Genomic DNA, 57671 nt, shown 5'->3' on the forward strand with positions numbered 1-57671 from the left:
ATAAGGATTACCTTCCCAAGAAAGAAGGTGCGCATCAAACCCGGGACGATTCATGAGATCGAAAGCGCACTCACGACCAAGATCGGCGGCACCACTGACAGCCTCGGGATAGAGCGAGAACAGTGCCGCCATCTCCGCGCCGGACCGCAGGTGCGCTCCGCCGGTAGGGGCCAACCATCCTGCTGCCTCGTCCAAGCTTTGACGCGACCGTACAGCCGCCATTGCCATGGCGAGGCGTCGACGCGGAGGAGCGGCGAAGTGCGCGGCGGTGGTCGCCACCGTACGTAGTCCATGCTCTCTCGCCAATTCGGCCAGAACGGCATTGCGCTCGTCGTCCTCCGCCAACCCATGATGAGTGAGTTCCACCGACACTCGCTCCGCCCCGAAACGCTCGACCAGATCCCCCAAGGCATCCGCCGCTGCTTCGCGACCACCCGACGTCAAGGCTTGCCGCACATGACCTTTCCGGCACCCGGTCAGGATCTGCCAGTGGCCACCGGCCGCTTCGGTCAGCACGTCGTAGTCGTACTGCAGTTTGCCCTTCTCGCCGCCCGCCAGATGCGCGGCAGCGATCTCCCGCGAGAGCCGGCGATACCCTTCCTGCCCACGGGCAAGTACCAGGAGGTGCGTTCCACCGGGATCTGCCGTGCCGGTTCTGGGTACCGAATCCAGAGACAACTCGGCCCCGAACACGGTGCGCATTCCCCATTCACGTGCGGCTTCCGCAAACCTCACCACGCCGTAGAAGCCGTCGTGATCGGTGACGGCGATAGCTTCGAGCCCGAGACGCACTGCTTCCTCGACCAGCTCTTCCGGCGGTGATGCACCGTCGAGGAAACTGAAGGCCGAGTGAGCGTGCAGTTCTGCGTAAGGAATTACACCGGCACCACGGGTGAGCTCGCCCGCGTGGTACTCGCCGCGCTTTCTTGACCAGGCGGGGCCGTCGCTTCCATCGCCCGGAAACAAATCCTCGTGTTCCACACGGCCGGGTCGTCCGGAAAGCACCCGTTCCATCTCGGACCACGTCGGCGGCCCATTTCCCCAACCCACACTGACCTCGCACCTGATCGAGTCGGCCGTCAGGGACGACCGACTGCTCGAGGATGCCGAAAGGGAAGACGCACCACATGCATCGAACTGATGTTCGATGCAGATTCAGTCTGACAGGTCACTCACCCACAGTCAACAGAGCGAATCTCAACCCTCACCGTCTCGTCACATTCAGATGTACGCATGTCTGCACTCCGTTCACTTTCGCCCCAGATCATTAGCGGCGTTCACAATCTCCATCCATACTGTTTCCAGGAGTACTACTCGTATGTCGTTCTCGCGCAACACACGTAGGTTGACGGCCGTCGCCGGCGCCGTCGCCGTTCTGGCCGCTGCCGGCTGCAGCAGCAGCGCCGACGAGGCCACCGGCTCGAACGGCGCGACCGTCGATCGCGCCGCGACCGGCGAACTGTCCTCGAACGGTGGCGCTCGTCGCATCGACGGTGATCAGTCGGCCGCAGTGCGCGACGCCGTCAATGCCTCCGGCGCGAAGAACGTCATCCTCCTGATCGGGGACGGCATGGGCGACTCGGAGATCACCGCCGCACGCAACTACGCCGAAGGCGCTGCGGGCAGCTTCCCCGGCCTCGACGCCCTGCCGATCACCGGCCAGTACACGCACTACGCACTGACCAAGGACGGCAAGCCCGACTACGTCACCGACTCCGCAGCCAGCGGATCGGCATGGTCCACCGGCACCAAGACCTACAACGGCGCGATTTCCGTCGACATCAAGGGTCAGGCCCAGTCGACCGTCCTCGAGATCGCCAAGGCGAACGGCAAGGCCACCGGCAACGTCTCCACCGCCGAGGTGCAGGACGCCACCCCCGCAGTGCAGGTCGCGCACGTCAGTGGCCGCAAGTGCTACGGACCGGAGGCAACGTCCAAGTCCTGCCCGGAGAACGCCCTCGAGAACGGCGGCAAAGGGTCGATCAGCGAACAACTCCTCGACACCCGCGCCGACGTCACCTTCGCCGGCGGCGCCAAGTCCTTCGCTGAGACCGCGAAAGCCGGTGACTGGCAGGGCAAGACACTCAATGAGCAGGCCGCCGCCCGTGGCTACCAGCTGGTGAAGAACGCCGCCGAGATGAACGAGGTCGGCAAGGCCGATCAGGATGCACCCGTGCTCGGCTTGTTCGCCGACGGCAACATGCCCGTCCGCTGGGAAGGATCCGTCGCCACCCGCGACGGTTACCTGCAGCCCGCCGAAACCTGCGTCGACAACCCCAAGCGAACCTCCGACGTACCCAAGCTCGCGGACATGACTCAGAAGGCCATCGACCTACTGAAGGTCAACGACAACGGATTCTTCCTCCAGGTCGAAGGTGCCTCGATCGACAAGCAGGATCACGCAGCCAACGCATGCGGTCAGATCGGTGAAACCGTCGACCTCGACGAAGCTGTGCAGAAGGCACTCGAATTTGCGAAGACCGACGGAGAAACCCTGGTCATCGTCACAGCCGACCACGCTCACACCAGCCAGATCGTCACCAATGTCAGCGCCGACGACATCGCCACCATCGCCAAGGACCAGAACATCCCGGTCGAGCGCGCCCAGGAAATCGTCTACCCCGGCCTGACCCGCAAGCTGACCACCAAGGACGGCTCGGAGATGACGATCAGCTACGGAACGTCCGAAGATCCGGCCGTCGAATCCGAAGGGCATACCGGAACTCAGTTGCGCGTAGCAGCTTTCGGCCCGCACGCGGCCAATGTCAGCGGCCTCACGGACCAGACCGATCTGTTCTTCACGATGACCGACGCGCTGGGACTCGACCGTTCCAAGGTCGCAGCTCACTGACCTGACCAAACCCGACCCGGTAAAAGCCTGGGTCCAGTCACACCAGAGTAGCCAAGGCGCGCACCCGATCTTCGGGTGCGCGCTTCGGGCAACTGGTGCACTTACCTTCACCGGGCACCTCGTAAATCAGGCAGCACGACGCGCGCTGCGTGAATCTGCGTCGCCCGGATGCCACCGGTGTCAACGGATTAGAAACGCGCACAACACTTTCATTGCGGTCGACATCGACGAAACGCGGAACCGGAATGCCCGGGTTCTCACCGCGGAGAACATCGATCAGGCCGGCAGCAAATGCACTTCCGCGCTCCCTCGCGCTACCGGCGGCGTCGAGGCTGCGATTGGCGATGGAGTCCGTCGCGATCGCCCACAGCGCCTGCTGCCGAACGCCGGACACCTCGGCGAGTACCTCGATCACGGGACTGAGTGAGCGGAACATCGCGTGGCCCAACTCCGCCACACTCCGCGAGATCGGAATGACCGATCCGGCAGCAAACCCGCCCAGATAGCCGTTGTCACGCAAGAAGATCCGCCCACCGTTCAACGATGGATCGGCCGCGAACCCGGTGACCATTCCGGTTCCGATCGGAATGCCAGTCAGCGTGGAACTGGCCGAGTACCACCACAACGTGCCGTTCACTCGGCTGTCCGCACTCCCCCATCGCTCGGCCGTATCGGCGACACGTGCTGCCAACCACTGGGGGTCGGTCATCAACACCGCGGGCATCGTATCCGGATACGCGCTCAGGTTGTCGAAGAACGGCACCGCTAATGCCATACGGGCGTAGATCCCGGCTACCGATTCCGTCATGCCAGCCCCAATATCTCCATCCGCGGACGTACTCCGCGTTCGACTCGCGCCTTGATGCCGAAAACCTCGGCCAACAACGGCTCGTCCAACACCTCGACCGTAGACCCACACGCGCGGAGTTCACCTTCGGTGAGCACGGCAAGGTTGTCGCAGTACTCGACTGCCAACCGTAGATCGTGCATCGTGACCACAACCGCGAGCCCCGCCGACGCAAGTTCGGCGAGCAATTCCATCACGATCAACTGGTGACGAAGATCGAGATGATTGGTCGGCTCGTCCAACAACAGAACCTTGGGCTCCTGAGCCAATGCGCGCGCTATCGAGACACGTTGCCGCTCACCACCCGACAGGGTGGACACGTCGCGTCCGGCAAGCTCGACCCGACCAACCTGCTCGATGCACCGGTCCACGATGGCGGTATCTCGCTCAGTGCTTCGGTCCAACCAGCTACGGTGCGGAGTTCGTCCGAGCGCGATCGATTCACGAACCGAAAGTCCTGCCGAGACAGTAGGTTCCTGGACGCTCGCCGAGATGGTTTTGGCGATGTCCTTACGCGAGAGCGTCGTCGAGTCGGCTTGATCGATCAGAACTGCGCCACCTGTCGGAGTCAAAGCGTTGTAGCAGCAGCGCAGCGCCGTCGTCTTGCCACTGCCGTTGGGTCCGACCAAGCCCAGTATTTCACCGGACGTCACCGCGAAAGTGATGCCGCGCAGGACTTCGCGGTTGCCAAGCCGCGCCCGGGTCTCGACGAGTTCGAGCAGAGGCGCAGCTTCGGCGTCCTTCGGGAGTGTCTCTGTTCTGGCCTGTGTCACTGTTCTGGTCTGCGTCACTGTTCGAGCCTCCGATACTGCCGGTAGAGCATCCAGACGAAGATCGGTGCACCCACGAGGGCGGTGATCACTCCGACCGGAACTTCGGTGGATTGTGCCACCGAGCGCGCAGCGGTATCCGCGGCAACCATCGCGACGGCGCCCAGAAGGGCTGCGGCAGGGAGCAGTCGAATTGCTCTGGTGCCGACGATGAAACCGGCCAGATGTGGGATCAGGAGGCCGATGAATCCGATTCCACCGGCAACGCTGACTGCCGCGCCCGCCAGTACGGAGACCGCAAGCAAGGACAACACTCGGAACCGTCGGACGTTCATACCGAGTGCTGCAGCCCCGTCGTCACCGGTCTGCAAGACGTCCATCCACCGCGAACTGAACAGAAGGGCCGTGCCGACGACGACCAGTGCGATCGTCGGGAAGATCAGCGTCGACCATCGCGCATCACCGAATCCGCCGGCAATCCAGTGCATCACCGACGTCACGTGCCGATCATCGGCCAACACCAGGATGCAAAAGGTGATGAGCGCCGAGAATATCTGGGCGAGCGCTACACCCACCAAAATGATCGCGGTCGGCTGCGGATACCGGCCGCCGATCAGCAGTGCGAGAAACAACGGGATCATCGCCCCGACGAATGCTGCGACCGGAATCGTGAAAACCCCGAGGAGGCCGGCGCCGAAACCCAGCACCGAGACGAGCACCACCATGAATCCCGCACCCGACGAAACTCCGAGCAGATACGGGTCGGCAAGAGGATTCCGTGTGACAGCCTGAGCAACAGCACCCGACATCGCCAAGGAAGCACCCACGACCGCAGCCGTGAGTGCACGTGGCAGGCGGGAGTCGATCACGATCGACTCCCGCGCCGCGGTCCACCACGTTTCGAAAGTCCCTGGCGCCAAACGGGCTCCGACTATCGCCCAGACGTCACCGACGGGAATGCGAACCGATCCCAAGGAGACGGCCAACCCCAGGACGATCGCCAAGGCGACCGCCAAGCCGACAAGTAGGGCGCCGTACCCGTAACGCGTGCGGGTCACTTCGCCGCGTCAGCGCCCGGATGGAAGGCCGTCGCGATGGTCTGTGCCGAACGCACCAACCGTGAACTCTCGAACAGGTCCGCGAGAGGAACCACGACGAACCGGTTCTGCTGCACAGCAGGGGTGGTCGCCATCAACGGCTGGGCACGGAGGAAGTCGATCTTCTGGTCGGCCGTCTTGTCGCCGTAGTCGATGACCACGATCGCCTGGGGTGCACGCTCGGCAACAGCTTCCCACGATGCGTCGATGTAGGGCTTTGTCCCTTCGGCGAAGATGTTCGAGACACCGGAGTATTCCGCGACCAATTGACCGACGCCGACTCCGCCGATAGTCGTCGGAACCTGGTCACCACTGTCGTAGAAGAAGGTCGGTACCGGCGCCGCGTCCCCGACCGAAGCGCGGACGGTATCGAGACCATCGCTGATCTCCTCTGCGACCTCGCGGGCGGAATCTTCAACGCCCAGGACTCGACCGAGTTGCGTGTAGTCGTTCTCGAGCAATCCGATGTCGGGGAAACCGGTGCCACAGTATTCGGAGAACAAGAAGGTGTTGATTCCGCGCTCGCCGAAGGCGTCTCGGGAACGGCCCTGCTTCTCGTTGAAGGCACTGGTCATTCCTCCGACCACGAAGTCCGGGTCGACGTCGAGAACCTGCTCCATGCTGGGGAACGTATCGGAGAGGCTGGGAATCTTGTTGAATACATCGGCGGTCTCCGCAGTTGGCGGGTTGTCGCTGTACGCCCGACCGACGATCCGGTCACCCGCACCGATTTCGATGAGCGCCTCGGTGACATGCCCGTTCAAAGACACGATGCGCTGCGGCGGCGAGTCGAAGGTCATCTCTCGATCGCAGTTGGTCACGGACACAGGCTGTGCGAAGGATTCCGCAGCAGACGCGGACTCTGATTCCTGGCCTTTGGAACAACCTGCCGAAACCAAGGCGACCGCGATGAGAACAGCGGCGGCGCGGGACGGGGAGAACTGAAGTGACACGGGGACCTCGTAAGGGCTCTGAGCCACGAATGAGAATCCGACAGACAACTCCGCCCGCACACTGATACTCGGCCAGAGCTCCTGCTGGACTTCCTTTTCGTAGACCACGACGAATGGATGTCGCACACCGCGCGGTGGGTAATCGGGCTTGCCGACGCTCGGTGACTACCGAGAATCGACCTACCGTTGCGGGTCAGCGCCGGATTCGGACCGGCTTCCCCCACACGCGTGGCTTGCAAGTGCTTCGAGCAGTATGCATGACGTTTCCGATTCAAGACCAAACGCCCACTACAGTCGATCTGGCCAGACGCCCCCACACACCGGAGTTGATACATGACACGCTGGGCCCAAACCGTCGTCGCCCGGAAATGGTGGGTACTGAGCCTCGCGGTTCTGATAGTTCTCATCAGTGGGGTGTGGGGACTCGGAGTGTTCGGCAAGCTCAGCCAGGGCGGCTTCATCGATCCGGGCAGCGACTCCGCGAAGGTTGCGGACATCATCGAAGACAATCTCGGGCCGCAGACCCCGGACATCATCGCGATCTACTCACCCACCGACGGCAAGACCCTCGACGACATCGGGCCGGCAGTGACGGCCGCCGTCGACCAGTTCAAAACGGAAGTGCCGACCGCGTCGGTGAAGTCGTATTGGGGAACGGACGCCGCGGCCAAGGCCAGTCTGCTCTCGAACGACGGATCCATGGCGGCCGTTGCGATCACGTTGGCACCGGACTCGGGCGTCACACCTGCTACTTTCGCCGATCTCTTGCCGAAGCTCGAAGTTGAAGGTGCCGAGGCACAATTCGCGGGTAATACCGTTGTCGGCGTCGCGTTCAACACCAAGCTGGAGAAAGACCTGGTGGTCGCCGAAGCCATCGCCATTCCGATCACTCTGGTGCTGCTGGTCTTCATCTTCGGCGGCATCGTCGCTGCGGCGGTTCCGGTATTCGTGGGTGTACTCAGTGTCTTGAGCGCCTTGGCGGTTCTGCGAATCCTCACGTTGATCACCGATGTGTCCTCGTTCTCGATCAACGTCGCTTCTCTTCTCGGGTTGGGACTTGCAATCGACTACGGACTGTTCGTGGTCGGTCGGTTCCGTGAAGAACTGAATTCGGGCTCGGACCCGGGAGCGGCTGCGCAGCGGACAGTTCTGACCGCGGGTCGCACCGTCATGTTCTCGGGTCTGCTGCTGATCTGCGCGTTCAGCGGCATGCTCGTTTTCCCGCAGGCCGTCATCCGGTCTTTGGGTTTCGGTGCGATCGCAGCAGTACTGAGCGCGGCGGTTCTGTCGCTGACCGCTGTGCCTGCGCTGCTTGCCATTCTGGGGCATCGCATCAACGCCCTGACGTGGCGCAAGGATGCGGCGCAACGCGGCGAGGAACGCTCGCGCAAGTTCTGGGGCCGCGTCGTCACGTGGGTGATGAAGCGTCCGGTCGCGGTCTCGGTGACGATCGTGGCCGTGCTGCTCGTGATGGCCTCGCCGCTGCTCGGTGCCCGTTTGGGAGAACTCTCGTACACCGCACTCCCGGACAACGACCCCGCTCGCGTCGCAATGGACACGTTGGTCAACGACTTCCCGCAGACCGGCAACGGCGCGACGATGATCCTTCAGGCCGAGGACGGGAACACTCTCACCCCGGCCGAAGGTGCAGCGATCGCCGAGTCCGCCGGTCAGGTCGAGGGCATCGGTCAGGCGACCGTCGTCGCGAGCACCAATCAACTCATCGCGGTTCAGGCTCTCTACAGCGAGGGCTCTACGCCCCAATCACAGAGCACCGCAGTGACAGATCTGCGTGCGATCTCCGCTCCTGACGGAACAGTGCTGCTTGTCGGTGGCGGTCAAGCCATGGTCGACGACGGCAACAACGCCGTCCTGCACTGGTTGCCGGTGATGATCCTCATCATGGTCGGATCGACCTTGATCCTGTTGTTCCTCGCGTTCGGTTCGGTGGTCCTGCCCATCAAGGCGGTACTGATGGCCGCGCTGAGCCTCGCGACCACCTTCGGTGTCCTCACCTTCGTCTTCCAGGACGGTCACGGCGTCGAACTCCTCGGGGTCAGTCAAACTCCGCTGGAGGCGACGTTCGTCGTGCTCATCCTGGCGGTGGTGTTCGGATTGTCCACGGACTACGAGGTTTTCCTGATGTCCCGGATGGTCGAGGCCAAGAACGCGGGAGCGACGACGGAGGAAGCAGTCAAGTTCGGAACCGAACGCACCGGCCGAATCGTGACGGCCGCCGCCCTACTCCTGGTCGTGGTGACGGGGGCATTCGCGATGTCCGGGTTGTCGGTGATGAAGTTCCTGGGCGTCGGCATGATCGTCGCGCTGATCGTCGACGCGACCATCATCCGCATGTTGCTCGTGCCCTCGCTGGTGAAGTTGATGGGCGAAGCGAACTGGTGGGCTCCGGCCTGGATGAAAAAAGTTCACGCGAAGGTCGGCATCGGCCACTGATTTCGGGCCACTGATCACGCACTAGTGGATTTCCCTGATCGGGCTGTCGTCCTCGAGGATGACTGCCCGATCAGGGAAATCGCTCCGCAGGGCGATGTTCTCCGAAGCTGATTTCGTCAGACTTGGAGCATGACAATTTTCGAATGGATCCTTGCAATCCCCGCTCTTGCACTTGCCGTCGCGTTCCTGTTTTCCGGAATCATCACTGCGGGCATCGACTTCGACACCGAGGATGGCGTCATGACGCACTGATGTCCGGTTCCCCCTAGCCGTCGATCTTACTTTGGAGTAAGTTACCGACCATGGCCACATACATCGTCACTGGCGGTACCGGGTTCCTCGGACGAGCTGTACTACCGGTCCTGCTCGAGCATGATGAAACTGCTCAGATCCACGTGCTGGTCAGAGCGGGTTCTGTCGCAAAACTCGAAGCACAGGTGTCGGCAATTCCCGGCGGCGATCGAGTGCATCCGCTCGTTGGCGATCTGACCGAGCCCGAGCTGGGCATCGACTCTCCCCCGCCGGCCGACCATGTCCTTCACCTCGGCGCGATCTACGACATCACGGCCGGAGACGAGCAGGCTTCGACGAATGTCGAGGGCACACGCTCCGTGGTCGAACTTGCTGCGAAACTGGGAGCCACCCTTCATCACGTGTCATCGGTCGCAGTCGCAGGCGACTATCCGGGCACGTTCAGCGAGACCGATTTCGATTGCGGCCAAGGCTTTCCGACGCCGTACCACCGAACCAAGTTCGAGGCCGAGAAGCTCGTTCGAGAACGAGAAGGCCTCACCTGGCGTGTTTATCGGCCGTCTGCCGTGGTCGGCAACTCCGTAACCGGAGAGATGGACAAGATCGACGGACCGTATTACTTGTTCCCAGGTCTGGCGCTACTCGCGAAACTACCTGCAGCACTCCCTGTCCCGATCCCCAACCTCGGTGCAACCAACGTGGTGCCGGTCGACTATGTGGCCGCTGCCCTCGTCGAGTTGATGCATGTGCCCGGCCGTGACGGCGAAGCATTCCATCTCGTCAATCCGAAACCTCAACCGGTACGCGAAATCTATGCCGGCCTCGCCAAGGCCGCCGGAGCGCCGCGGCCCGCGCTCAGCCTGCCGGGCGTGATCGCCAAACCCTTTGTCTCGCCATTGCCGATGGATTCGGCAGAATCGGCACGAAAAGTCTTCCTCGATCGCATCGGCATGCCTGCAGCGTTGCTCGACAACATGACGATGGCGCCGACCTTCACCTCCGAGAGAACCGTTGCCGCCCTCGCCGGATCAGGCCTGACGGTCCCCGAGTTCGGGTCGTATTCGACTGTGCTGTGGAAGTACTGGCGCGCAAACCTCGATCCCAATCGCGCACGTCGCAACCATCCCGAAGGACCACTTGTCGGTCGGATAGTCCTGATCACCGGTGGCTCGTCCGGAATCGGCAAGGCCTCTGCCATCGCCGCCGCCCAGAAAGGCGCCACAGTTCTCCTGATCGCACGCCGCACCGACGAACTCGATGCCGCGGTGCAGGAGATTCGATCAACCGGAGGCAAAGCGTTCGGTTATCCCTGCGACATCACCGACGACGAGTCGGTCCAGCATACGATCAAAAGCATTCTGACAGAACATGATCACGTGGACATGTTGGTGAACAACGCCGGCCGATCCATTCGGCGCGGCATTTACCATTCCACGGATCGTTTCCACGACTACGAACGAACGATGGCCGTGAACTACTTCGGCGCTGTGCGATTGGTGCTCGCATTGTTGCCCACCATGCGTTCTCGCCGCTTCGGTCACATCGTGAACATCAGCAGCGCGGGAGTCCAGGCGGCAACCCCTAGATTCTCGGCCTACGTGGCGAGCAAGGCCGCCCTCGACGGCTTCTCCGACGTAGCTGCCTCCGAAACCCTGGCGGACGGAATCACTTTCACGACCATCCACATGCCGCTGGTCGAAACGCCGATGATCGCTTCGACCGGCGAATACAACAACGGCCCGATCACCAGCCCGGAAAAGGCTGCGGCAATGGTGATCCGCGCGCTGATCGAACGCCCCAAGCGCATCGACGTGCCACTGGGCACTCTGGGTGATCTGGGAACCTTGTTCGCACCGCACACCAAGGACCGGATTCTCAACCAGATGTACCAGGCCTTCCCAGACTCCCCGGCGGCAAAGGGGCAGGTAGACAAAGAAACTCCGTCAGACGTTTCGGCAACACCGTCGCGTCAGCGCCATTCACGCTCGCGCATCCGCAAACTCGGCCGACGCGCCGCCCGACTCGTGCCCGGAACGCACTGGTGACCGGTGGTGTGACTTCGCCTCGTAGCGTGTTGGCCACCGCAAGGGATCTGCAGTGCTAGTCATCAGAATCTATCCTGACCATGGCCATCCCAGTTCACTATGGCCGTCGAAGGAATTGATTGTCGTCCCGCCGCAACGGTTCCCGCAGGCATACGTTCTCCCGAGCCAAATGGGGATCGACGACGAACTCGGAGAGAAGATACTGGCGTGGACTGATCGCTTCCAAAAGTTCTTTGTGACCGAGATCGACGGCTTCGCGATGCGACCGAGGTGGCGTCCAGGGATCAACGTTTTCGACTGGTACGACGAGGGCTATCGGATCGTGGGCGAACTTCGCGCACGGTTTCCGGACGTGCACGTCAAACCTGAATTTGCCCAGTACGTCTTTTCGGTCAACGAGCGTCGGGAAAGCATGGGGCTTGTGCCGGTCAGCCTTCCGAACGAACCCAAGGCCGGGCATATAAGCATCACTGAACTCCTGCACCCCAAGTGAGTTTCAGAGCCATGGCGATGAGTGCGATCGATACTGCGGCAGTGATCGAGTTTTCCCATCCGAGGGCGAAGTAAACCGCGGAAGAATCGAAATCCACTGCCTTGCAATAGGCTATGGGAAACGGGATCCAGGCCCATCCTGTTTCTTCGAGTAATCCGATTCCATACGAACTTGATCTACAAAGCTCCGATGCGGACGCTGGGAACCCCCAACGTGAAGTCACTCCGAAGCTCACGATCAATCCAAGAACACCGACGACCAGCATGAGTGCGCAAATATTGAGAGTACGTGACTTTTCTCGGGGTGAAGTCATTGGCACACAGTACTTCGGCTTTCCGTCAGTTCGCTGACACTGCACATTGTTCCGAATGCGAGATCAATTAGCTGACGACCCTGCGGATCTCGCTCTCGGAGGCATTGGCGCCCGTGCAGACAACAGCAACGCGCTTGTCCGCGAAGGTGTTCGGATGTGCGTAGACCGCAGCAAGTGCGGCCGCACCGGCGCCCTCACTCAAAGTGTGTGCGTCGAAAAGGAGAGCCCGCTGCGCGAGGGTGATGTCATCGTCCGTGACGAGCAAGAAACGACCTAGCCGTTCTCGCATGACGCATTGAGTCAATGCGAATCCGGCCCCGGTCGCGAGCCCTTCGACACGAGTGGCGTTCGGGCGCTCGACACAGGTGCCGGAAGTCCACGAGTCGTGCGCCGCTCGTGCGGCCTCCGACTGCACCGCGAACACCTCCAGGTGCGGTGCAAGCGCACTGGCGACGAGGCAAGCGGCCGCCGCACCACTGCCACCACCGACGGGGACGACCACTGCGTCCAGATCTGGCTGCTGCTCGACGAGTTCGACGTACGCCGTGGCAACACCGGCGAGGATTGCCGCCTCATTGGCGGCGCTGACGAGACGCAGTCCGTCACGTTCGCTGATGAACTCTGCGTGAGCGCGTGCCTCGTCGAAGTTTGCGCCGTGCTCGATGAGCTCGGCCCCAAGCATGCGGACAGCGTGAGCCTTGACCGGATTCGCCCCAGCCGGCATCACAATTACGCACCGCACGCCCGCATCCGCTGCGGCATACGCCAGGGACTGAGCATGATTTCCCGTCGAGTAGCCGATGATGCCTCGGGCCCGCGTCGGCTCATCGAGTCCAGCCACCAGGTTCAGTCCACCGCGGACCTTGAACGCACCTGTGGGTTGCACGTTCTCATGTTTGACGAACAACTGGCTGCACGAGCCCGCTCCCAAGGTCGGGTGCGATATCAGGGGCGTGACCGGTAGGTGGCGTCGGACAACCTGACTTGCACGCTGAATGTCCGCCCATGTGGGTGGTTGTAGCCCGGTTGTTGCCGCGAGATCAGGTGCCTGTGCCATGTGGATCACCCTGTCAAACACTGATTCATAGGTCCAATACATGTTTTCGTCGAAAGCATCGAAATCCTCTATGATTTCGGCATGCTCGATCTAATTCGGCTGAGGGTCTTGGTCGCTGTCGCGCAGGAAGGATCGGTGACAGCCGCCGCCGATTCGCTCGGTTACGCGCAGCCCTCCATCAGTCACCACCTTCGACAGCTCGAATCGGAAGTCGGAGTTCCGCTGTTCCAGCGAGCCGGTCGTGGGCTACGTCTGACGGATGCCGGTGCGGTACTGGTTCGGCGCGCCACGGAAATTCTCGGTCACGTCGACGCTGCCGTAGCCGAAGTCGAAACGTACGCGGGACTGAGGGCGGGGCGGGTACGACTTGCCGCATTCCCGTCAGCCCTGGCGAGTTTGATTCCGCAGGCGATGGCAGCGTTCACGTCCCAGTACCCCGACGTGTCCATCAGCCTCGTTGATGCAGAACCACCCAAAGCACTTGCAATGCTTCGTAACAACGACGTCGACGTAGCTGTCGTTTTCGCACACGCGGATACCCCGGATGTGGGGCTGAAGCACGTCACCCTAACGACGTTGCTGGACGATCCGTTGTACCTGATCACCTCTGCGCGGAATGCAGATGCCGCCAACGAGATCACGGACTACGCCGGTGCGACCTGGATTGCAGGCTGTCCGAGCTGCCGCGCCCACCTTCTCACCGCCTGCAATCGAGCTGGGTTCGTTCCACGGATCGAGTTCGAGACCGACGACTACGTCGCGGTCCAAGCGCTGGTCGCCTCCGGAAGCGGAGTCAGCACCCTTCCCGCCCTCGCTCTCCATGCACATCAGAACCCGGGTATCCGCGCACACCGCATTCGCGGCGAGCGACGCACTGTCTCCGTCGCAACCTTCGGGAAACCTCCGCTCGCTCCTGCCCTTGACGCGTTCGTCAGCACCCTCGCAGCGATATCCGACTCCGTGCGTGAGCGGTTCGAACTGGATGGGCACCTGTAGGCGATGAGATCACGGCTGCACCGCACTACCCAGTCAGCGATGGCCTGCCGACAACCGCGACGATCAGCGCGGCAAGTTCACCTTTGGCGTCCTCGGGCGAGAGCACTCCGACTACCGCCGCGTGCGAGAGGGCCTCTGCAGCACCGAATATCGCAGTCATCGATGATTGTCCAAGCCCGTCGGCGCTGAAAGGAGCCAGCACCTCGCGACAACGCTCTGAATAGGCGCGTTCCGACTCGCGCTTGACCTGCTCCAGCTCGGGCGAGCCCTCCAGCGCTGCAAGCACTCCCGTCAGTTCACGCCCCTGTGCCAGTGAACACCCGACATAGGAGTCGGCGATGGCATTCGCCCGCCCGTTCACAGACTCCTCCGCAGCTTCGAGGTATTCCCCGAGCATCACCGTCTGACGATCGTCGAATTCCTTGAAGAGGGCCGCCAACAGCGCAGCGCGGGAGGCGAAATGGCTGTAGACGACCGGCTTTGCAACGCCGGCACGTTCAGCCAACCGGCCGAGGGTCAGCGCATCCGCGCCCTCCTCTCGCACCAGTGCCCACGACACCTCCACGAGTTGTTCGTACCTGTCGGCTCGCGACAGTCTCGTTCGTGCCATCGGACACCTCCTTGCGCTATATACCAATAGTAACCTACTCTTAGTACATAAGCGCACCATCTACCGAAGGAACGCTCATGACCACACTCGTCGTAGTCTCCCACTCCGATCCACAGTCACTTACCCAGCATGTCGCCCGTTCTACCGCCGACGCGATCCGCGACCTGGGCGGCGACGTCGACATCGCGGACCTACATGCCGAGAATTTCGATCCCCGATTCTCCAAAGACGATGTGAACCTGTTCCGCGGCAAGGGGACTCCCCCGGCCGACGTTGTAGCCGAGCAGGACCGAATCGATCGAGCAGACGATCTTATTCTTGTGTTTCCGATGTACTGGTGGTCGATGCCCGCACTACTCAAAGGTTGGATCGATCGAGTCTTCGTCAGCGGATGGGCGTACGAGATCACCCCGGGAAGCGAATTCGTGAAGAAACTGGACCGACTCACGGTCCACCTGATCCCGGTCGCGGGTGACGACGCGGAGAGTTTCGAACGCCACGGTGTGTACGAGGCCTTCCAGACACAGATCGAGCGCGGCATCATCGAATACTGCGGTGCCACACTGGGATCGACAACATTCGTTCACGAGTCGGACACGAAGCGCCGCGATACCCTCGCCGCAGAAATCCAAGACCTCAGCGAAAGCATCGCTGCCCGTGTCGCCTACCCTGCGACCGTGGCTTCCCGTTGACGGTCGGACATCGGTCAACTGACGCTTGACCGGCCCGTGACTGCCCAGTAGCGAAGCGTATCCCCCGTGTGACCGAGGTTGCGCGACAACTGATCAGCTGGGCGCACGCTGTCGAGTAGACCACCACACCCTTCGATTGCCTTACGTGAACCCGCGTTCGTTTCGTCGCAGGTAATCAGGACGCGACTGAGCCCCACCGGGTCGCCTGCATACGTGAGCACCTCCCGCAGAGCAGCCGACGCTAAACCTTTCCGGCGTTCCGACGGCCTGACCCCATAGCCGATGTGACCACCGACATCGGCCAAGAACTCATTCAAGCTGTGCCGCAACTGGATAGCGCCGAGGTACCTGCCGTCTCGAACGATCCACCAGTTGGTTGCCGGGACAATGTCGGGCCCCGGCACTGCCTCTGGCTGCGCCAACAACTCCTGCACCCACTGCCCGAATCCATCCCGGGAGGCAAGATCGAGATCTAGACGTTGCGCAACTCCCAATGCCGAACCGGGCTGGTCCACCTGCGGTCCGCCCCACTCGTCACGCGACTCCAACCAAGACGCCCACAAGGCCTCGTCAGGTGCAACCAGATCGACAGTCATAGCTGCGATGCTACTTCGCACCTGCAACGGTGCCGCTATTCCCCCGAACCGCCGCTGCCTAAGTCCCGAATCCGCTTGTCACGCCAGCAGACTGTGGATCTGATGGGGTCCGTATCCTCTGCGCCACCTGCCGGCCCATGTGATCGCATTCATCGAGACTGATCGTATGGAACCGACGAGGGAATCACAGTTCTCGAATCGACGTGACGACAACTGGCCTGACCGGTTTGGGCGCCGCGCCGCAGCCCGGTGGACGCGGCGCGAGTTCGGAGACCGCAGTCTCGACCATCCACCGCCGTCCGTCCACCTGTGCGACGACGCATGTCCCGTCACTGGCCTGCTCGATGACAGCCAAATCGTCGATTCCGCAGCTGATTTGTTGTCGTACAGCAACTTCCGAAGCCTGCCCCGCAGGAAACCAGCAACTCCGTCCACGCAGGCCTGGCAAATGGACCTGATCTCGGGAAGCCACCTCCACGGCCGTGACACTCTCACCAGCGGACAGACGGCCGTACGTATTGCCGCTCGGCAGCAGGATCATCGACGGCGCAAATCGGTGCCCGCCAGTATGCGAACACTCCCACACCTGGGGTCCGAAGGACGACATCAGCGCTGCGGCAATCGGCCTGCCGAACACAGCGCAGCATTGGTCACGCTTACCGTGCGCACAAACCAAGACGACTGGCTCGTCCACCGATTCGCCCAATCCTGGTGGAGGGCCGTCGAGTAGCGCGAAATCCATGTCGAGCAGGTCAGCCGGTGAATCGATGCGCAACCGTTCGCACCACGAGTCGCTCGGATCGGAGCGCGCGAGCAAGACCGTGTGTCCATCAGTCAACAGATCGGTGCGGCCTGGTCGCCGAATGAACATGATTCGTACGTCGGCAGCATCAGCTCGCCGACTCAGCTCGGCGGCAAGCTCCTCCCCCAAGGCCGTACCGTCCAGCACGTCACGACCCCAAGCGGCATTGAATTCGAGGCATACCCAACCCCGCACGACGGCAGCGCTGCCTGCCAACGGTTCGTCAACAGCAGACAGCGCGGAACAGGTCTCGGCTTCGATCACGAGCCCTATTGTGTCAGCCACGTTGAAAGTCGATCAGCCGTCCCAGTCAGCTCAGTAGAACTTCTTGCCCTCCGCGAGTTGGTTCACGAACTTCTCGATCCGCCTGGCGCGTGTCTCCGGACGCTTTGCCTCCTGCAGTCGGTACGCGATGGTGAATCGATTGGTGGAATTGAGCGTCGCGTAGAACTCGCGAGCCTTCGGGTTTTCCGCAAGCGCATCGAGAAAGTCCTTCGGGACCTCGGCCTTGGCTGCTCCCTCGTACGCGCGATCCCAGCGGCCGTCGGCCTTGGCCTTCTCTATCTCAGCGATGCCGGACGGCTCGAGGAGTCCCGCAGCGTCGAGGCGGGCGACTATCTCGACGTTGCGTTTGGACCACGGACTCCGCGCAGTGCGACGCGAAAACTTCTGCACGAAAAAATCGTCGTCGATTCGCCGGGAGAGGCTGTCGATCCAGCCGAAGCACAAGGCAACGTCCAACGCTTGGTCGTAGTCGATCGAACTGTGTGACGAGTTCTTCTTGGCCATTCTCAGCCAAAGCCCGGGGACCGCCTCGTGGTTCTCGCACAGCCATCGACGGAACTCTTCTCCGTCAGCGAAGTATTCGGTACCGAGTTCGACTGCCATCAGTGCTCCTCATTTTCGCGATACCCATACTCTGACAAAACCCTGCGACAAATATCCGAAAGTTCCGAGTGCGAGTACCCATTTGGCAATACTGACCGTCGAGGCGGCGCGAACCCTCGAGTCGGTGATGCTGTCGCGATGATCGAGGAAATGGAGGCCGACCACGTTCTCGACATAATCGCCCGCCGCCGACAGCACCGGCGCTACGGCAAGCGCACGCCGAGTTGCGGCCGAAAGGGGAACCCGCTCTCCGAGCCGCTTGCCTGCGGACCGCAAAGCCATCGCGTAGATCGCGGGATGTACGAAGTCCGGGTAGTAGTGACTACGAAATCGCGCCGTGGCCTCCGCATCCATGGAGTCCAAGATCTCGAGGTACCGACGAGCGGAAAACGCCGTCTGCACTTCCAATACTTTAGGAGCCACCGGCCCGAGTAAACGCGCAATGTTTGCTTGTGAGACAACAAAAGCGGTGGTCCACAGTGCCATCGCCTTCGCGGAGCCGGTTGGTGCCATGCCACGATCGTGCCATCTTCGAACAACAGAACGGAATGACCCGACGGAAAAGCTCCACAAAATATGCGTGAGGTTGTAAAAAGCGGGCATCCCGTATCGATCATCGGTCCGATAGCGGGGAGCGCGCATGTCGCCCAAGTCCAACCCGACTGTTCTGTTCATCCACGGACTCTGGATGCACCCGACCACGTGGGATCCCTGGGCGCAGGTTTTCAACGCGCAGGGGTACTCCACGATGGCACCCGGATGGCCAGGGGATGCGTCCACGGTGGGTGAGACGCGCGAACACCCGGAGGACATCGCGGGACACGGCATCGACGACGTGACGGACCACTACGCCAAGGTGATCGCTGATCTCGACGAACCACCGATCGTGGTCGGGCATTCGTTCGGAGGTTTGATCGCGCAGAAACTGCTGGGCCAGAAGTTGGCGACCGCGGCAATTGCCATCGACCCCGCTCAGCCCAAAGGTGTGTTGAAACTTCCTCTCGTTCAGCTTGGAAGCGTGTTCCCTGTCCTGTCCAACCCCGGCAACTACCGGAAGGCCTACTCACACAACAGAAAATCGTTCCACAAGTCCTTCGCCAGCGCCGTGTCCCAGGACGAGTCCGACGCCCTGTTCGAGCAGTATGCAATTCCCGCCCCCGGACGGCCGTTGTTCGAGGCAGCACTCGCCAACTTCGCGCCCCACAGCCCCGCTGCAGTGGATTTCAACGCCCGCCGCGGCCCCCTCCTGATGATCGGCGGCGGTAAGGATCGCACAGTACCGAAGGCCAGTTCGGACAGCTCGTTCAAGAAGTACGCCAAGGCCCCGACGATCAACGAATACAAGGTATTCGGCGACCGAGGTCACTCGCTGACCATCGACCACGGTTGGCGTGAGATCGCCGATTACAGCCTTGCCTGGCTCGACAAGCAGGGCATGAGCCCGCCACAAGGCAAGCACGAAAGTCAGTCCTAGCCGAACGCTTGAAACCGACGACGGTACACCTGGGGCGAGATTCCGAGATGAGTCGAAAATGCTCGTCGTAGGGATTCCGAACTGCCGAATCCCGCCAACTGCGCGGCTTCGGTCACCGAGTGGCCGGCATCGAGGAGCGCTTTCGCAGAGTCGAAACGGATCAACTCGACGTATTTGGCCGGCGTCGTCCCTAATTCTTCGCGAAAGAGCCTCGTCAGATGACGCGGGCTCAGGTGCGCCAGGGCAGCCAGTTGCTCGACCGAGTACTCCCCCGCCGGATCGGCCGCGACGGCGTCGACCACTTCTCGCAGCGCAGGGACCCGAGGCCTCGGCCCACTGAGCGAGGGCGAAAACTGTGACTGTCCGCCTGGACGCTGGAGAAATACCACCAGAAGTTGTGCGACGCGTCGAGCCATTTCTGCACCATGATCATGCTCGAGCAATGCGAGCGCGAGGTCGATGCCCGCGGTCACACCCGCAGACGAGAACACCGCGCCATCCTGAATGAAGATGGCGTCAGGAACCACCGTGATCTGTGGATAGGCGCGCGCCAGCGTTGCCGTGTGTTGCCAATGTGTCGTTGCGCGGCGTCCGTCGAGCAATCCACTCGCCGCAAGAATGAATGTCCCGGTACAGATCGAGGCGACCCGGCCCGAACGCCCCGCCAGATCGCTTGCTGCCTCGCGCAGTTCCGGACTCACCGGCGTCGACGGGAACACGTCTCCACCCATGACCAGCAACGTGTCGAAAGAACCGGAATCTACAACGTCACGGTCGACCGGAATGCGCATCCCGGTCGACGAGTCGACATCGTGTCCACCTACCGAGCAGATCACCAACTCGTAGTTCGCCCCGCCGCGATTGGCTTCCGCGAACACCTCACTCGGACCTGCGACGTCGAGCAGTTTGACGCCGTCGAACACCAGGACGGCAACTCGATGCACTGCGGTCACGATGCGCTCTCCTTCGTCCTGATCTGTGGACAGTATGGCCGAGATCAGGGTGCGCCCGCGGGCGTGCTCGACCGACACTGGGATAGACCGAGAAATTCGCAGCAACGACGAGCAGAGCAGGTACCGATGACCACGATCATTGCCGGTGTGAAAATCCCCGATTCGAAGATGGCTGCCGACGCCACCGAGCTGGTACGAGATACGGCGTCCGAGTTACTGTTTCACCACTCGCGACGTGTCTTCCTCTTCGGATCGCTTCAAGGAGCGCGTCTGGGTCTGCAGGCCGACCCCGAATTGCTCTACGTCGGCGCCATGTTCCACGACCTGGGGCTCACCGCGAAATTCCGGGACAGTACGTCACGTTTCGAATTGGACAGCGCCGACGAAGCGCGGCGATTCCTCACCGGCTACGGAGTCGACGAAACCGACATCCGCACAGTGTGGGAAGGCATCGCTCTGCACACGACGCCCGAGATCCCCTCCCGATTGGAACCCGAAATCGCCTTGGTGACAGCGGGTGTGGAGACCGACGTACTCGGAATCGGATACAGCGAACTCGACCAGGCCGACATTGACGCCGTCACCGCGGCTCACCCGCGCCCGGATTTCAAGAATCAGATCTTGAAGGCTTTCACCGAAGGCTTCAAGCACCGTCCCGAAAGTACATTCGGGACGGTCAACGCTGACGTACTCGAACATTTTGTGCCGGGATTTCGGCACATCGATTTTGTCGAGGTCATCCAGAACTCGGCTTGGCCCCAATAGAATTCGCTGTCATTTGGCCGCCTCACTCATCGCAGCGGCATCTTCCGCCCCGAACTTTTCCTCGAGGGTCTCCGGCGAATAGTCGAGGTCGATCTCGGCGACGTCGCGCCCGCGCGCGGACTCGATCGCCGAAAGTCGGCGCTGCGCACGGTCTGCGGCGTACTCGAGGAACTCCTGATTGTCCAAACCGAACGGCTGCACCTCGAATTGATCGTTGACCCAGTTGATCATTCCGAGTGCCATGGGCATGAGTTCACCCATCCGCTGCTGGACGACGTCCCAGTTGTGATCGTCGGCAGCTACGTGCCTTCGGCAGGTGAACGTCCCCCAAGCCATGTGCCGTCGCTCGTCGTCACCGATCTTTCGCACCAATTGCTGCATGCCAGGCAGGATTCCGCGCGTCGCACAGACTTTCTGCCAGGCGTAGTAGCCCGTCAACGCCAAACTGCCCTCGATGACGTGGTTGTACGTGACGCTGGCACGCACCTGGTTGACCGGACTCGGATCCGTCTCGAGAATGCGTAGCGACGAAGGCAACTCCTCGTAGAACAGTTGCCGGTAGTACGGATTGTCAGCGACGTAGGAATGCAGATCGCTGGTCAATCCCACTTCGTCCATCCACAGCCGAAAGACCTGGGTGTGCTTGGCTTCCTCGAAACAGAACTGCGTCAAGTACATCTCGTCGCCGAATCGCCCCTCGGTCGACATCGCTTTCATGAACGGTTGAATGTCTTCGGTGACGGCTTCTTCACCGGCAATGAACTGCGCGCACAGGAAGGTGGCGCTGCGCTGCTGCTCGCTGGTCAGCTCCTGCCAGTCACGAGCGTCCTGGGAAAAATCGAGGTCGGTTGGGTTCCAGAATTTGGCATTTCCCTTGGTGAACAATCGGAGTGGGAACGAATCCCAGTTCAACCCTCCCGACCGAAGAGTACTGAAACCTTCTCGCCCCGGCGAGGTGACAGTCATGACATTCCTTCTTCCCGAACCGAAGACAGATGCCCCATCAGCATGCCCGCAGAACTGAAACGTGAATCAGTTTTGGCGAAATTCGATCTATTCCTTCAGAGAAACGCCCTTGGTCTCCATCACTGCGAAGAGCTTGGCGTTCATCTGAGCCGCCAGATCCGGCCGATACGAGCCGATATTGAGCGGATTGGCTAGATTGTTCAGTTCCAAGGGGTCGGCTTGTAAGTCGTAGAGTTCGTATTGCGGCGCAGCAACTCCCGCAGGATCGAAGTACATCGTGTACTTCCACCGGCTCTCCCGGATGCAGCGGATGTGATTGGGCTGCGTGACGATGTTCTGACCGTCGGGCGTCGCACAATTCTGATCGTCGTAGGTGAACAGAATCGTGTCCTGAACCTGCGCGCTGGGACCGTGGGGGTAGGCGGCAGCGTCGATGATGACCGGTGTCAGATCGGTACCCGAGAAGTTCCACGATCCACGCGCTGGCGCTTGGGCGAGAGTGGCGAGAGTGGGCATCACGTCGATCAACGACGCCAAGGCGTCTGTGCGAACGGGTTCGGGAAACAGCAGGGGGTTGCTGATGACCAGTGGAACGCGCAGCGTTTCCTCGTAGGCGTTGAACACCTTCTGCCGCAAACCTCCGTGGCTCATCCCCATCTCTCCGTGATCGGACATCCGTACGATCACCGTGTCGTCGAGCATCTGCGGGGTGGCTTCGATCGCGTCGAGCACGCTGCCGATGTGTTCGTCGACCACCTTGTGCATGTAGGCGTAGAAGTTGATGTAGTTGCGTGCCTGATCAGTCCCGAGCAGCGGCCCGAGCCCGGCTGCGAGTAGCAATTCCGACTGAACCTGCGCTGTCGGTTTGTGATTGAGTGCCAGGATCTCGTCGAAAGTGGGCGGCAAGTCGATCCCCTGCTCGAAGGCACCTGGCGCGTCCGATCCATAGTTGTCGCACGTTCCGTTCATCGCATTCCAGGTCTGGGGGTACGCGAGGACGTCGTGTGGGTTCACGAACGAGACGATGAGCGCCCAAGGCTGCCCGGATGCGACCGCAGATCCGGAGAGGAAATCGACTGCCTCCTCGGCAACACGGCGATCATGGTCGGCGCACCCGCCACCGAAGTGGTCAGGATTGGTGTCCTGACCCGCGTCGGGGGGAATCCACCCTTCGAAGCCGAATCCCGCTACATCGTCACTTGTCGGATCACCACCCTCGACGCCTTTGCTCAGATGCCACTTCCCCCGGTACTGAACGTTGTAGCCGGCCGACGCCAGCAGCTTTGCCATGTTCTGCTCGGAGACTTGTAACTGTGGCTCGGTGGGTGAGACAGTGCCGCCTTCGGTGAGGGTTCTGGTGACCCCGTGCTGCGCGGGAAAGAGGCCGGTGAAGAACGTACTACGACTGGGCGAGCACATCGCGGTATTGCACACTGCCTGGTCGAACGTCAGCCCGTGATCGGCAATCCTCTTGCGGTTGGGCAGATTCTGATCAGCCCAGCCCTGCGGCCAATACATCGGCCGGCGCTCCTGATCGGTGATGATGACAACGATGTTGGGTTTCTGCGGAAACCGATCGGCGGGCGATGCTTTCGCCGGCGCCGCGCTCGCCGCGCCGGTTGCCACGTCTGCCACTCCGGCGAGGACAAGAGCACCGACGCCACCGAGGAACGTCCGGCGCGGCAATGAATGACAGTGCGAGGCAGGAACGTTCTCTGGGTTCACGGGCGTCGTCCTCTCGGAGGCGTTGTGGCCCCAGAGTTGACCGAATCAGTGTTCGCTACACATGCGCGAGCAAACTGCCTCGGCGCTGATCAGTTCGATGACTCGATCCGCGCAGCGCAGCGGATCCGGTGTCCGGCCGATACCGAGAGGGTCGACAATCGAAATCGTCCTTCGCACGTCAGCCTCCTCGACACCCCACGACCAACCGAAGTCGTGATTCCAGAGCAGAACCGCATTCTTCCCCGGATGGTTTCGGGCATGAACTGGCAGAACGATCACCGCATCCATACTCGGTCCCTGCGGCCATCGGACGGTCTCACCGTGAACGGATCGTGCTACCGCGTCGACGTATTCGTGTGGGGACCAGTCGTTGCCGTTGGTATGCATGGAAGTACATTCGGTGCCGCACGCGTAGCGGATGGGTTCTTGCCGGAACTGATCGAGTATTGCGCTTTCAGGAAATGAACGGCAACACAACGGATTCGAATTGGCGATGGCCGTCGCGATGGACACTGTGGCCGGTACGGAACGAGACCAATTCGCAGCGCGCGACGGTGGCTGCAACAGCGTCGAGGCGATCGGGATCCACCATCCCGCCCAGACCTCCACGCAGGAACAACATGTCAGCTTCGATGAGCGGCAACCGATCCCACCACTGCGGATCCGGTCGGCGGAACTGCTCGAGCGCGGACCGCGTCATCGAGCGATCGAACGTGAGCGCAGCTCGCGGGTGCCGAACCAGACTTGTTGTTGCATGCCACAGTTCTGGCACACTCGGCAATTTCCTCGCGAATACCTGTTCTGCGTCACCTGTGCGTAGCGGCAACGGCGCTTCCTCGATGACCAACTTCCGCACCACGGTGGGTCGTTTCTGCGCGATCAACGACGCCGCGTGCCCGCCGAGCGAATGGCCGACGAGATCCACCTGATCGAGTTCGAGATGATCACACACGTCCATGACGTCGTCGGCGAACTCGTCGAACAGATACGACGACGCCCGAGCGCTCCGGCCGTGGCCGCGAAGATCGACCGAGACAACTCGCCGGTTGCGTGATCGCAAGGTCCGCGCGAACTTGTCCCAGGTACCGCTGTCGCCACCCATTCCGTGCACGAGGACTACCGGAGGCAGATCGGCAACACTGGGATGCGAGCCGGAATCGCGGTAGCTGATCTGGACCCCGCCGGCACTTCGTACGTTAGCGACACTCACGAGTTCCCAGGATAGACCTGTCCTCGTGGATTGCTGAAGCTGTCAGCCGAGGCGGCAACTGCCCTGGCCGCGTGACCTCGTCGTAGCGACCGAGCCCGATCCTCGCGATGTTGCGCAGCGACTCGCTTGCATCGGCGAAGTATCCACAATGCCCTCGAATGGCACCGGTGTCGAAAACAACAGCTCCGTGCTGCGCCCGAACTGGAGACGGGCCGTGCCCGAGGCGACCGATCTTCACGCGTGGGAAATACCGAATCCAGTCCGACGGCCCCAGCGCGGCCCAGAGATTTCCGGCAAAGCACAGGTCTTCGCGAGAACTGGTCCCCATCCCCGGGCTACCGAGCACCACACAATCGTCTACTCGCGCCGACGGGAGGGCGAGTCCGCACACCACGGCCCCGTAGCTGTGTCCGATGAGCGTGACATGCGCCGAACGCGGCAGGATGTGTGTCAATCGCGCCAGATCGATCGCACCGCGTTCTGCGAGTGTCCGCGAGAACGACTCGAGAAATCCCCACGGCGTCCGATAGCCGACCCACACGATCACCGCGACTTGATCGTCCGGTCCGAGCGTTCGGAGCATTCTTCCCAGTGTCCATCCGCTCGCTCGTGGTCCGGTCGGACGGTTCTCGTCGAAGTAGTTTCCCAATCCGTTGTCGTTGCCAGGCACGAAGATGACGATGTGCTCGGCTGTGGCGACATCGCCGAACACCTCCACGATCCGGCCTTCGCCAGACTCGTCGTACGCCAGAAGTTGTGCGTCGTGCAGCTCCGTCTGCTCGTAGTGAAGTCGATCGGTTCCGCAAACTTCAGGTCGACCCGCCGTTGCCATGACACTCCTCGTAAAGAGTTGCAACGGTGAGAATCATTGCAACGGTTACTTTTTGAATGTCATCAACGCTAGGAGCCGAGCGACGGCATGACGATGGTGCCAACGCCCCTACTGTTCGTACAGTCGACTCGACCAGGCGGGTACAGCTGGCTATACCTGCGAGCTCATTCGTACACACCCTCCACCGACCATCCACCGCCTTCACAGATCATCAGCAGCGCACGCGATTCCTCCAACAGAACCTGAGCCCGCGCCGCCGTGCGTGCCGAGGCAGCGTCCCACCATCGCTCGTCAACCGGCCAGGGCCCGGCCCACCCCTGCACTGCCCATTCCTTGCTCCCCCACTTCAGCCTTCCCGGCTGCGAACTGAAGACACCGCGCTCAGTGACGTACACGGCGTTACCGGCCACATCCCCCAGCCACACCTTGGGATTGTCGACGAAGATCGACCCCGGAGACGGTTGTGGCAGACGGCCCGGCCACGGGGCTGTCGGATCATGGGTAGCTACCCGCTCGTCACCCAAGGGCAACAAGGTAATTCGCTCCAAGGGCCCTCGACCTCCGCTCAGGACACCGACCTGAACCGATTCGCCACCCAGAAGACCCTGCACGCGCACCAATGCTCGCCTGGCTCGCTCCTCCTCGTCGCCGACACCGCCCCACAGCCCCAACTGCAAAGCGCCGGCACTGACCACCTCCACCGGTTCCAGACGCAACACGGCTATGCCTGCGGTTGGCCGGGTCTCACTGCGCCCGGTGAGCCAGCCATCCAGTTGCCATCGCACTCGATCGGCCGTTCCCTCCGGCGTCAGAGGTTCGGCGCAACGCCAAGTCCGAGAAAGATTTTCACCGTTACCCGTACTGGCCGAAATCGACAGACGGGTGCACGCCACCGCGGCAGCAGACAACTTGTCGTGCAGGAGACTCGCCAAGGCGCGCCCGGCAAACGCTGCGGCATCCACCCGCTCGATCGACGGATCGTAATGCTGCTCCACCTCCAGGTCCGGCGGAAGTGTCCGCGCCGACGGTGGCCGTTCGGGTTCACCGCGCGCCGCACGATGCGCGAGCACCGCATCGGCACCGAAACGCGAAGCGACGTCCACTGCCGGTAGATCCGCAAAAGCACCGATGGTTCTGATCCCGAGCCTGCGCAGCAGATCCACCAACTCCCCGCGATGCGGTGCAGACAGGCTGGGTTCGGCCGCCAACTCCGGCATGGGTAGCGGCGCCAGAAACCGTGCCCCCTCCCCCGGCGGCACCAGCGCTGCCCGGCGCGCGGCAATGACCGCCGTGGACAGCTGATCTGCCACCCCCACCTGACTCTCGACACCCGCAGCAGATGCCTGATCCACCAATCGTTCCGCCGCAGCTTCCTCAGAACCGAAGTACCGACTGACACCACGCGCGCTGAGCACCAACAAACCAGGACGGAGTACCTCGACGCCCGGTGCCACCGCGTCGATGGCCGCGGCCACCGGCTCGAACAATTTTGCATCGCGTTCCGGATCTGCCATCGCCACATACAGTTCCGGGCAGCGAGCCTGCGACTCGCGTCGGCGCAGGCCTCGTCGCACTCCCTCCGCACGAGCCGTCGCCGAACATGCGATCACCCGATTACCCGAAGTGACCGCGACGGGATGTGTGGCCGGAAGATCGGCAAGCGCTGCCGCTGCCACCGCCGGCCAGTCCGGGCACCACAACGCCAGAACTCTGCTCACAGTGACACCACCTGCGACGACACCACCTGCGACGACACCACCTGCTCCGACACCACCTGCGACGACACATCCTCGACCGGCCGAGAAGGTACCCACTCGACCCGCCCGGCTGCACTGCAGATGTCCAGACGCGTGGTCCGGGGCTGGAACGAGCGCCCCCGAGCACGAACCGCGAGGCTCAGGGAACTGAGCCGTCCACGCCCCAACTCCCGGCCCTGACCGAACCCACCATAGCCATGAACCCGAGCGTCCAACCGAACCTCGGCTCCGTCCCAGTGACCTTCGGTGACAACAAGAGTCGAGCCCTTGCTCCGAGCACGTGCGACCACCGCCCGAGCACGCGACGGGGATACCGACGCACCCGCCAATCCCAGAATCACCAGATCCATACCGTCGAGCAGCACGGCGGCGATCTCGACCGGATCCGGCCCAGGCGCCGGAATGAGTGCCAGACGTTCCAGTTGCGCACCCATCTCGTACGCTGCCAGCAATCCCAATCGAGGCTGCCCGATGACTGCAACATGTCCTCCGGACGCCGTCACCGATGCGACCAATCCCAAAAGCAAGGACGCTGCACCCTCGACGGACACCACGGTTCCCCGCACCAAACCGCCCTGCGGTAACAATGCGGCGATACCCTCCGGGACCGGGAGGACACCGGCTTTGTGCGCACGGTCCACAACCGGCCTGTCCCGGTCGGCAACACTCTCGGAGGCCGCTGCACTTGTCCCGGAAACACCAGCCACAGGAACACCGGCCACAGAAACACCAGGTCCGGAAACACTCGGTCCCGAAAACGACGTATCGCCTCGCGAGGGAATGGACGCGATCTGTCGGCGGAGCTGTGCCAGCCGATCCTGACGGGACAACCCCGCCGCATCTGCCGACAGCTCTACCAACTCGGTCACCTCGGTCATCCCCATCCTCCGGAACACCGGAAAAACTCACTCGGCAGCAATCCATAACCAGCCGGCAAACCGCGGGGAAGTCGGGTCTGACATGCATCCAACGAACAGCAATTTCGAACATATTTTCGAACTGTTTTCAGTAAACCGTGTCACCCCCGACACGTCAAGCAGAGCCAAAAACCCAGTTCACAGGAGCCTCGAGCGTCACAGTGGCATCAATCCATTAACCTTGAGATGTGACAGCTCAAGAGCAGACCGGGAGGGGCATCGGGCCCGAATACCTGCTGGCGGGGCGGTACCGACTCCGCTCCAAGATCGGCGACGGAGGGATGGGCGCCGTCTGGCTGGCCCGCGACACCCTCCTCAGCCGCGACGTCGCGGTGAAACAGGTCACAAGTACGGAAGGCCTCGACACCGAAACGGCCGAAGAGGTCCGCGAACGTACATTGCGCGAGGGCAGGAACGCCGCAAAGCTCACCCATCCCCACTCCATCGCCATGTACGACGTCGCGATCGAGTCCGGCGAACCCTGGCTGGTCATGGAGTACTTCCCGGCTCGCAGCCTCGCCCAGGCCATGAACCTGGCGGACACGTTGCCACCACTCGAAGTCGCGCAGATCGGCGCGCAGATCGCTGCGGCACTCACCGAAGCGCACGCCGCCGGCATCGTCCACCGCGACATCAAACCCGGCAACATCCTGATCGCCGACCGAGGCAAGTCCCTCGGCACCGTCAAGATCAGCGACTTCGGCATCGCCCGCGCAAAGAGCGACGTGTCCGACACCCAGGACGAGGTCATCACCGGCACTCCCGCGTACTTCGCACCCGAAGTTGCCCGCGGCGACGACCCCACCGAGGCCAGCGACGTCTTCTCACTCGGGTCGACGCTCTACACGGTGATCGAGGGCCAACCGCCCTTCGGCATCGACTCGGACGCCATCGCCCTACTGCATCGTGTCGCCAAGGCCGAGATCTACCGACCCACCAAGTCTGGACCGCTCACCGATGTTCTCCTTCAGCTCCTCGAGCCGGACCCGACCCGTCGGCCGACGATGGCTCAGGCACGCGACGCGCTCGCCGCAGCCGCGACCGGCGGCGGCACGATCGATCAGTTGATCGACGCTCCCGTCTACTCGTCCGAGGGCGCCGTGCCGGCCTGGGCTCACCGCACCACACAACTCGCCGACCCACACCGCCGCAATCGCCTGACCGGCTCCACGGTCACCGGACTTCCTGCAGTGCAACAGAACACGCCACTGCGAAATGTTCCCAGTCCGATGGACATGTTCTCCTGGCCGCCGCGGATGCCGACCGGACCCGCCGATGCCAGCACCCGCGACAAGGTAGTCGCGTGGGCTCCCCTCGCCATGACCGGCATGGTCGCCGTCATCGTCTTGGCCGCACTGATCGTCGTCATCCTGGTGTTCACCGCCTGACTGGTGTTCACGGTCTGAGCACAAGCTTCACGCAGGCAGAATGTTTGCATTGAGGTGAAACACGTTGTCCGGGTCGTACTTCGCCTTGACTGCGGACAACCGCGCGTACTTCCCCGCGCCGTAGGAAGCTCGCACTCGGTCCTCGTCGACGTCGGTCATGAAGTTGACGTACCCGCCTTGGTTGGACGAGAACGGACGCAAGGCTTCCCAGGTCTCACGCACCCACGATCGATCCAATTCCAGCGTCCCGGCATCGGTGGCCGTCGCCGTCATATTGCACACGTAATGCGGTGTGCGAGAACCACCGAACGCTGTGTCGTCCTCGCCGACGGAAGTGAAAGCTCCCTGCAGCGGAAAGATCGGCATGAAGGACATCGGCGACGATTTCTTGCCCGCTTGTTCGGTCAGAACATCGATCACGTCGTCGGAGAAATCCACCAGGTCCAAAGCCTTCTCATAGGCGTACGCACCCCACGGTTCCGATTCGTCGAGCATCGACTGCAAGCCGACGTACGGGATCGGAGTGACGAACTCGAAAAGCGTCGGCAAGCCCTCTCGAATCGGCGCAATCGCGTTCGAGTGTTCTACTTCCGATCCGAAACCGGCTACCAGCAACGCGTATCCGGGCAGTAGGTGAAATTGATCCGGGACAAACGGCGCCGGCGGCGCGGACAAACTGACGGCAACCATCGCGCCCGCATTTCTCGGCAGGGCAGGCACTACCTCGCGGCACAGACGAAGCGCCGCGGGTCCGTCCTCCATCCCCCAGAAGAACAGTCCCAGATGCACTTCCGGACCGATCTCGCTCAGACGGTACTCGAACTCGGTGACCACTCCGAAATTTCCGCCGCCACCGCGCAGTGCCCAGAACAAGTCGCTGTGATCGTTCTCGGAGGCTCGAACGATCGAACCGTCGGCGAGCACCACCTCTGCCGACACCAGATTGTCGATCGACAGGCCGAGCGTGCGGGTCAACCACCCCATGCCACCACCGAGTGTCAGGCCACCGACGCCGGTATCACTGATCACTCCGCCGGTCACCGCCAACCCGTGTTCCTGCGTCGCCTTGTCGAGGTCGGCGATCGTCGCACCACCACCGACCCTGGCTCGCTTTGCTGACGGGGCGACGCTGACTACGTTGATCGCACTGAGATCGATCATCACGCCGCCTTCACACACCGATGTGCCTCGGTAGGAATGCCCGCCACCTCTGACCGAAACCTCCAACGAATGGGCTCTGGCAAATGCAAGTGCCACAGCCACATCCGACGCCGACCGGCACCTGGCGATCACCGCCGGACGATGATCGATCTGCCCGTTCCAGATCGATCTGGCGTCGTCGTACTCCGGATCTCGGGGGCCGAACACAGAACCTGTGATCGCCGATTTCAGTGGCGCGAACTCGACCGTCGTCATCACGCACCTCCCCCACCGGGCGTCGCGGTGACCAGCAGGTACTCCCACTCCATCGTGAACGGTTCGCTTCCGCTGCCGTACCTTTCCGCCAATTCGAGCAGATCGCGGTCCAGCGCCTGCGTTCGGTCAGGATCGCCGGCGATGTTCCGGTACACCGCGATGGTCGGCCCGTAATTCTTCTTGAAGAAATCACGGAACTCTTCCGGCCCGCTGAATGTGTCCACACGAAGTACGTCTTTCCTCGTGGCCACATCGCCGAGCAGATCACGAACATGGTTCTCATCGCCCCACAAAGGCGCCGGCTGCGAACCAGGAGGCGGCGGTGCGTACGGCTTCATCGTTTTGAACATCTCGCCGATGAATCCCGTCGGAGTCCAACTCAGCACTCCGATCTTTCCGCCGGGTCGGCACACTCGCACAAGTTCGTCCGCGGCGCGCTGATGATGCGGTGCGAACATCACACCGACGCACGAAAGCACCACGTCGAACTCGTTGTCACTGAAAGGAAGAGCCTCGGCATCGGCCTCCTGCCAGTCCAATTCGACTCCGGCGAGGGAAGCGGCCTCCTTACCCGCTACGAACAATTCGGGAGCCAGGTCAGTGGCAATCACCTGCGCACCCAGCGCGGCCGCCGGAATGGCGGCATTGCCGGACCCCGCCGCGACGTCCAGCACGCGGTCACCCTTCTGCACACCGCACTCGCCGACCAGTACCGGCCCGAGTTCCGCAATGACCTGCGTGGCCACCGCCGGATAGTTACCGAGACCCCACATGGCCCGATGCTTGGCCTTCAGCTCACGATCCAGCCCGAGCGTTTCCGTCGATTCACTCATTACCGTTCTCCTTCAATATTTTTGGTACTCGGAGCCCAACAACCTCGGAGCCCGACAACATTCATGCCGTTACTTCGACGCTACGACGACGGTTCACTCCTCTCCAGTACGAAATCTGTACCGGAGCACTCCAGAGGCCTACGATCGAGTGATGGGGTCCTCGTACCACCAGTTCTGCCCCGTCGCCAAGGCGATGGAGCTACTCGACGAGCGGTGGACGCTGCTTCTCCTGCGCGAACTGATGATGGGAAGCGACCATTTCAACGATCTCCGACGCGGACTTCCGCGAATGTCACCGACTCTGCTCTCCACGCGGCTGCACCAACTCGCGATCGCCGGCATCGTGGAGCGAGAAGAAACCGACTGCGTCGTCAGTTACCGATTGACCGACGCGGGCCGAGAACTGCGCCCTGTGGTCGAAGCTCTCGGAATCTGGGGTACCAGGTGGATCGGCGAGCTGGGCGATGAAGACCTGGATCCGAAACTGCTGCTGTGGGACATGCATCGACGCGTGGATCACTCCGTGGTTCCCGACGGAAAGACCGTGGTGCACTTCGTTTTCTCCGGAGTGCGTGAACATTCGCGAAACTGGTGGCTCGTCATCAATTCCGGGGAGGTGGACATGTGCGATATCGATCCGGGTTTCGACGTTGCGGTGTCGGTCTCTGCGGGCTTGCGACCGATGACCGAGATCTGGCGCGGTAACCTGACCTGGTCGGACGCCATACGGTCAGGTGACGTCACCATTTCGGGGCCTACGGCGTTGCGTCGTAGCTTGCCTTCGTGGTTCGAACTGTCGACTTTCGCATCGATCCCGCGCCCCGTGTAAAGCGCGCTCACCAGCCCCGTTCCGTCCTGTTACAGAGCTGTTTCAGACCGTGACACCGTCGACGAACGGCGACCACCTGACGGTGACACTGACCGAGCAGTCTCTGTTGTATGCCCAGCCACCGCGGAATAATCCGCCTCGCCGCACTCGGTGCAGTCGCACTGGGTGCGCTCACGCTCAGCGCATGCTCGTACACAGAAGAAGCAAAGCCCAAGAGTGGTAATTACCTTGCCACTCAGCCTGATTCAGGACCCGCAGGCGGCGAGATCGAGGACGGCATCAGCGTGCAGGATACCCATGTACCTGCACTGGCCCGTCTCGATTCCGCCCTTCTCGCGGCGCTGCAGTCGGCAGCGGCCGACGCACAGGCCTCCGGAGTGAACATGCACGTCACCTCGGGTTGGCGGTCCGCCGCATACCAACAGCGACTGTTCGACGAAGCCGTCGTCAAGTACGGCAGCATGAACGAAGCGTCCAAATGGGTGCACTCCCCGAGTCTGTCGAAGCATGTCAGCGGACAAGCCGTCGACATCGGACCGACCGATGCCGACGACTGGCTCATCCAGCACGGCAATGATTACGGCCTCTGTCAGACCTATGCCAACGAGATGTGGCATTTCGAATTGGCAACCACTCCCGGCGGGGAATGCCCGCCCCAACTGAGCAACCCTTCGGACGAGAGAGCGGAAGGCTGATCATGACTCGAGTCAAACCCGCGAGACTGATTGCCGCACTGGCACTCCTGATCCTCGGAGTCGTCGAATTCGAACTGGCAGTCAACACTACTGGTGGTCAGATCGTCGACCAACAACTCATGGTGGGCGCGGCCACTTCCGAAGGACTCAGTGTGTTCTCCACCGAGTTCATCGGCCTCGTCACTCCGATACTGATAGTGGGAGGAGTGCTCGTGGCACTCATGATCACATTGCGCAACAACCCGATTGCGCTGGCCCTACGCGTCGTCGTCGTGACCCTCGGTCCCATCACGACGGCCTGGGTTCTCAAACAATCGTTGGATCGACCGGACCTGAACGGCCTGGTGATGCACAATTCCTTCCCCAGCGGCACGCTGACGGCCATCGCTGCTCTGGTCTGCGCAATCGTGCTCGTCACACCCTCGAGGTGGCGGGCAGTCGTTGCAGTCAACGGCGCGCTGATCACCATCGGGACCGCGATCTCGGTAGTCGTGTTGCAATGGCACCGGCCGAGTGACGTGATCGGTGCGCTACTGCTCGTCGGCTGCTACACCCTCGCCGTGTCGGCATTTCCGTTGAACACCAGCGTCGCACGGCACGCGGTGCTGGCGGACTCAGGCAACGAACGGCTCTCGAAAGTGTGACCCCTGTACCCTTGGCTGACCGAGATTCCTCCGACCGCAGAAGGCCCCTGATCATGGCGAGTCCAAGGTGAGCGCATGGTGAGCATTCTTTTCATAGAAGACGATCCAGCGGTGGCCGAGGCAATCACGTTGGGACTGAACCGACTCGGGCACAACGTCAGCCATCGGCCCGACGGTAACGGCGATTTCGACGACGTCCTCGGCTCCACCGACCTCGTCCTACTCGACCTCGGACTGCCGGGAGCCGACGGTTACGAGATCTGTCGACGCATCCGTACGCGCAGTTCGATCCCGATCATCATCTTGACCGCCAGATCCGACGACATCGACACTGTTGCCGGCCTCGAGGCCGGTGCCGACGACTACGTCGTCAAACCGGCCAGTCCGCGTGTCCTCGATGCTCGGATCAAAGCCGTCGTGCGGCGCTCGGCCCCCGCAACATCGCGTTCAGATGTGGCGCCGGGCGCAGAGAAGTTCGGCGACCTGGAATTGGATCGGTCGTCATTGCAGGTACGCAAGGCCGGGACGCTGCTGACCCTGACTCCGACCGAACTCCGACTGATACTGGCGCTGACCGAAAACCCCGGACAGGTTCTCAGCCGCAGGCAATTGTTGTCCGCAGCCTGGGACCAGGAATACCTGGGCGACTCACGAATCGTCGATGCAGCAGTGCAGCGGCTGCGCGGAAAGATCGAGGACGACCCAGCCGCACCGACCGTGATCGAAACGGTGCGCGGGTTCGGGTATCGCTTCAACACCAGCCCGGCCCGATGAGACCGACCTGGCTTCGGGTCGACGGTCTGCGGACCAGGCTCGTGCTCGTGTTCATCGCAATCGTCGTGATCATCGCCGGGGCAACCGCAGGCGTCGTCTCGTTCATGGCGCGGTCGTGGATCTATTCCAACGCTCAGGACGTGGCAACGGCACAATTTCGCGACGAACTGCAGTACAGCAACGGACCGCCGGTAGACGGGTTGACACCTGACACCCTCGACCAGATCTTCCAGTCCGACATGACTCTGATCGTCGACGGCGAAGTCATCCGACAAGGATCAGTGGATGCGGCAACGATCCCACCCAGCTTCGAAGAGGGTTTGGACAGTCCTAAACTGATCCGCTTCGAGAGACTCGACTCCCAGCGCATCATGTTGGGAATGTCGGTCAATGTCGTGGACATGACTGCAGACGACGGCTACGACAACGAGACACTGGTCAAAGCCGTCACCATCCGGCCGCTGGTAGGGGTGCAGGACAAGTTCGACGACCTGCTTCGAGCTGTCGGTCTCACCCTCGCGGCGGGTGTGCTGGTGAGCGGTCTGCTCGGACTCTGGATCGCGTCGACGCTGGTCCGTCCGCTCAAACGCCTGGACGAGGCCGCCGCCCGCGCCGCCGACGGCGACCTGAGCGTCCGGCTCCCCGAAGATGGAGTAGCCGAACTTGCCCAGGTCACAACAACATTCAACAACATGGTCGCTCGCAACGAAGCGGTCATCCGAGGTCTGGAAGAATCGGAAGAGCAGTCGAGAAGATTTGTCGCCGACGTCTCCCACGAGCTTCGAACGCCGCTGGCGGCATTGGTTCCGGTCAGCGAAATCCTCCGCGAAGAGATCCCCAATCTTCCGCCAGACGCCGCCGCTGCAGCGCGCATCGTGAGCAGTGAGATCGGCAAGCTCACTCGACTTGTCGAAGATCTGATCGAAATGTCGCGCCACGACTCACAACAGGCGCGTCTCGTCCTCGACGACGTCGACCTCGTCGAATTGACCGAGCGCACACTCGAGAGCCGAGGTTGGACAGAAACCGTCGAACTCCGTGCACCCGAAAGCGTCAGCGCCAGAGTGGATTCACGTCGAATCGACATAGTCGTCGCCAACCTCGTCGGCAACGCACTGCGCCACGGAGCGCCTCCGGTTCGCGTCGAGTTGAGCGCAGAACCCGATTTCTCCGTCATCACCGTCGTCGACCACGGCCCCGGCATCTCACCCGAAGACCGGCAGGCGATTTTTCGGCGGTTCTACAAGGTCGACACCGCGCGCGGACGCAGCGAGGGCAGCGGACTCGGGCTCTCCCTCGCCGTCGAAAACGTGCACTTGCACGGCGGCACCATCGGCGTCGACCAGGTGGACGGGCGCACGATCTTCACGGTTCGCCTGCCCCATCGCTGACCCCTTCCCGAGCGAACGTACCTTTCGGCGCACCCAAGGCGATCGTCGTACCGTTCGCTCGAAAACGGGTGGGCATTTCGCACCCTGGGCCGCCCAAGTTTGACCAAATAGTGGGATTCTGGTTTCAACATGTGAAACTACGCGAGTAGCGTCGGCATCGTCGAACAGCGTAGAAATCGGAGGGCACCATGACGCAGGCGTCGCGGTTGGAAAAGACGGCCGTCTCCCCGAAGGCGTGGACGATGCTCGGAATCGGCGTCGCAGCCCAGGCCGCAGGCACCGTCTTCGTCAGCACCCCCGCCTTTTTGATCCCGCTGCTGCATTCCGAGCACGGCCTCTCGTTGACGCAAGCCGGAACCCTGGCCGCTGCACCCACTTTCGGCATGGTTCTCACCTTGGTGGCGTGGGGAGCGATGGCCGACAGATTCGGTGAGAAATGGGTCATCTCCATCGGGCTCGCGCTGACGGCGATCGCCGCGCTCGCCGCGACCACCACCGACAACTACGCCCTCCTCGGGATCGCATTTCTACTGGGCGGAATGGCTGCGGCGAGCACCAACGCCGCCAGTGGGCGTGTTGTGGTCGGCTGGTTTCCCAAGGATCGGCGCGGCCTTGCGATGGGCATCAGGCAGATGTCACAGCCACTGGGCGTGACCATTGCGTCGTTGACCATCCCGACTCTCGCCGCGAACGTAGGAATCGGTTCGGCCGTCGGACTGTCGGTGGCGCTCAACGGCGTCCTCGCCCTGATCTGTGCCGTCGCATTGGTCAATCCCCCGCGACCGGCGGCGCGGTCCACCGATATCCCGGTCGAGACGATCAACCCTTATCGCTCGAACTGGTTCCTCTGGCGCATTCACCTCGTCTCGGCACTGCTGGTGTTTCCGCAGTTCACCCTCTCGACGTTCGGTCTGGTCTGGCTGATCAGCGAGCAAGGCTGGGACGCGGCGCCCGCTGGACTCCTGATCGGGATCTCCCAGTTCGTGGGTGCGCTCGGCCGCATCGTCGTCGGCATCTGGAGTGATCGCGCCGGAAGCAGAGTAGGCCCGCTGAGGTTGGTTGCCGTCTCCGCATCCGCGGTCATGTTGGCAATGGCAGCAGCCGGCGCAGCGCCTTGGGGCGTTCCGGCCCTGATCCTGCTGCTGGCAACCACCGTCAGCGTCGCCGACAACGGTTTGGCGTTCACATCCGTCGCCGAAGCGGCCGGGCCGAAATGGCAAGGAAAAGCGTTGGGCGCACAGAACACCGGCCAGTTCATTGCCGCGTCAGCAGTGGGCCCGGTGGTCGGTGCGCTGATCGGCGCGGTCGGCTACCCGCTCGCTTTCGCGATAGTCGCGGCATTTCCAGCCGCGGCAATCCCCTTGGTGCCCAGCCGAGATCGCGACATCAGCGTCTAGTCCCTCATCGGATTCGGTTGCACTGCAGGTCCCGTCAGATCACAATGCGGCTTGCACGCAACCGAATCCGATTCCTGAACAGGCTCGACAGTCGGAGTACGGATCAGCGTCGCGGCGATGGCCGCACCGATCAACAGCAGCGCCACACAGATGTACATCGCATACCGGAAACCGTCGGAGAAACTCGACGGATCGACCAGGCTCTCGGCATCGATACCCACCAGGGCAGGCAAGGCCGCAACCGCAAGAAGCTGGCTCGTGCGAGCAACGGCATTGTTCACACCTGACGCGATCCCGGACTGCTCCACCGGCACCGAGCCGAGCACGGCCGCAGTCAACGGCGCCACCATCACCGCCAGGCCGAGCCCGAAGACCAGAACTCCCGGCAGCACGACGGTCAGGTACGACGCATCCGGGCCGATCCGCGTCATCAACACCAACCCCACCGCGGCCACGGCGGGCCCGACCGTCATCGGCAATCGCGGTCCGTGCGTCTGCGCGTAACTGCCCGCGCGCGAAGACAACAGCAACAATGCCAAGGTGATCGGTACCGTTGCGACGCCGGCAGCCACCGGTGAGTACCCCGCGACCAACTGCAATTGCAGCACGAGCAGGAAGAACACACCGCCAAGAGCCGCATAGACCGCAAGAGTCACCAGATTGGCCGCGACGAACATCCGCGAACGAAACAGGGACGGCGGCACCAACGCACTCGGCGATCGACGTTCCACCACAACGAACAGGCACAGCGCGAGCACCCCGACCAGCCCGACTACCGGGTTGACTTCGATCAGCCCGTACGTAAGCGCCCCGAGACCGACTACTGCGCAGGCAGATCCGACCACGTCCAGGTGCTCGGGCGGATGCGGATCGCGGCTCTCGGGCACGTGGCGCACCGCTGCCCACACCACGACGATCGCCAACGGAATGTTGAGCAGGAACACCGATCGCCATCCCGCCACTTCCACCAGCCAACCACCGAACAGCGGACCGATAGCGCCGGCGACACCACCCAAGCCCGACCACAAGCCGATCGCCGCACCGCGGTCCTCCTCGCGAAGTGACGCGGAAATGATGGCAAGGCTGCCAGGCGTCAAGAGCGCAGCTCCCACTCCCTGCAGGATCCGCGCAATCACCAGAAATGTGATGTCAGGTGCAATTCCGCACAGCAACGACGCGACCGCGAACCAGACCGTCCCCCACACGAATACCCGCCGCCGACCCCAACGATCGCCGAGGGCTCCGCCGAGCAGTATCAGCGACGCCAATGCCAAGGTGTATCCGCTGAGAGTCCACTGCAGCCCGGCGACACCGGAATTCAAGTCCTCGCCGATGTGCGGCAGAGCAATGTTGACGACGGTGCCGTCGAGGAGAGCCATGCTCGAGCCGAGAACGGTGGCGGCGACAACCCAACGCCCACGTCTCGACGCGAGCGCCAGTGGTTCCGTCATCGGTCCATGGTGCGCCTTCACTCGCAATCGCGAAAGGGTGCGCGGAAATTCAGTCGATCTGTCGGCGATGTGCCCAACGTGTCAGCGCATTGCGATTGGACTGCTGAGTCTTTCGCAGAACGTTCGATGCGTGAGTCTCGACGGTCTTCACGGAAATCACCAGGTCCTCGGCAATTTCACGGTAGGTGTACCCACGTGCCAGCAATCTGAGCACTTCGAGTTCCCGCGGAGTAAGAGAATCGAGTTCCGGATCGAGTTGTGGCTCGGGTGCATTGGAGCGTCCGGTGAAGGAGTCCAACACGAAACCTGCCAGGCGCGGCCCGAACACCGCGTCACCACCGGCAACGCGTCGTACGCCCTCGGCAAGTTCGGATCCCGAGATCGTCTTGGTCACGTACCCGCGCGCACCGCCGCGGATCACCGCGATCACGTCTTCGGCGGCATCGGAAACGCTGAGCGCCAGGCACACCGGGCCGGAATCGATTCCGCGCAGAACTGCCACTCCACCACCGTCGGGCATGTGGACATCGAGCAGAACGACATGCGGCTTCGTCGAGTTGATACCGGCGATTGCCTCCGCGACGCCGCCGGCCTCACCGACGACATCCATATCCGTCTCGCGCGAGAGCTCGGCCCTCACCCCGGAGCGGAACACTGCATGATCGTCGACAAGAAATACGCGGTACGGGGGCGGCGCAAGCGAAGTCACTGGGGCTGTTCCTCGGGGTTGTCGACACGGTCAGCAGTCTGGTCCCACTTTAGAGCAGAGTCACCGAGCGGCATGTGCACGCGGATTTCGGTGCCCTTTCCGATGTCGGATCGAACCACGACGCGGCCACCGCGCCGCTCGATTCGACCACGAATCGACTTGGCCAGCCCCTGGCGATCCTCCGGCACCGCGTCGACGTCGAATCCGACGCCGCGGTCACGAACGAACACACTGACCTGATCACCCTCGACCTCGGCGAACAGATTGATTTCCTTCTCCCCCGAGTGCTTTGCCGAGTTCACGAGAGCTTCACGCGTCGCACCGAGGAGCGCGGTGAACGCTTCCTTGGGCAGGCCGTTCTCGACGCCTTCGCCTTCGAGTTGTACGTCGCCGACAGTGACGGGACGGACCGTGACACCGTGCTGGTCTTCCACTTCACCGGCGATGATCTTCAGGCCTTCCGTCAGGCTCGTGTGGTCGATGTCGCCGCCGCTGAACAACCACTTGCGCAGCTCGCGTTCCTGACCGCGGGCCAGGCGCGCCACCTCTTGTGGGTTGTCGGACTGCTTCTGAATCAGAGCCAACGTCTGAAGGACGGAGTCGTGTAGATGCGACGCAATCTCTTCACGTTCGTCGTTGCGAATTCGGGCCGCACGCTCGGCGCCGAGAGCACGCCACATCCGCAGCCACAGCGGCACCGTCAACAAACCGACACCGATCAGCGTCACGACCACCGCCAAGAGAGACGAGCGCAGTGCTTCGAGGTCGACCTGAGCAAGGACGACAACGCCAAGACCCAAGATGATCAAGGTGGCTCCCCCGACCACCCGCGCCCACGTCAGAACGGTAGGCCGCTGCGGCAAGCCGATGACAGTACGGGGACCGTCGGAGTCGAACTCGCGCCACACCAAGGCTGCACCGATCGCGACGACGAAGAACGGCGCGAGCACCGAACCCGCCGTGCCGCTGAACAACCAGGACAACGCGGCTGCGCCGCCCAATCCGAGTGCGATCAAGCCGTACGCCCGCTGCCGCTCGGCCGCGGACGGCTTCTGCGTGTCCGTGCCGGCGGAGGTGAAGATCCACAAGGCGCCGTAAATGACGATGCCGGATCCGGCCATCGCCGCAAGAATCGTGAAGGCGACGCGCACTTTCAGGACGTCGATACCGAGATGATCGGCGATCCCGCCCGCAACTCCGGCGACGATGCGACCGCCGGAGCGCCGCTCCAGCTTTCGCAGTGGCACGGCACCCGGAATGGGCACGCCCTTCTTCATGGGTACGGGATGCACCGGTACCCCGTTGACGGGCGGGCCTCCCGCAAACCCGGGAGCGGGACCGCTCACGAACGGCGGATCTGACAGATATTGCACATAGTCGATACTGGCACGAACCACGCGGACACACATCAGGGTCCAACCCTGAATCAGGCCGCCACCCTCACCCGCGATCACCACAAAGATCAGGGTTGGCCCTGATGCGCGGAGGCTGCCTCGGAAGCCAGGATTGATTCATGAACAATCCGACTTTCCAAGAACAGATCCAGGATCTGTGGCGGACCCGCCCCGTGCGTCTGCCGGCACAAGGTCACGTGGCTGGGGTATGCGCCGGAATCGGATACCGGTACGGCATCGACCCCGTTCTCGTACGCGTGGCGTTTGTCGCGTCCACCATTTTCGGTGGCTCAGGCGTCCTTCTCTACCTCGCCGGCTGGTTGGTACTTGCCCGTGCCGGTGACGGATCGTCCCCCGCGCAGTCGTTGATGGGCCGCGGACACAGTTCCGATTCCAGTACCAAGACCATCGTCTTGCTGGTGGCCCTCGCCATCGCGGCTACGACTGTCGGCCCCGTCGGCGTCGGTCTGGGTGGTTCCGGACTGATCGGGCTGATCCTGATGGTCGGTGGCCTGTGGCTGCTCTACCAACGAGCGCCCATCCCGCCCGCACTGCCGCAGAACACGTCGCCTTATGTCGGCGCAGGTACCGCGTATCCAGGCACCGGATTCACGCCTGGGCCGTTCACCCCCGGATACTTCGCGCCCAATCAGCCTCCCGTGTACACGCCGTACACCAAACTCCCCGACAGTTATGTGCCCGAGGAACGACCGGCCGACCATCCGCAGCAGTCACCACAATCTCAGGCCGCTCATCCGACGATCAACCTGTCGAAGGACCCGAGCGCTTCGGTCAGCACCAATCCGACCGAGGTGATCGGTGAGGCCGCCATCACGCCGCCGTCCTGGGATCCGCTCGGTGTCGCTCCGTTCGCCTGGGATCTTCCGGATCCGGCAGCCAAGGCCACACCGCTGCTCCCGTTGCCGCCACGTAAGCGTCGCTCGCGTTGGACGCTGACGGTCCTCGGACTCGCAATCATCGTCGCCGCAGTCACCGGGGCAGCGGGCGCCGCAACCGGCAACGAGTGGTTCACTCCCGGCCGGGTCGGTGCAGTCGGACTCGCCGTCATCGCACTCGGCCTGATCCTCGGGGCATTCTTCCGCAAGGGGTACGGCCTGCTGGTCGTCACCGGACCACTCGTGGGTTTCGTGCTTCTCGCCTCGCTGGTCTACCCGATCGAGTTCGACGCCTCGGGTGAGCAAAGATGGACTCCGGCAACAGCTTCCGAGCTGGAGCCGTCGTATTCGGGAGCCTTCGGAAGCTTCACTCTCGACCTCAACGGGGTCAAGTTCACCGAGGACAAGACCATCGACGTCGCGGCGTCGTTCGGCGAGTTCACCGTCATGGTGCCACCAACCGTCAACGTCAAGAACAGCTGCACCGTCGTCATGGGTGACGGATCGGGTTGCCTCGACGGCGGAATACACCCGGGCCGTGATGTGACACCGGACTCTCCCACCCTGACCATCAACGCCAAAGCCACGTTCGGCAGCCTGAAGGTGACGCAATCATGAGCGAGTACGACGAGACGACAGACCAGGACGAGACCCGAGAATCCAAGCGCCCCTCGGCACTTCTGCTGATCGCCGGACTGGCCGCACTACTGGTCAGCGTGTGGGCGTTGGTCGGGCCGTTCTCTCTGGCGCCGGCAGCGAACATTCAATTCCGTTGGCTGTTCGTCGGTGCCGCCGTCGTGGCAGGACTACTGCTGGTGATTCTGCCGAATCGGCGCAACCGCAAGTAAAACTACTGTGCGCCTTTATTAACCGCGGGGGGTTAATAAAGGCGCACAGTTGTTTTTTACTCCCACTCGATAGTTCCCGGCGGCTTGCTCGTCACGTCGAGGACTACGCGGTTCACGTCCGCCACCTCGTTGGTGATTCGAGTCGAGATGCGCTCGAGGGTCTCGTACGGCAGACGCGTCCAGTCCGCGGTCATCGCGTCTTCACTCGAGACCGGACGCAGCACGATCGGATGACCGTACGTCCGGCCGTCACCCTGCACGCCCACGCTGCGGACGTCGGCGAGGAGAACCACTGGGCACTGCCAAATCGTTCCGTCCAAGCCTGCAGACGTAAGCTCTTCGCGCGCAATGGAATCTGCATGACGCAGGATCTCGAGGCGATCGCGGGTGACCTCACCGATGATGCGGATACCGAGTCCGGGACCGGGGAACGGCTGGCGTCCGACGATCTCTTCCGGCAGACCGAGTTCGCGGCCCACTGCACGGACCTCGTCCTTGAACAGCAGACGCAGCGGTTCGACCAACTTGAACTGCAGGTCTTCCGGCAGCCCGCCGACATTGTGATGGCTCTTGATGTTTGCAGTTCCCGTGCCGCCGCCGGACTCCACGACATCCGGGTACAGGGTGCCCTGCACGAGGAAGTCGACGGTCGCACCGTGAGATGCGTTCTCGCCCAGAACATCACTGACTGCGCCTTCGAAGCTGCGGATGAACTCGCGGCCGATGATCTTGCGCTTGGTCTCGGGATCGGTGACCCCAGCCAGCTCACCGATGAAGGTGTCCGCAGCATCCACGGTGATCAGACGCGCACCGGTTGCCGCGACGAAGTCCTGCTCGACCTGCGTGCGCTCACCGGCTCGCATCAAACCGTGATCGACGAAGACACACGTCAACCGGTCGCCGATTGCCCGCTGAACCAAAGCCGCAGCGACAGCCGAGTCGACACCACCGGACAGACCGCAGATGGCGTGTCCGTCGCCGACCTGCTCGCGAACCTGCTCGATCAGCGCATCGGCGATGTTGGACGCCGTCCACGCTGCCGGAATACCGGCGATCTCGTGCAGGAAGCGGCTCAGGACCTGCTGACCGTGTGGGGAATGCAGAACCTCGGGGTGGTACTGCACGCCGGCGAGCTTGCGGGCGCGATCTTCGAACGCTGCGACGGGAGCGCCATCGCTGGTCGCAGTCACCTCGAAGCCGGACGGCGCTTCGGTGACGGCGTCACCGTGGCTCATCCACACCGGCTGCGTCGCGGGAAGTCCGTCGTGCAGCAACCCACCGGATACCGCGATGTCGGTACGACCGTATTCGCGGGTGCCGGTCTCGGCAACGGTGCCGCCGAGGGCGCCTGCCATTGCCTGGAATCCGTAGCAGATTCCGAAAACCGGGATGTCGTGATCAAAAAGTGCGGGATCGAGCTTGGGAGCACCGTCTGCGTAGACACTCGAGGGCCCACCCGAGAGCACAACAGCCAAGGGGTTCTTGGCCACGATCTCCTCGACGGTCGTGGTGTGCGGAATCACCTCCGAGTAGACCTTGGCTTCGCGAACTCGCCGTGCGATCAACTGCGCGTACTGCGCTCCGAAGTCGACGACAAGAACTGGTCTCTGCTGCTCGATATCTGCCACAGGTGCAGTCTAATCGCCGCAGCCAGCGCTTCTGCGCATGCATGGACTCAGCCCGCTCCTCGGCCGAGTGAGCGCGAGGTACGTCACTACAAAGGCCGACCCTCCGGACTGCGCGGCGACCTCGGGGCGAACTAGACCACCGTCCAGGTTAACGATGCCCCAATCACCCGCACTTTAGCTTCGGCAATCAAATCGGCGACATCATCGCAGGCCAGAGCCCGAAATGGACGGAGGGTGAATTTTCTGGACGTTTGACCGATTCGCCTGAACCAAACGTCCAGTAAAGGTAATCTCGCCCGTCAAGTGATCAGGATCACGATCGCAAACGGCCGGCGCCGCCGAACGGCGCTCACCTCGAGGAGGACCTGTGCGTCGATTCATACGACGACTCGCCATACCTGTCGCGGCTGTGACGGCTGCCGCCGGACTTCTAGCCCTCGGCACGCCGGCCACTGCTGACGAAGCCCCGCCGACCACCTTCACCGGCACGACCGACAATCTGATCTTCACGAAGAGTGTCATCGGGAACGCGGCAGTTCACCCGGGTGACACCGTCACGTACAAGACCGAGATCAAGCACAACGAAAGCGGCATCGAACGGTCGATCGCAAAGATCCGTGACATCCCGCCCGCAGGATTCGTCCTCGTGCCGGGCAGCGCCAAGGCCACCTACCTGGGTGTGACCAACCGGGCGACGATCAGCAACGAATCAGATGGCGGAGTCTCAGCGAAGTGCTCGAGCGGCTGCACCTTCCTCGTCGGTGGATTCGTCGTCAAGAAGAACCAACCCGTCACGCTCGAAGCGACCTACACGGTCCCTGTCGGCACAGCGTTCGGGACGTACGACAGCGGCATGCTCTTCGACGTCAACGCCTTCAGCACGCAGCAGGGCCTCAACCCGATCAACGTCAACGTCCAGGTCGTCGACCCGTCTGTCGCCACCGGAACCACTCTGGTTGCACCGGCAACGGCGAAGGTCGGCACGCCGGTCGACCTGACCGCGACGGTTGCGCCGTCCGACGCGAGCGGCACCGTCCAGTTCAAGGACGGCGGCAACGACATCGGCGCACCCGTCCCGGTCTCGGGCGGTAGCGCCACCCTCTCCCACACCTTCGACAGCGTCGGCGCCCACGACATCACCGCCGCGTACAACGCCGGTCCGGGATTCCACAGCTCGACCTCCGGAGTCCAGACCGTCGACGTCTCCGCGGACACCACCACCACGATCTCGGCTCCGAACGCAGCATTGGTCGGTGACAGCATCACCGTGAGCGCCGTCGTCACTCCGGCCAACGCCGTGGGCACGGTGCAGTTCAAGGACGGCGACACCAACCTCGGCGCACCGGTGGCCGTGGTCGACGGAACGGCTTCCCTGACCCGCAGCTACGACGCCTCCGGCACGCACAGCTTCACCGCAGTGTTCACCGGCGAGGCCGGCTACGGCGATTCAGTGTCCACCGCAACCCAACTCGACGTCAGCGATCCCGACTGGGGAACCACCACCACCGTTGTCGAACCGCTCACAGCAGTCGTCGGTGAACCGACCAACCTCTCGGCCACCGTCTCCCCCATCCCGAGCAGCGGAACCGTGACGTTCAAGGTCGACGGCGCCGAGGTCGGTACCGCACCCGTCGGCACGGGTGACGGCGTCGCGATCCTCCCGCACACCTTCGCATCAGCCGGTGCCGCAGCCGTAGTTGCCGAGTTCTCCGGCGGAACCGGATTCATCGGCTCCACGTCCACATCGTTCACGGTGAACGTGACCGATCCCGAGCCCGCCCGCGCGGACACCACGACAGTTCTGACTGTCAGCGGCTCCGCTCAGGTCGGAAAGGCATTGCAACTCAAGGCCACCGTTGCACCCGGAACAGCAAACGGAATGGTCCAGTTCAAGTCCGGCACGACGCCCATCGGCGCACCCGTTGCCGTCGTCAACGGCGTCGCGACGCTCACGCACACCTTCGACGACGAGGGAACGTTCGGCCTCACTGGCAACTTCGTCGGCGACGCCGGCTGGAAGAACTCCGTCTCCGGCCCGACGGTCGTGCAGGTCGGCACCGCACCGACAGACGGCGGCGGCACCGGAAGCGTGGACACCGGTTCACTCAGCGGCCTCATCCCGCTCTTCGGAAGCTAGTCCCCCACATCAGCTTTGGACACCACTCCCGTACCCAGCTCAGGAGAATCCATGTTCGTGTACTCCAGACGTCGCATCGCGGCGCCGATCGCCGCCACGGCACTCGCCAGTGGCGTCATCCTCGCGGGAATCCCCGCATCAGCGGCCCCGGTGACAACAACTTTCGGAACGAGTTGCCTCGCAACCCCGTCCGCCGTCGCCGGTCCGACCACGCAGTCCCAGTCCGGTTCGGTCATCGTCGACGCACCGGAGAGCGTCGGAGCGGGTGAGACCTTCGAGGTCACCATCCAACCCGGTCCCATCGCCTTCCCCGGATCGGCTTCGGGGGCGACCGTCCAGAACGTCTCCCGCATCAAGGTCGACGTCGACGTTCCCGCGAACGCCACCCTGGTGGAAGCCACCATCGTTCCCGGAACTTCGGCAGGGCTCAGCGGTGTCGCGCCGAACATCCTGCGCGTCAACGAGAACGGCAACGTCGATCCCAACGGAACGATTCTGCGCCTCTCCGGAAACAACCAGGTCATCGGAAACAGCCCCAGCTCGAGCATCAACTCCGAGGGCGGCATCGTCGTCAAGGCGACCGGCAAGAACGTCGACGGTTCCAACAATGCCGACGGCTACACCCAGTTCCAACTCCCCCAGGTCAAGGCAGTTCTCAAGGCCGGCGATTCAGGGGACGTCGCGATGAAGGTACGCACCGGCGGCAGCGCGGGAGCGTGGAACAACGATCGCAACTTCCTCACGTTCCTCCCCAAGGCCACCCTGGTCATCACCGCCTGGGCACCCACACGATGCACCCCGCGTGACGCCGAGAACGGTCCGCTCAACAGCGGCGCAGGCCCCCTCGCCACGACACGGATCATCGAGGCGGACAAGGCAACCACCACCACTGTCGTCGGACCGGCCAACGCCAAGAACGGAACTCCTGTCACTCTGTCGGCCAACGTGAGCGGCGGCGCAAACGGTGGAACCGTCCAGTTCTTCGACGGCGACAACCCCCTCGGCGACGCGGTGCCGGTCACCGGAGGGTCGGCAAGCATCTCCCCGACCTTCACCGAGGACGGACCGCACTCCATCACCGCGAGCTACAGCGGTGCACCCGGATTCCTGGCGTCGACGTCGGCGTCGGCCAAGATCGTGACCGTCACGACCGATGCGCCGCCTGACTCCGTGACCACTACCGCAACGGTTTCGCCGTCTACCGCGAAGGTCGGTCAGGACGTCAACCTCACCGCCAAGGTCGATCCGCAGGGCACCGGCGGCACCGTCGACTTCATCGTCGACGGCACCGAAACGCTGACTGCCACGGTCGGAACAGACGGAGTTGCCATCGCTCCGTACACCTTCACCTCGACAGGAACGCACAAGGTTGTCGCGAAGTTCACGGGTTCACCAGGATTCGCGCCGTCCGCTGCCCCGGCATTCCCGGTCAGTGTCACGACTCCGGCTCCCGCTGACGTCGAGACGTCCACGGTTCTCGACGCCGTCGGAACTGTTCAGAAGAACACCCCGGTGACACTCAAGGCAACGGTCGATCCGGCCGGTGCCACGGGCAAGGTCCAGTTCAAGGTCGGTGACACCCTCATCGGTGGACCGGTCGACGTGGTCAACGGTGTCGCAACGGTACCGGCCACCTTCTACAACTCCGGGACCTACAGTGTCACTGCCGAATTCGTGGGTGCTTCGGGCTACACGTCCTCGGCCTCCGCGCCGCAGACCCTGACCGTCCCCGGTGATACCGACGGCGGACCCGGTGGCGGAACCGGCAGCCTCGACCTCGGCACCCTCTTCGGGTCGCTGGGCGGCTGACAAGGTGGGCTGACGATCTGAAACTGCAAAAGGGGCGTGCCGTCGAATCCTCGACGACACGCCCCTTTTCGGTTCGCGGTGAACTATCCGGCAGCAGGCTCCGCCGGAACAGCCGTAGCCGTCTTGCCGCCGGTGATCTTCACGATCGGCAGAACCAGCGCTGCCGGAGCCGACGCCGGCACCACGGGCGACTTGGGTGCAATCGGAGCCAAACGCTCGTAGCCGCTGCCCTGGGCGGGACGCAGGTCCGTCTCCCCCTTGTTCGGCCACAGCGAGGCCGAGCGCTCGGCCTGAGCGGCGATGGTCAGCGACGGATTCACGCCGAGATTGGCCGAGACCGCTGCACCGTCGACGACGCTGAGCGTCGGGTAGCCGTACACGCGGTGGTACGGATCGATGACGCCGTGATCGGAATCCGACGCGATAGCGCAACCGCCCAGGAAGTGCGCGGTCAAAGGAACGTTGAAGATCTCGCCCCACGTGCCGCCTGCGACGCCGTCGATCTTCGCGGCAACTCGACGCGTCGCCTCGTTGCCCTCGGGAATCCACGTCGGATTCGGCTGACCGTGGCCCTGCTTGCTGGTGACCTTGCGTCGACCGAACAGGCCCTTCTTCGTGTACGTGGTGATCGAGTTGTCGAGGTTCTGCATGACCAACGCGATGATCGTGCGCTCGCTCCAGTCCTTGACAGTCAGCATGCGCAGCATCTGGTACGGGTTCTTCGCGACCACACCGAGGAACTTGATCCACCGCGGTGTCGAGCCACCGCCATCCGTCATCAAGGTCTGCAGCAGTCCCATCGCGTTGGAACCCTTGCCGTAGCGGACCGGCTCGATGTGGGTGTCACTGCTCGGGTGGAACGACGACGTGATCGCCACTCCGCGGGTCAGGTCGAGTGCGGGATCGACCTTGTACTTGCCTGCGCCGACGATGGATTCGGAGTTCGTTCGAGTCAGCTCGCCGAGCTTGTCGGAGAGCTTGGGCAGCGCTCCGGTGTCCTTCATGTCGAAGAGCAGATGCTGAGTGCCCCACGTTCCGGCCGCGAGAATCACGTTCGCAGCCGTGTAGGTGCGGCGGTTCTTGCGTCCGAATGCACCGGTTCGCTCGGTGAACACGTCCCACGAACCGTCGCGAGCCTCACGAAGTCCGGACACGGTGGTCATCGGAATGATCTCGGCGCCGGCTGTCTCGGCAAGGCCCAGGTAGTTCTTGAGGAGAGTGTTCTTCGCGCCGTGACGGCAGCCCGTCATGCACTCGCCGCACTCGATGCAACCGGTGCGCTCGGGTCCGACGCCGCCGAAGTACGGGTCCTTCGCCTTCTTGCCCGGCTCACCGAAGTAGACGCCGACGGGCGTCTGGATGAACGTGTCGCCGACGCCCATGTCGTCGGCGACCGACTTCATGATCTCGTCAGCGGGCGTCATGTGCGGATTCTGCACGACGCCGAGCATCTTCTGAGCCTGCTCGTAGTACGGGGTGAGCTCACTTCGCCAGTCGGTGATGTGCGCCCACTGCTTGTCTTGGAAGAACGGCTCCGGTGGCTGGTACAGCGTATTGGCGTAGTTCAACGACCCGCCGCCGACGCCTGCGCCCGCGAGGATGAGGCAGTCGCGCAGCAGATGCACGCGCTGAATGCCGAAGCAACCCAGCTTCGGAGCCCAGAGGAACTTCTTGAGATCCCAGCTGGTCTTCGCGAAATCTTCGTCGGCATACCGTCGGCCGGCTTCGATGACGCCGACCTTGTAGCCCTTCTCCACGAGACGAAGCGCGCTCACGCTTCCGCCGAACCCGGATCCGACGATCAGTACGTCGTAGTCCGTTGCCCGTTGCTTGCCCATCAGGACACCTCCACCGTGAACCGTAGTTACCCGCCAGTATGCACCTATCCCTTGTGACTACCACCACAAGGGGCCCCATAAGCGTAACCGCAAGTATCAGGAACGGAAGAAAGTCCTGCACAACGAACTGTGGCCCCGGTTCACGAAGAACCGGGGCCACAGAAAGGTACAAACTACGCGCGGACCGTCAGTCCGACCTTCTGGAACTCCTTGAGGTCGGAGTACCCGGCCTTGGCCATCGACCGACGAAGACCGCCGACGAAGTTCAGAGAACCGTACGGATCATCCGAAGGACCGCTCAGGACCTGATCCAGGCTCGGACGCTCGCCGTAGGAAACCGGAAGTAGCGCTCCACGCGGAACCGAAGGATGAGCCGCAGCGGACGGCCAGTACCAGCCGCCACCCGGCGCCTCGGCGGACACGGCCAGCGGCGTGCCCAGAACGGCAGCGTCGGCACCGCAGGCGATGGCCTTCGCCAGATCACCCGAAGTTGCGATGTCACCGTCGGCGATGACGTGGACGTAGCGTCCACCCGTCTCGTCGAGGTAGTCGCGCCTGGCTGCTGCAGCATCGGCAATCGCCGTGGCCATCGGAACGCCGATACCCAGGACCTCACCGGTGGTGGTTGCACCCTCGGTGGAGCCGTACCCGACGATGACACCGGCAGCGCCGGTACGCATCAGGTGCAGCGCGGTGCGGTGGTCACTGACCCCACCAGCGACAACCGGAACGTCGAGTTCCGAGATGAACGTCTTGAGGTTCAGCGGTTCCTGCTCGGTGTGCACGACGTGCTCGGCCGAGATGATCGTCCCGTGGACGACCAGCAGGTCGATTCCGGCCTTGATCAGCTCGGGCGTCAGTGCGCGCGCATTCTGCGGACTGACCCGAACGGCAGTGGTGACCCCCGAATCACGGACCTGCGCCACCGCAGCAGCCAGAAGACCCGCCTGCAGCGGTGCCGCGTGCAGCTCCTGCAAGTAGCGGATGGCTGCGTCGACGCCACCGTCCTTCTCGGCGATCTCGACGAGACGCCGGAGCTTCTCCTCGACATCGGGGTGACGGCCCCACAGGCCTTCACCGTTGATGACACCGAGGCCGCCGCGCTTACCCAGCTCGATCGCGAAGGTCGGCGAGACCAACGCGTCGGTGGGATGTGCGAGGACTGGGATGTCGAACCTGTAAGCGTCGAGCTGCCAAGCAGTCGACACCTCCTTCGACGAACGGGTTCGCCGGGAGGGAACGATGTTCACATCGTCCAACTCGTAGGTACGTCGGGCCGTTCGACCCATGCCGATCTCAACGAGGTCGCGCACGCGCGCCCCTTTCTCGTGTACTGGTTGCTAACGAGCGGTGTAGTTGGGTGCTTCGACAGTCATCGTGATGTCGTGCGGATGGCTTTCCTTCAAACCGGCCGCCGTGATCTGGACGAACTGAGCGTTCTGCAGGTGCTCGATCGTCGCCGACCCCGTGTAACCCATGGCAGCGCGCAGACCACCGGTGAGCTGGTGCGTCACCTGGGAAAGCGGGCCACGGAACGGAACACGTCCTTCGATGCCTTCCGGAACCAACTTGTCCTCGGAAAGTACGTCGTCCTGGAAGTACCGGTCCTTGGAGTACGACTTTGCCTCGCCACGCGATTGCATCGCGCCGAGCGAACCCATTCCGCGGTAGCTCTTGAACTGCTTGCCGCCGACCAGGATCAGTTCGCCGGGCGATTCAGCGGTACCGGCCAGGAGCGAACCCAGCATGGCCGTCGACGCACCCGCGGCAAGAGCCTTCGCGATGTCACCGGAGAACTGGAGTCCACCGTCAGCGATGACGGGCACACCCAGAGGCTTGCACGCGGCAACCGCTTCCAGGATGGCCGTGACCTGAGGGGCACCGACACCGGCGATGACGCGGGTGGTGCAGATGGAACCAGGGCCGACTCCGACCTTGACGGCATCGACGCCGGCTTCGACCAGTGCCAGAGCACCCGCGCGCGTAGCGACGTTGCCACCGATGATCTGAACCCGCTCACCCAGTTCACGCTTGAGCTTGGCGATCATGTCGAGAACGTTGGACGAATGACCATGCGCACTGTCCACCACGAGTACGTCCACACCGGCATCGGTGAGCGCCATCGCACGCTGGAAGGCGTCGTCGCCTGCACCGACCGCAGCGCCGACGAGCAGTCGACCGTCACGGTCCTTGGTAGCGTCCGGATGCTGCTCGGTCTTGACGAAGTCCTTGACCGTGATCAGACCGGTGAGCTTGCCGTTGCCGTCGACGATCGGCAGCTTCTCGATCTTGTGCCGACGAAGAAGGCCCAGTGCCACGTCTGCGGTGACGCCTTCCTGAGCGGTGATCAGCGGCATCTTGGTCATGATCTCGACGACCGGACGATTCTGGTCGACCTCGAACCGCATGTCACGGTTCGTGACGATGCCGACCAACTGGCCGGCGTCGTCGGTGACCGGCAGACCCGAGATGCGGAAGCGAGCGCACTTCGCGTCGACCTCACCCATCGTGTCGGTCGGCTTACACGTGACGGGATCGGTCACCATGCCGGCCTCGGAGCGCTTGACGGTCTCGACCTGTCCTGCCTGAACCTCGACGGACGAGTTACGGTGCAGAACACCCATGCCGCCGGCGCGTGCCATCGCAATTGCCATGCGCGACTCGGTGACGGTGTCCATCGCAGAACTGACCAACGGAATCCGCAGACGGATGTCGCGGGTCAGTTGACTGGACGTGTCGACCTGGCTCGGGATGACGTCGGACGCAGCAGGCAACAGCAGCACGTCGTCGTAAGTCAGTCCCAGCATTGCGACCTTGTTGGGGTCGTCTCCTCCGGTGTGTACATGTCCTGCAGAACTACTCATGCGGTCAGGACCCTCCATGGACCTAGATTCGCCCAGGGCGACCGCTGTAGCAGCCGCCTCGAAACGGATTACGAAAGCTGGATATCGGATAGAAGGCGCCTGCACGGAAAGAAATTCCTGGCACCTTTTCCCGGCGTTGCACACCATGGTATCGGCTCACTCAAAGGTCCGAACCATCCCACCCACGCTGCGGGTACGCGTAACAAGTGGCGCTGACCCCCCTGACCTGCGTACCGTGGTGCTGTGCGTGATCAACTGCCCCCCGGTCTGCCGCCAGATCCCTTCGCCGGCGACCCAGCTGACCCCTCCGCGGCTCTCGATGCCATCGAGCCGGGTCAACCACTCGACCCCCACGAACGCCAAGCGGTCGAGGAGGATCTCGCTGACCTCGCCGTCTACGAGGCGCTCCTCGCTCACCGCGGCATCCGCGGTCTCGTAGTGTGCTGCGAGGACTGCCAACAAGATCACTACCACGACTGGGACATGCTGCGCGCAAACCTGCTGCAGCTCCTCGTGGACGGAACCGTCCGCCCCCACGAGCCTGCCTACGACCCGATGCCTGAGGCATATGTCACGTGGGACTACTGCCGTGGATACGCCGACGCGTCGATGAACGAGGCAATGCACGGCGACGGTTTCGACAGCTGAGCGAAACCCCACCAAGTTCATACGAAAGTGGCCGACAAGCAATTGCTTGTCGGCCACTTTCGTATGACTTCAGATCGGAACGATGCCGATCAGGGTGGGGGTGACGAGAAATCACCGGACGGCGACGAGGCAGGCGCCAGAGACGTCGTTGTTGTGGTGGTGGTCGTTGTCGTCGTGGTTGTCGTCGGCAACGAGGTCGGAGGTGTCGAGGAAGCCGACGTCGGCGGCAATTGCAGCTGTACACCCGGATCCGGTTTGGTCGAACTTGTCGGTTCGCCAGGTCCCTGAGGATTGAGCGGTTTGACCGAGGAGCCCGGAATTGCCGTGATCGAAGTGGTCGGGCCGGCCGGCTGACCACTCGTCGGCGGCGGCGCTACGGGTGACGTGGTCTCCTGGACCTGCGTCATCAACTTGCCCCAACGCTCGACGAGATCCGTCTTGTCCTGCGAGTCCTTGACCGCATCGGCACGGTGAGCTGCGTTGTCCAGCACCATCTTTGCCGCGGGAATGTCCCCGGCGGCCAACAGACGCTCGGCCTTTTCCAGCTCGGATGTCGTGTCGATCTTCGCGACCGTCGAGTTGGCCTCGTCGGCGAAGACGACCTGCTTGACGCCCCAGAGGGCATCGCCGGGCTGGGCGTCGTACGCCATCGCTGTGGCACCACCGAAGACCACTGCTGCAACAGCTGCTGCGGCGGCGATCGGGCGGACCACACGCAATCGGGAACGGGAACGTGAACGCTGACGATCGGAGAAGCCGGACGGCGTCGCTGTGATTGCAGCGATGACATCGTCCAACAACGGACCCTCGGGCATCGGAGTCGCAACGACATCGTCACGCCATTGCGAGAGAATCAACGCAAGTTCGTACTGTTCGGTGCTATCGGTTGCTACCGGCCCGCCACTCGAAATGGACTCGATCAGCGCATCGTCACGCCGAACCGCAGCCAAGTCCACTGGCGTACCGTCGTCGGCGAGATCACCGAGATTCGAAGCGTCACGCCCCTCGTCTCTAGCCAAAGCTCTCACCTGCTTTCGTTACTTCTTTTTTCAGTTTCGCGATCGCCCTGTGCTGAGCGACTCGTACAGCTCCGGCGGTACTACCGACGGCGACGGCCGTTTCCTCGGCCGACATCCCGACCACCAGGCGAAGTATCAAGATTTCTCGATGCTTCTCCGGAAGTGTGCCGAGAAGTTCATGCATCTGTCTGCTGGACTCCGAATCGAGTGCTCGCTGTTCGGGACCATCATCCAGTGCTATTACATCCGGTACTTCGGAAACGGGCTCCGACTTGTTACGGGCGGAACTTCGATGTGCGTCCGCAACCTTGTGCGCGGCAATTCCGTACACAAAGGCCATGAACGGGCGTCCCTGGTCCTGATAACGCGGCAGCGCGGTCATCACGGCCAGACACACTTCCTGCGCGACGTCGTCAGCGGACAGGTGTCCCCGCTCGGCCGCACCCACTCGACCGCGGCAGTAGCGCACCACCATCGGTCGGATGTTCTCCAGAACCAAAGCTAGAGCTGTACGGTCGCCCTGCGCAGCAGCGGCGACCGCGGTGTCCAACTCATCGCTCGTATTTGTCATCGTCAGCGAAAATCCTGGCGTTACAGTGGCACCTCCCGAGCGGGTGTGCTCCCGCTCTCAGCGGAACCCTCTAAGAGTAACCATCCGGACCGGCTGGTCTCCGCATGCCCGCCCAGCAGTCGCGATATCGAAACAGCCCTGTGGGAATCGTTCGCGAGAGACTTCGGGTGGATCGATTACGACAAAGGTAGGAGTGATCCACCGCGCATCGCAATCAGATCGCCGATCTCACGGGCACTCGGCGAGGTCCCCCCGCCGCTCACGCCCTCGATCAGCAGCGACGACGCCCAGGCCAGGGGCAGCAGGCCGTATTGCTGACACCTCGCAAGCACATCCGTTGCCAACTTCACGGCAGCGCTTGGATCCGTTCCGGTCAGCGCGGCGCTGCGCAGTAGATCCGACTTCACGCGGTGCCGGACGGACTCCGATTTCCCCGACAATTCGACGGCGCGTTCTGCGTGTCTGCGGGCGCGCGCGAAGTCACCTCCCGCCAGCGCCAGTTCCGCCGAGACCCATTCGATCCGAATTTCCTGCCGCCACAGCCCGCCCTCGCCGCCCAGACGGGTCCGACACTCCCCCAGCAGGCGCCAGCCGAGCGGGAGCCGGCCACAACCGAGGGCGTCCGCGGCCAGACCGGTCAGAGCGTCACAGGCAGCCTCTGGATCGACTGGCAGACCGCCGACGATCGCCAGTGCGCGCCCGTCCCAGGTCGACGCGAGTGCATGACGTCCACTCTGGCGAAGAAACGACGCCCTCGTGCTGGCAGACAGAGAGGCAAGAACTCGATCCGAGTGCGTCGAGGACCCCGTCGTGAGCCGATCGAGGACATCCAATGCTGCCCGCGCCCTGGCGTAGTGCCCCTGACCACCCAGAATTACTGCCGTTGTCCACCAATCCCGGGTAGAGCAAGGCGCCGGGAGACGGTCAAGGTCCGGATCCGCACCGAATGCGGCGGATTCGAGAGTCCCGGGACGGCCAGGTGACTCAGTGAACGAAGGCGATTCAGGGGGCTCAGGTGTCGACACAGGTAGATCATCGCAGCAGCGCCAACAGACAAGCGCCTGACCGACGCCGTTTGCCGCATGGGAAGACGAAAAGGCAAGTTTGTCGGAGTTAATCAGATATTCAACTGAGATTTGCCGAATGTACTCGTAATGATATTTAACGGGCATATATCCGTGACGTTAACTGCGCATTACTTATTGGACGGATGTCCTAGTTGAAACTTGGGCACTAAGTCCCGAAATGGAGTACGACCCTGCCCGCGCAATATCGGACAAATGCCGCAAACCGAGCCGGCGGGCCGAGTGTTTTCGCCGGGCGATCAGCAGCAAACATATCCCTGATCTGTGGGTTTCGCATCTCGAGCAGCCAGGCTTGCCTGCCACCACCTCGATCGACCCGATTTCAACATCGGCGCAGCACAACGCATGAGAGACCCGAAATGTAAATATATACTTCGTTAACTCTCGCATTTCGATATATGCCGATCGCCACTGAACGAGCCTATTGACGCGATTTACTCAGCACCCTTACGGTTAGCAAGCGTGAACGATTCAGAAGGCCCGGATAACCTCCGGGCAACTTGGTCCGCTCGTTGATCAACGCGAGCTTGCAGTAAGGAGTCAACATGCCTGCACCGAATCACCTTCCAGGCCCCAACGCAGACATCTGGGACTGGCAGATGCACGGTCTGTGCCGCGGAGTCGACTCCTCCATGTTCTTCCATCCCGATGGCGAACGCGGTAGAGCACGTGCCCAGCGCGAAACCCGCGCAAAAGAGATGTGCCGTCAGTGCCCGGTACTGATGCAGTGCCGCAGCCACGCGCTGACCGTCGCCGAGCCGTACGGCATCTGGGGAGGAATGTCGGAAACCGAACGTGAACTACATGCGCGCCACCGTCGCACCACCCGCATAGCTTCCTGATACACGTAGGTCGAGCGCACAAGGCCCCCGAGAGTTTTCGGGGGCTTTTGCTTGTGTACCCCAGCTCCTGAAAAGAATTTCCGACTCCGACCCATCCTGTCGACAACCGACTCCGAATGCCTTCTGACAGTGCACCTCAGCACATCCCTTCAGGAAGGCAGACCCATGAACACCTCTACTCGAGTTCTGGCAGTCACCGCAGCAGCCTCTTTCGCCGTCTTCGGCGTCGTCGGTTGCTCCTCCGACGACA

At 62.6% G+C, this 57671-nt stretch carries 54 protein-coding genes and 1 riboswitch (1 of these 55 running past the window's edge); of the genes, 23 read left to right on the forward strand and 31 right to left on the reverse strand.

Going from position 1 to position 57671, the window contains the following annotated elements; translation table 11 throughout:
* The coding region (locus H7C86_RS15590) for a PHP domain-containing protein (RefSeq protein ID WP_182261795.1) at positions 1 to 1050 on the reverse strand (1050 nt) is incomplete at its 3' end.
* Positions 1051 to 1318: 268 nt separating this feature from the next.
* On the opposite strand from H7C86_RS15590, the gene phoA reads away from it, so the two are divergent.
* On the forward strand, positions 1319 to 2851 hold the full coding sequence (gene phoA, locus H7C86_RS15595) for an alkaline phosphatase (protein ID WP_003940796.1): 1533 nt from the start codon (positions 1319 to 1321) through the stop codon (positions 2849 to 2851).
* A 37-nt stretch (positions 2852 to 2888) separates the two neighbouring features.
* Here the strand turns inward: phoA and H7C86_RS15600 are convergent, their stop codons facing one another.
* Genes H7C86_RS15600 through H7C86_RS15615 form a run of 4 tightly spaced genes read right to left on the reverse strand, consistent with a single transcriptional unit; the run spans position 2889 to position 6518 of the window.
* On the reverse strand, positions 2889 to 3659 hold the full coding sequence (locus H7C86_RS15600) for a (2Fe-2S)-binding protein (RefSeq protein WP_046378280.1): 771 nt from the start codon (positions 3657 to 3659) through the stop codon (positions 2889 to 2891).
* Positions 3656 to 4489, reverse strand: coding sequence for an ABC transporter ATP-binding protein (locus tag H7C86_RS15605; protein ID WP_182261796.1), 834 nt, complete (start codon positions 4487 to 4489; stop codon positions 3656 to 3658). The genes H7C86_RS15600 and H7C86_RS15605 overlap by 4 nt, the downstream gene beginning before the upstream one ends.
* Positions 4486 to 5526 carry an iron ABC transporter permease gene (locus H7C86_RS15610; protein WP_029254959.1) on the reverse strand — a complete coding sequence of 347 codons (1041 nt, stop codon included), beginning with the start codon at positions 5524 to 5526 and terminating at the stop codon, positions 4486 to 4488. Before H7C86_RS15610 ends, H7C86_RS15605 begins: the two co-directional genes overlap by 4 nt.
* On the reverse strand, positions 5523 to 6518 hold the full coding sequence (locus H7C86_RS15615; RefSeq protein ID WP_031330943.1) for an ABC transporter substrate-binding protein: 996 nt from the start codon (positions 6516 to 6518) through the stop codon (positions 5523 to 5525). Before H7C86_RS15615 ends, H7C86_RS15610 begins: the two co-directional genes overlap by 4 nt.
* Before the next feature lie 115 nt (positions 6519 to 6633).
* Positions 6634 to 6780: riboswitch (cobalamin riboswitch) on the reverse strand.
* A 71-nt stretch (positions 6781 to 6851) separates the two neighbouring features.
* Between H7C86_RS15615 and H7C86_RS15620 the strand changes: the two genes are divergently transcribed.
* The 4 genes from H7C86_RS15620 to H7C86_RS15630 all read left to right on the forward strand — a co-directional run bounded on the left by H7C86_RS15620 (position 6852) and on the right by H7C86_RS15630 (position 11762).
* Positions 6852 to 8972, forward strand: a complete 2121-nt coding sequence (locus H7C86_RS15620; protein WP_021332478.1) for an MMPL family transporter — start codon at positions 6852 to 6854, stop codon at positions 8970 to 8972.
* A 129-nt stretch (positions 8973 to 9101) separates the two neighbouring features.
* Positions 9102 to 9224, forward strand: coding sequence for a hypothetical protein (locus tag H7C86_RS37260; protein ID WP_019747629.1), 123 nt, complete (start codon positions 9102 to 9104; stop codon positions 9222 to 9224).
* 50 nt (positions 9225 to 9274) lie between these two features.
* On the forward strand, positions 9275 to 11269 hold the full coding sequence (locus tag H7C86_RS15625) for an SDR family oxidoreductase (protein ID WP_182261797.1): 1995 nt from the start codon (positions 9275 to 9277) through the stop codon (positions 11267 to 11269).
* Between the two features lie 52 nt (positions 11270 to 11321).
* A complete protein-coding gene (locus H7C86_RS15630; RefSeq protein ID WP_020906963.1) occupies positions 11322 to 11762 on the forward strand; it encodes a hypothetical protein in 441 nt (146 codons plus the stop codon).
* A gap of 380 nt (positions 11763 to 12142) precedes the next feature.
* Here the strand turns inward: H7C86_RS15630 and H7C86_RS15635 are convergent, their stop codons facing one another.
* A complete protein-coding gene (locus tag H7C86_RS15635) occupies positions 12143 to 13132 on the reverse strand; it encodes a threonine/serine dehydratase (protein ID WP_031330942.1) in 990 nt (329 codons plus the stop codon).
* An 81-nt stretch (positions 13133 to 13213) separates the two neighbouring features.
* On the opposite strand from H7C86_RS15635, the gene H7C86_RS15640 reads away from it, so the two are divergent.
* On the forward strand, positions 13214 to 14128 hold the full coding sequence (locus H7C86_RS15640) for a LysR family transcriptional regulator (protein WP_021332474.1): 915 nt from the start codon (positions 13214 to 13216) through the stop codon (positions 14126 to 14128).
* Positions 14129 to 14153: 25 nt separating this feature from the next.
* Here H7C86_RS15640 and H7C86_RS15645 read toward each other — a convergent pair whose 3' ends face one another.
* Entirely contained in the window at positions 14154 to 14738 is a 585-nt protein-coding gene (locus tag H7C86_RS15645; RefSeq protein WP_020969094.1) for a TetR/AcrR family transcriptional regulator, read from the reverse strand.
* A 77-nt stretch (positions 14739 to 14815) separates the two neighbouring features.
* On the opposite strand from H7C86_RS15645, the gene H7C86_RS15650 reads away from it, so the two are divergent.
* On the forward strand, positions 14816 to 15430 hold the full coding sequence (locus H7C86_RS15650; protein ID WP_021332473.1) for an NAD(P)H-dependent oxidoreductase: 615 nt from the start codon (positions 14816 to 14818) through the stop codon (positions 15428 to 15430).
* Positions 15431 to 15444: 14 nt separating this feature from the next.
* Here H7C86_RS15650 and H7C86_RS15655 read toward each other — a convergent pair whose 3' ends face one another.
* From H7C86_RS15655 to H7C86_RS15670, 4 genes are all read right to left on the reverse strand, one after another.
* Positions 15445 to 16026, reverse strand: coding sequence for a GNAT family N-acetyltransferase (locus tag H7C86_RS15655; RefSeq protein ID WP_021332472.1), 582 nt, complete (start codon positions 16024 to 16026; stop codon positions 15445 to 15447).
* A gap of 184 nt (positions 16027 to 16210) precedes the next feature.
* Positions 16211 to 17113, reverse strand: coding sequence for a sucrase ferredoxin (locus H7C86_RS15660; protein ID WP_021332471.1), 903 nt, complete (start codon positions 17111 to 17113; stop codon positions 16211 to 16213).
* A gap of 30 nt (positions 17114 to 17143) precedes the next feature.
* Entirely contained in the window at positions 17144 to 17716 is a 573-nt protein-coding gene (locus H7C86_RS15665) for a YdeI family protein (RefSeq protein ID WP_020969090.1), read from the reverse strand.
* Between the two features lie 9 nt (positions 17717 to 17725).
* Positions 17726 to 18229, reverse strand: a complete 504-nt coding sequence (locus tag H7C86_RS15670; RefSeq protein WP_019747618.1) for a hypothetical protein — start codon at positions 18227 to 18229, stop codon at positions 17726 to 17728.
* A gap of 127 nt (positions 18230 to 18356) precedes the next feature.
* Between H7C86_RS15670 and H7C86_RS15675 the strand changes: the two genes are divergently transcribed.
* A complete protein-coding gene (locus H7C86_RS15675; protein WP_019747617.1) occupies positions 18357 to 19190 on the forward strand; it encodes an alpha/beta hydrolase in 834 nt (277 codons plus the stop codon).
* On the opposite strand, the gene H7C86_RS15680 is transcribed toward H7C86_RS15675, so the two are convergent.
* The gene (locus H7C86_RS15680; protein WP_182261798.1) at positions 19187 to 20143 is read right to left on the reverse strand and encodes a GlxA family transcriptional regulator; all 957 of its coding nucleotides are present in this window, start codon (positions 20141 to 20143) and stop codon (positions 19187 to 19189) included. The two genes, H7C86_RS15675 and H7C86_RS15680, sit on opposite strands and share 4 nt — an antisense overlap.
* 126 nt (positions 20144 to 20269) lie before the next feature.
* Here H7C86_RS15680 and H7C86_RS15685 point away from each other — a divergent pair, with 126 nt between their 5' ends.
* Positions 20270 to 20908, forward strand: coding sequence for an HD domain-containing protein (locus H7C86_RS15685; protein ID WP_019747615.1), 639 nt, complete (start codon positions 20270 to 20272; stop codon positions 20906 to 20908).
* A gap of 9 nt (positions 20909 to 20917) precedes the next feature.
* Here H7C86_RS15685 and H7C86_RS15690 read toward each other — a convergent pair whose 3' ends face one another.
* From H7C86_RS15690 to H7C86_RS15720, 7 genes are all read right to left on the reverse strand, one after another.
* Positions 20918 to 21874 carry a R2-like ligand-binding oxidase gene (locus H7C86_RS15690; RefSeq protein ID WP_019747614.1) on the reverse strand — a complete coding sequence of 319 codons (957 nt, stop codon included), beginning with the start codon at positions 21872 to 21874 and terminating at the stop codon, positions 20918 to 20920.
* 87 nt (positions 21875 to 21961) lie between these two features.
* Positions 21962 to 23599 (reverse strand): sulfatase-like hydrolase/transferase, encoded by a 1638-nt coding sequence (locus H7C86_RS15695; RefSeq protein ID WP_182261799.1) that lies wholly within the window; start codon positions 23597 to 23599, stop codon positions 21962 to 21964.
* 45 nt (positions 23600 to 23644) lie between these two features.
* Entirely contained in the window at positions 23645 to 23986 is a 342-nt protein-coding gene (locus tag H7C86_RS15700) for a DUF6292 family protein (protein ID WP_092763793.1), read from the reverse strand.
* 67 nt (positions 23987 to 24053) lie between these two features.
* The gene (locus tag H7C86_RS15705; RefSeq protein WP_020906952.1) at positions 24054 to 24809 is read right to left on the reverse strand and encodes an alpha/beta fold hydrolase; all 756 of its coding nucleotides are present in this window, start codon (positions 24807 to 24809) and stop codon (positions 24054 to 24056) included.
* Entirely contained in the window at positions 24796 to 25641 is an 846-nt protein-coding gene (locus H7C86_RS15710; RefSeq protein ID WP_182261800.1) for an alpha/beta hydrolase, read from the reverse strand. The genes H7C86_RS15705 and H7C86_RS15710 overlap by 14 nt, the downstream gene beginning before the upstream one ends.
* A gap of 164 nt (positions 25642 to 25805) precedes the next feature.
* Positions 25806 to 27359: a DNA polymerase Y family protein gene (locus H7C86_RS15715; RefSeq protein ID WP_182261801.1), complete on the reverse strand. Its 1554-nt coding sequence runs from the start codon at positions 27357 to 27359 to the stop codon at positions 25806 to 25808.
* Positions 27356 to 28276, reverse strand: coding sequence for a hypothetical protein (locus tag H7C86_RS15720; protein WP_182261802.1), 921 nt, complete (start codon positions 28274 to 28276; stop codon positions 27356 to 27358). Before H7C86_RS15720 ends, H7C86_RS15715 begins: the two co-directional genes overlap by 4 nt.
* A 227-nt stretch (positions 28277 to 28503) precedes the next feature.
* On the opposite strand from H7C86_RS15720, the gene H7C86_RS15725 reads away from it, so the two are divergent.
* Complete coding sequence (locus tag H7C86_RS15725) at positions 28504 to 29703, forward strand: serine/threonine-protein kinase (protein ID WP_020906948.1); 1200 nt, start codon at positions 28504 to 28506, stop codon at positions 29701 to 29703.
* Between the two features lie 27 nt (positions 29704 to 29730).
* Here the strand turns inward: H7C86_RS15725 and H7C86_RS15730 are convergent, their stop codons facing one another.
* Positions 29731 to 31119, reverse strand: coding sequence for an FAD-binding oxidoreductase (locus H7C86_RS15730; protein ID WP_182261803.1), 1389 nt, complete (start codon positions 31117 to 31119; stop codon positions 29731 to 29733).
* Positions 31119 to 31952 carry a class I SAM-dependent methyltransferase gene (locus H7C86_RS15735; RefSeq protein WP_182261804.1) on the reverse strand — a complete coding sequence of 278 codons (834 nt, stop codon included), beginning with the start codon at positions 31950 to 31952 and terminating at the stop codon, positions 31119 to 31121. The genes H7C86_RS15730 and H7C86_RS15735 overlap by 1 nt, the downstream gene beginning before the upstream one ends.
* 151 nt (positions 31953 to 32103) lie before the next feature.
* On the opposite strand from H7C86_RS15735, the gene H7C86_RS15740 reads away from it, so the two are divergent.
* The 6 genes from H7C86_RS15740 (at position 32104) to H7C86_RS15765 (ending at position 37682) form a co-directional block, all read left to right on the forward strand.
* Positions 32104 to 32781 (forward strand): helix-turn-helix domain-containing protein, encoded by a 678-nt coding sequence (locus H7C86_RS15740; RefSeq protein WP_029254940.1) that lies wholly within the window; start codon positions 32104 to 32106, stop codon positions 32779 to 32781.
* 110 nt (positions 32782 to 32891) lie between these two features.
* Positions 32892 to 33476, forward strand: a complete 585-nt coding sequence (locus H7C86_RS15745; protein WP_020969077.1) for a M15 family metallopeptidase — start codon at positions 32892 to 32894, stop codon at positions 33474 to 33476.
* Between the two features lie 2 nt (positions 33477 to 33478).
* On the forward strand, positions 33479 to 34120 hold the full coding sequence (locus H7C86_RS15750) for a phosphatase PAP2 family protein (RefSeq protein WP_019747602.1): 642 nt from the start codon (positions 33479 to 33481) through the stop codon (positions 34118 to 34120).
* A 75-nt stretch (positions 34121 to 34195) separates the two neighbouring features.
* On the forward strand, positions 34196 to 34894 hold the full coding sequence (locus H7C86_RS15755; protein ID WP_084325094.1) for a response regulator transcription factor: 699 nt from the start codon (positions 34196 to 34198) through the stop codon (positions 34892 to 34894).
* Entirely contained in the window at positions 34891 to 36285 is a 1395-nt protein-coding gene (locus H7C86_RS15760; protein ID WP_182261805.1) for a HAMP domain-containing sensor histidine kinase, read from the forward strand. Before H7C86_RS15755 ends, H7C86_RS15760 begins: the two co-directional genes overlap by 4 nt.
* Positions 36286 to 36473: 188 nt before the next feature.
* Complete coding sequence (locus H7C86_RS15765) at positions 36474 to 37682, forward strand: MFS transporter (RefSeq protein WP_021343596.1); 1209 nt, start codon at positions 36474 to 36476, stop codon at positions 37680 to 37682.
* Here the strand turns inward: H7C86_RS15765 and H7C86_RS15770 are convergent.
* The 3 genes from H7C86_RS15770 to H7C86_RS15780 are packed head-to-tail and all read right to left on the reverse strand — an operon-like array spanning position 37679 to position 41119.
* Positions 37679 to 39133: an MFS transporter gene (locus H7C86_RS15770; RefSeq protein WP_182261806.1), complete on the reverse strand. Its 1455-nt coding sequence runs from the start codon at positions 39131 to 39133 to the stop codon at positions 37679 to 37681. The two genes, H7C86_RS15765 and H7C86_RS15770, sit on opposite strands and share 4 nt — an antisense overlap.
* A gap of 49 nt (positions 39134 to 39182) precedes the next feature.
* Complete coding sequence (locus H7C86_RS15775; RefSeq protein WP_020969075.1) at positions 39183 to 39842, reverse strand: response regulator transcription factor; 660 nt, start codon at positions 39840 to 39842, stop codon at positions 39183 to 39185.
* Positions 39839 to 41119 (reverse strand): ATP-binding protein, encoded by a 1281-nt coding sequence (locus tag H7C86_RS15780; RefSeq protein WP_037134353.1) that lies wholly within the window; start codon positions 41117 to 41119, stop codon positions 39839 to 39841. The genes H7C86_RS15775 and H7C86_RS15780 overlap by 4 nt, the downstream gene beginning before the upstream one ends.
* A gap of 236 nt (positions 41120 to 41355) precedes the next feature.
* On the opposite strand from H7C86_RS15780, the gene H7C86_RS15785 reads away from it, so the two are divergent.
* Both H7C86_RS15785 and H7C86_RS15790 read left to right on the forward strand, forming a co-directional pair.
* Entirely contained in the window at positions 41356 to 42750 is a 1395-nt protein-coding gene (locus tag H7C86_RS15785) for a PspC domain-containing protein (RefSeq protein WP_182261807.1), read from the forward strand.
* Positions 42747 to 42980: a hypothetical protein gene (locus H7C86_RS15790; RefSeq protein ID WP_020906937.1), complete on the forward strand. Its 234-nt coding sequence runs from the start codon at positions 42747 to 42749 to the stop codon at positions 42978 to 42980. Before H7C86_RS15785 ends, H7C86_RS15790 begins: the two co-directional genes overlap by 4 nt.
* Positions 42981 to 43036: 56 nt before the next feature.
* Here H7C86_RS15790 and guaA read toward each other — a convergent pair whose 3' ends face one another.
* A complete protein-coding gene (gene guaA / locus H7C86_RS15795; protein WP_019747593.1) occupies positions 43037 to 44608 on the reverse strand; it encodes a glutamine-hydrolyzing GMP synthase in 1572 nt (523 codons plus the stop codon).
* Between the two features lie 367 nt (positions 44609 to 44975).
* Here guaA and H7C86_RS15800 point away from each other — a divergent pair, with 367 nt between their 5' ends.
* Positions 44976 to 46745 (forward strand): Ig-like domain-containing protein, encoded by a 1770-nt coding sequence (locus tag H7C86_RS15800; protein ID WP_060938812.1) that lies wholly within the window; start codon positions 44976 to 44978, stop codon positions 46743 to 46745.
* A gap of 51 nt (positions 46746 to 46796) precedes the next feature.
* Positions 46797 to 48554 carry an Ig-like domain-containing protein gene (locus H7C86_RS15805; protein ID WP_019747591.1) on the forward strand — a complete coding sequence of 586 codons (1758 nt, stop codon included), beginning with the start codon at positions 46797 to 46799 and terminating at the stop codon, positions 48552 to 48554.
* Between the two features lie 83 nt (positions 48555 to 48637).
* Here H7C86_RS15805 and H7C86_RS15810 read toward each other — a convergent pair whose 3' ends face one another.
* The 3 genes from H7C86_RS15810 to guaB form a co-directional block, all read right to left on the reverse strand.
* Positions 48638 to 50392, reverse strand: a complete 1755-nt coding sequence (locus H7C86_RS15810; RefSeq protein ID WP_020906934.1) for a GMC oxidoreductase — start codon at positions 50390 to 50392, stop codon at positions 48638 to 48640.
* Between the two features lie 173 nt (positions 50393 to 50565).
* A complete protein-coding gene (locus tag H7C86_RS15815) occupies positions 50566 to 51705 on the reverse strand; it encodes a GuaB3 family IMP dehydrogenase-related protein (protein WP_003940976.1) in 1140 nt (379 codons plus the stop codon).
* 27 nt (positions 51706 to 51732) lie between these two features.
* On the reverse strand, positions 51733 to 53256 hold the full coding sequence (guaB, locus tag H7C86_RS15820) for an IMP dehydrogenase (protein WP_020723641.1): 1524 nt from the start codon (positions 53254 to 53256) through the stop codon (positions 51733 to 51735).
* A gap of 243 nt (positions 53257 to 53499) precedes the next feature.
* Between guaB and H7C86_RS15825 the strand changes: the two genes are divergently transcribed.
* Positions 53500 to 53904 carry a DUF5319 domain-containing protein gene (locus tag H7C86_RS15825; protein ID WP_003940777.1) on the forward strand — a complete coding sequence of 135 codons (405 nt, stop codon included), beginning with the start codon at positions 53500 to 53502 and terminating at the stop codon, positions 53902 to 53904.
* A gap of 89 nt (positions 53905 to 53993) precedes the next feature.
* On the opposite strand, the gene H7C86_RS15830 is transcribed toward H7C86_RS15825, so the two are convergent.
* From H7C86_RS15830 to H7C86_RS15840, 3 genes are all read right to left on the reverse strand, one after another.
* Positions 53994 to 54932 carry an anti-sigma-D factor RsdA gene (locus H7C86_RS15830; protein ID WP_372461239.1) on the reverse strand — a complete coding sequence of 313 codons (939 nt, stop codon included), beginning with the start codon at positions 54930 to 54932 and terminating at the stop codon, positions 53994 to 53996.
* Positions 54916 to 55494, reverse strand: coding sequence for a sigma-70 family RNA polymerase sigma factor (locus H7C86_RS15835; RefSeq protein ID WP_003940953.1), 579 nt, complete (start codon positions 55492 to 55494; stop codon positions 54916 to 54918). The genes H7C86_RS15830 and H7C86_RS15835 overlap by 17 nt, the downstream gene beginning before the upstream one ends.
* Before the next feature lie 176 nt (positions 55495 to 55670).
* The gene (locus H7C86_RS15840) at positions 55671 to 56369 is read right to left on the reverse strand and encodes a hypothetical protein (protein ID WP_182261824.1); all 699 of its coding nucleotides are present in this window, start codon (positions 56367 to 56369) and stop codon (positions 55671 to 55673) included.
* A gap of 755 nt (positions 56370 to 57124) precedes the next feature.
* On the opposite strand from H7C86_RS15840, the gene H7C86_RS15845 reads away from it, so the two are divergent.
* Together H7C86_RS15845 and H7C86_RS15850 are read left to right on the forward strand one after the other, a co-directional pair.
* Positions 57125 to 57421, forward strand: coding sequence for a WhiB family transcriptional regulator (locus tag H7C86_RS15845; protein WP_003940939.1), 297 nt, complete (start codon positions 57125 to 57127; stop codon positions 57419 to 57421).
* A 165-nt stretch (positions 57422 to 57586) separates the two neighbouring features.
* Positions 57587 to 57671, forward strand: partial view of a fasciclin domain-containing protein gene (locus tag H7C86_RS15850; RefSeq protein WP_007728616.1) — the beginning only. Its footprint extends 581 nt past the window's final position; the window shows 85 of its 666 coding nt (coding positions 1-85); its start codon is at positions 57587 to 57589; the stop codon falls past the right edge of the window.

Source organism: Rhodococcus sp. UFZ-B548 (assembly GCF_903819475.1).
Taxonomy (GTDB): Bacteria; Actinomycetota; Actinomycetes; order Mycobacteriales; family Mycobacteriaceae; genus Rhodococcus_F; species Rhodococcus_F erythropolis.

Excerpts from the sequence above, each read along its gene's own strand:
- phoA (WP_003940796.1), top strand. The coding sequence starts at position 1,319 with ATGTCGTTCTCGCGCAACACACGTAGGTTGACGGCCGTCGCCGGCGCC.
- H7C86_RS15600 (WP_046378280.1), bottom strand. The coding sequence starts at position 3,659 with ATGACGGAATCGGTAGCCGGGATCTACGCCCGTATGGCATTAGCGGTG.
- H7C86_RS15620 (WP_021332478.1), top strand. The coding sequence starts at position 6,852 with ATGACACGCTGGGCCCAAACCGTCGTCGCCCGGAAATGGTGGGTACTG.
- H7C86_RS37260 (WP_019747629.1), top strand. The coding sequence starts at position 9,102 with ATGACAATTTTCGAATGGATCCTTGCAATCCCCGCTCTTGCACTTGCC.
- H7C86_RS15625 (WP_182261797.1), top strand. The coding sequence starts at position 9,275 with ATGGCCACATACATCGTCACTGGCGGTACCGGGTTCCTCGGACGAGCT.
- H7C86_RS15635 (WP_031330942.1), bottom strand. The coding sequence starts at position 13,132 with ATGGCACAGGCACCTGATCTCGCGGCAACAACCGGGCTACAACCACCC.
- H7C86_RS15640 (WP_021332474.1), top strand. The coding sequence starts at position 13,214 with ATGCTCGATCTAATTCGGCTGAGGGTCTTGGTCGCTGTCGCGCAGGAA.
- H7C86_RS15645 (WP_020969094.1), bottom strand. The coding sequence starts at position 14,738 with ATGGCACGAACGAGACTGTCGCGAGCCGACAGGTACGAACAACTCGTG.
- H7C86_RS15650 (WP_021332473.1), top strand. The coding sequence starts at position 14,816 with ATGACCACACTCGTCGTAGTCTCCCACTCCGATCCACAGTCACTTACC.
- H7C86_RS15655 (WP_021332472.1), bottom strand. The coding sequence starts at position 16,026 with ATGACTGTCGATCTGGTTGCACCTGACGAGGCCTTGTGGGCGTCTTGG.
- H7C86_RS15665 (WP_020969090.1), bottom strand. The coding sequence starts at position 17,716 with ATGGCAGTCGAACTCGGTACCGAATACTTCGCTGACGGAGAAGAGTTC.
- H7C86_RS15670 (WP_019747618.1), bottom strand. The coding sequence starts at position 18,229 with ATGGCACCAACCGGCTCCGCGAAGGCGATGGCACTGTGGACCACCGCT.
- H7C86_RS15675 (WP_019747617.1), top strand. The coding sequence starts at position 18,357 with ATGTCGCCCAAGTCCAACCCGACTGTTCTGTTCATCCACGGACTCTGG.
- H7C86_RS15685 (WP_019747615.1), top strand. The coding sequence starts at position 20,270 with ATGACCACGATCATTGCCGGTGTGAAAATCCCCGATTCGAAGATGGCT.
- H7C86_RS15690 (WP_019747614.1), bottom strand. The coding sequence starts at position 21,874 with ATGACTGTCACCTCGCCGGGGCGAGAAGGTTTCAGTACTCTTCGGTCG.
- H7C86_RS15700 (WP_092763793.1), bottom strand. The coding sequence starts at position 23,986 with ATGCATACCAACGGCAACGACTGGTCCCCACACGAATACGTCGACGCG.
- H7C86_RS15710 (WP_182261800.1), bottom strand. The coding sequence starts at position 25,641 with ATGGCAACGGCGGGTCGACCTGAAGTTTGCGGAACCGATCGACTTCAC.
- H7C86_RS15720 (WP_182261802.1), bottom strand. The coding sequence starts at position 28,276 with ATGACCGAGGTGACCGAGTTGGTAGAGCTGTCGGCAGATGCGGCGGGG.
- H7C86_RS15730 (WP_182261803.1), bottom strand. The coding sequence starts at position 31,119 with ATGACGACGGTCGAGTTCGCGCCACTGAAATCGGCGATCACAGGTTCT.
- H7C86_RS15735 (WP_182261804.1), bottom strand. The coding sequence starts at position 31,952 with ATGAGTGAATCGACGGAAACGCTCGGGCTGGATCGTGAGCTGAAGGCC.
- H7C86_RS15740 (WP_029254940.1), top strand. The coding sequence starts at position 32,104 with ATGGGGTCCTCGTACCACCAGTTCTGCCCCGTCGCCAAGGCGATGGAG.
- H7C86_RS15745 (WP_020969077.1), top strand. The coding sequence starts at position 32,892 with ATGCCCAGCCACCGCGGAATAATCCGCCTCGCCGCACTCGGTGCAGTC.
- H7C86_RS15750 (WP_019747602.1), top strand. The coding sequence starts at position 33,479 with ATGACTCGAGTCAAACCCGCGAGACTGATTGCCGCACTGGCACTCCTG.
- H7C86_RS15755 (WP_084325094.1), top strand. The coding sequence starts at position 34,196 with ATGGTGAGCATTCTTTTCATAGAAGACGATCCAGCGGTGGCCGAGGCA.
- H7C86_RS15760 (WP_182261805.1), top strand. The coding sequence starts at position 34,891 with ATGAGACCGACCTGGCTTCGGGTCGACGGTCTGCGGACCAGGCTCGTG.
- H7C86_RS15765 (WP_021343596.1), top strand. The coding sequence starts at position 36,474 with ATGACGCAGGCGTCGCGGTTGGAAAAGACGGCCGTCTCCCCGAAGGCG.
- H7C86_RS15770 (WP_182261806.1), bottom strand. The coding sequence starts at position 39,133 with ATGACGGAACCACTGGCGCTCGCGTCGAGACGTGGGCGTTGGGTTGTC.
- H7C86_RS15780 (WP_037134353.1), bottom strand. The coding sequence starts at position 41,119 with ATGAAGAAGGGCGTGCCCATTCCGGGTGCCGTGCCACTGCGAAAGCTG.
- H7C86_RS15785 (WP_182261807.1), top strand. The coding sequence starts at position 41,356 with ATGAACAATCCGACTTTCCAAGAACAGATCCAGGATCTGTGGCGGACC.
- H7C86_RS15790 (WP_020906937.1), top strand. The coding sequence starts at position 42,747 with ATGAGCGAGTACGACGAGACGACAGACCAGGACGAGACCCGAGAATCC.
- H7C86_RS15805 (WP_019747591.1), top strand. The coding sequence starts at position 46,797 with ATGTTCGTGTACTCCAGACGTCGCATCGCGGCGCCGATCGCCGCCACG.
- H7C86_RS15810 (WP_020906934.1), bottom strand. The coding sequence starts at position 50,392 with ATGGGCAAGCAACGGGCAACGGACTACGACGTACTGATCGTCGGATCC.
- guaB (WP_020723641.1), bottom strand. The coding sequence starts at position 53,256 with ATGAGTAGTTCTGCAGGACATGTACACACCGGAGGAGACGACCCCAAC.
- H7C86_RS15835 (WP_003940953.1), bottom strand. The coding sequence starts at position 55,494 with ATGACAAATACGAGCGATGAGTTGGACACCGCGGTCGCCGCTGCTGCG.
- H7C86_RS15845 (WP_003940939.1), top strand. The coding sequence starts at position 57,125 with ATGCCTGCACCGAATCACCTTCCAGGCCCCAACGCAGACATCTGGGAC.